The organism is Youngiibacter multivorans (assembly GCF_017873395.1).
Taxonomy (GTDB): Bacteria; Bacillota; Clostridia; order Clostridiales; family Clostridiaceae; genus Youngiibacter; species Youngiibacter multivorans.
This window is the reverse complement of sequence record NZ_JAGGKC010000022.1, coordinates 1-57,671: the sequence shown is the minus strand read 5'-3', so window position 1 is coordinate 57,671 and position 57,671 is coordinate 1. Positions and strand designations below refer to the sequence as shown.

Sequence of the window (57,671 nt, the reverse complement as noted above, 5' to 3'; positions counted from 1 at the left end):
GACACCCGGGACATTGGTCCTTCCTTCCAGGTCTGTAACGATTGCGCCCTTTGTCATAGTGAGATTTGTACCTTCAAGGAATCCTGTCGCAGGTCTAACGCCTAATGCCAGAATGACAAGCTCCGCCTCATATTCACTCTTGTCGGTAACAACCTTCGATACTCTCTCTCCGGTATTATCATAGGAGTCAGTTTCAAGATGGTCCAGCTTTTCACCTAGATGTATGCCGAAGCCCTCATCCCTCAGATATTTTTCGGTTATGGCGGAAACATCCGGATCGAAGGTGTTTAGTATGGATTCCTCCATTTCAATGATTTCAGCCTTTATCCCAAGGTCATGGAGTGCCTCAAGCATCTCAACGCCCTTGTACCCGCCTCCGACAATGACTGCCTTCTTCACCTTCTTTTCATTGATGAAGGACTTGATCCTTCTGGAATCTTCCAGAGTGTTCAGCGTAAAGACGCCTTCTATGCCTTCAGTCCCCGGTATCCTCACTGCATTGGCTCCTGTACCGATAAGAAGAAAGTCATATGGAACCACTGCATCTTCTCCCGTATCCAGTGACCTGGTGTATACCTCCCTCAATGAAAAATCTACTCCCACAGCCTCATGCCTGAGCCTCAGGTCGATGCCGTCAGCAAGGATTTCCTCAGCATCCTTTGCTATAAGCTTCGCTTCTTCGTCTATGGCTCCGCCTATCAGGTAAGGCATTCCGCAGGCCCCGTAGGAAACATCAGTTCCTTTCTCAAGGACTATTACCTCAAGGTTTTCAATATTCTTCATGGCACTGTATGCACCGGACAGTCCGGCAGCAACAGCTCCTATAACAACCAATCTCATATGAGCACCTCCGCAATAATTTAACGAGCTTTATCACTCAATTTTATCACACATGTACTTTTCATCTGTCCATTTTCACAAGTGTTCAAGAAACGTTTGCAATTTAAGCGTATTTTAATCCATATACTATTTACATTTGACAGTTTTTTGTTATAGTTAACTTGTCAGTATTCTGTGATGAAACTGAACTAAAAATTATATCCAACTGGACCGAATTATATCCACAAGGAATAAGAACGGAGGAAATCAATGCAAACTACAAAAAAGACCCCTACTTCATTCATCAACACGAGGCAACTCGCCATAGTGGGACTGCTATCGGGTATCTCGATACTGCTCTCCATGACACCTTTAGGGTTCATACCGATACCGCCGATCAATGCTACAATAATGCATATCCCGGTGGTAATCGGAGCAATACTTGAGGGACCTGTGGTAGGTGCACTCATCGGACTGATATTTGGAGTCACAAGCTTCGCCAAGGCGTTCGCAACTCCTACCCCGCTAAGCTTCATATTCTGGAATCCCATCATCTCGATCGGTGTAAGGATCCTTATCGGTGTAGTTTCAGCTTATGTGTACAGACTCCTTGGTAAGAGCAAGACCTCGGTTGTTATATCAGCCCTTGCCGGCTCACTTACAAACACAATCGGAGTCATGGGTCTGATATACCTGTTCTATGTAGCGAAATATGCTGAAACACTTGGAATCAGCCTTGAAGCTGCAAAGGCTGGAATAGTCGGTGTAGTTGTAACTAGCGGAATACCTGAGGCGATACTTTGCAGTATGGTGACTCTTGCAGTCGTAACCGCAGTTAGGAAATCAAGAAAAGGAAGATAAAAGCAGGCTCCCGGTAAATCCCGGGAGCCTTTAACATTACTGGATATCCTCATCCTCCGGTGCACCGAAGAGTTCTTCTTCAAACTCCTCCACATCGGATTTTTCATCTTCAAGCAGGAAAAGCACCGAATTGTTCATCATTATGTCTTCGAATACAACGAGCCCTTCCTTCTTGCCTATGGACTTCTCCACCGCAAGCTTTGCAGTATAGGTCTCTCCTGGCCTTATGACAATTGATTCAAGGGTAGTACCTTCCTTGTGAATCGGCCTTATCTCCACCTGCCTCTTTTTTACATCGTACTTCTGGATCAGCAGCGGATTGAAGTAGTAATCCTCTTCACCTCCGTTATGAATGGTGACTTCGTATTCCATAAGCTCCTTCTCATAGTAGGGTTCTTCAGGAATCAGCTTTCCCTTTACAGTTCCGGCAACCTCTGATATTGTTCCCGCAACCTTTTCGGTGACATTCTTGACCTTTGTCATAGTGTCTTCCGATTTGAAGGATACTTCATCATACTCTTCTCCGCCAAGAGGCTCATATGGCTCCTCGGCAGCTACATCACCGATATCAGGTATCTGAGGATCCTTGAGATCATCCTCGAACTCAGAAGACATCCTGTTCTCCTTGAACTCTTCAGCCTCTTCCCTTACCTCAGCAATCTTTTCACTTGTGTCTTCCTTGATGTCCTCTATCTTGTCATTTGCATTTTCAAGAAGAACTCCTGCGTCCTCCTGATAATCTTCAGCCTTTTCATCCGTGCCTTCTTTGATGTCTTCTATCTTATCCTTGGCCTTCTCAAGCATTTCACCGGCATCTTCCTTAAGATTCTCCGCCTTGTCTTTTGCTTTCTCAAAAAGCTCTCCAGCGTCCTCCTGGAGGTCCTCAGCCTTATCCTTTACCTTCTCGACGATCTCTCCGGCGTCTTCCTTGATATCCTCAAACTTGTCTATTGCCTTGTCCTTCAGGTTGTCCAGCTTCCTGCCGATATCCTTCAGGTCGAAATGGTTTTCCTTAAGGCCTTCTTCGATGTTTGGGGTAAAGCCTTCAGGCTTTGCTTCAGTGAACCTGTCAGTTAAATCATCCACTGTATTCGCGGCCTTATTTTTTAAATCTACAGCCTTATCCTTAAGCTCCTCGAATTTTTCCTTTGTGTCAAGCGTTCCCAGATGTGCCTGAAGCTTCGCCTCATCTACAGTCTCCTTGACGGTTTCAACGATATCTATGTCCTGTACCTTGTCTGTTATCTCTTCAAGCTTGTCGCCTGCTTCCATTTTCCCAAGCTTTATCTGGACCTTTGCCTCTTCGACTTTTTTCTTGATGCTTTCATAGCCTGAAGCCGCCTTATCCTTGATTGCACCTGCTATACCGACTCCTGTAAGGACCTCTCCCTCCTGAGTTGGATCGAAAGTTTCACCAACGGATTTGGATATCCTTACGACTATGTTGTCAGTAAGCCTGGCATTTGAGCCTTCGGCGTAGACTTTTTTAGGTACAACCTTCACTGGCTGCATGACATCTCCTGCTTCAGCCTCCAGAAGGTCCTTCTCAAGCTCCGACCATCTCTTCATCTTCACGGAATAATCTTCCTTGAGCCTTTCATTCTTAAGCTGCTGGGTCTTGTAGTAAGCATAAGCCGCTGCTGCCAGAGCACCGACTGCCACTCCTGCTGCAATCTTACCTGTATTCTTCTTCTTTTCAGGAACACCCCTTAGCGCCACCGATTTTGCCTCGTCCGCCTTGGCAGATACCAGCTCAACCACCTCATCGGCCTTCTTTGACGCAGCTGCCTGGCTTTCCTCCCTGAACTTCTCACCCTTCTCAATAAGCATCTGGGCACCCTCAAGTCCCTTCTCATATACCGATATCGCCGATTCCTTCAGGTCACTGAAGGTGTCCTTCGCTTTCGGCACCAGATCCCTTGCAAAGTCTTCACCTTTTTCTATGAACTTTTCCACCTTTTTGAACGTCTTTTTATCCATAATTAGCCTCCGATTTCAAAAGATTCGCATATTGCCTTTGTCTAAATTATACATATCATTTATATCTATTTCAGCAAATACACCAATTGTTAATGAACTATTTGCAAATGAGCTTTATTATCTTTATTTTTGTCCTCCTTGTCAAAATCAGGGTTAGTGAGGATATAATAAAGTATGGGAGGTGGTACGTTTGAAATTCGATGCATTCTGGGTGGCGGCAGGTCTTTTTGCCATAGCCCTGGCACTGGCCATCAGGTATCTTAACAGGTATGCTGGCCGTGTAATATATCCTTCTATAAAGTCCTATGAAAAGGCAAGGGAATTGCTGCTTGAAGACAATTGTCTTGACGAAGCCTATATTGAGGGTCTTGAATTTGAAGACCTCAACTTCACATCACCTTACGGGTACAACATTTACGGAAGACTCTACCCGGCAGATTCCAAGCGGTTCGTCATAATCGTGCACGGAATAACCATGAACATCGTAGGAAGCTTCAAGTACCTGCCCATGTTCCACAAGATGGGCTACAATGTAGTGGTCTATGACCAGAGGAATCATGGCAAATCTGGCGGAGAGAACACCACTTTCGGTCATTTTGAGAAATGGGACCTGAAGGTCATCACCGACTATCTCTTCAGAAGATTCGGCGATGACATATCGGTAGGCCTGCATGGAGAATCCATGGGCTCCTGTGTAGCCATACTCAACATGGCAGTGGACCAAAGGATAGCCTTCACAATAAGCGACTGCGGATTTTCAGATTTGGCTGACCTGCTTCTTATAAGGTTCAGGGAAGAGACGAATATCAAGTCAAAAAAGCTCCTTGCAGCCACCAACCTGTTCATAAGAAGCAAGGCAGGCTTCTCGATAGATGATGTATCGCCCATCAGGGAGCTGCCTGGAATAGCGAATCCGATCCTTTTCATCCACGGCGAGGATGACACTTACATCCCAATGAAGATGTCAAAGAGCATGTTCAGCTTTAAGCTCAACAAGAAGTTCCTCTATACCGTCAAGGGTGCAGGGCATTCAAAATCCTTCGCTGCAGACAGCAGGGAATATGAGAAGGTCGTATGCTGCTTCCTTGGTGAAGTATACGGAAACGGACCGGACTGCGAATAATGAATCTTAACCACCGGTATAACCGATTAGAAAGCCTCTGTGCAATTTAGCCCAGAGGCTTTCTCACGCTTCTTTACATCGAACACGTGTTCTGTTATACTGAAATTGACCGGAGGGATCTTTATGGAGAGAACTATTTTTCACGTTGACGTCAATTCGGCATACCTTTCCTGGAGCGCGGTATGGGACCTGCAGCACGGAGCGGAGGTTGACCTGAGGGAAATACCTGCCATAGTCGGAGGCAATCCTGAGACAAGGCATGGCATAGTCCTTGCAAAATCAATACCAAGCAAGAAGTATGGGATAAAGACAGGTGAGACGCTTTTTTCCGCATTCTTCAAATGTCCGAACCTTACTGTGGTTCCGCCGAAGTACTCCCAGTACCTGAAGGCAAGCAATGCCATGGTCGAGGTGCTGAAGGAATACTCCCCTCTTGTCGAAAGGTATTCAGTTGATGAATGCTTCATGGACATGGGGCTGATATCAAGGGAGGAAGCCGTCTCAACTGCAACAAGGCTAAAGGACCAGGTAAAGGATGAGCTTGGCTTCACTGTAAATGTGGGTGTTTCCGACAGGAAGCTTCTGGCGAAGATGGGCTCCGACCTGAAGAAGCCTGACAGGGTCCACACCCTGTTTCCTGACGAGATAGAAGAGAAGATGTGGCCGCTTCCCGTGGAAGACATGTTCATGGTAGGACCTGCAACGACAAAGAAGCTGAAGGATATGAACATAAGGACAATCGGGGAGCTTGCCGCAGCGGATCCCAAATTTCTTCACGAGAAGTTCAAGAAGTATGGACTCATGATATCGGCGTATTCAAGGGGACTGGATATCTCAACGGTCAAGGCCGGGACCATACCCATGAAGGGAATGGGAAATTCAACCACTCTGCCCTTTGACTTCACTGACAGGATATCCTGCCACAACGTCATGCTTTCACTCTGCGAGACTCTCATGCCAAGGCTCAGGGATGCTGAGAAGCTTGCTAAGTGCATCGCGATACACATAAGGGGAACGGACCTGGTAACTGCTTCAAGGCAGACCACGCTATACAGGGCAACGGATTCCACCACAATGGTAATGGAAACGGCCTGCAGTTTGTTTGACTCCCTCTGGGACGGCTCTCCCGTAAGGCATCTCGGCATAGCCCTGTCTCAGCTCAAGGACACTGATGTGGAGCAGCTGTGCCTCCTGAAAAGCAAAAGCGAGGAAAAGAGCGAAAAGATAGACCGGGTCATAGATACCCTTCGGAAAAACTTCGGGGACAATTCGGTGATAAGGGCCACGTTCCTAAATTCTCCCGTAGGCCCCTTCTCAGGCGGCGTGGAGGAAAAGGACTACGTGTTCATGAGCAGTCTCCTGTAGACCAATACAAAAAAGAGGAGGAAGGGAAATGTGCTGCGCATTAGGGGGAAGCGCATTTTCATGGGAGTTATGAAAGTGCTTGCAAAACCAATAGAGATGGTTGCCTGGTTCGACTTCAAGGGAACGATACACCCCATAAGGTTCAGGCTCCTTGGGGAAGACGGCAAATATGCCACAATAGCCGTAAGGAGCGTACAGGCAAGAAAAAAGGAGAAGCTTGCAGGGAATGTGATGCAGGTGTTTCTCTGCCAGGGAATCGTGAACGAGACAGAGGTTCTATTCGAGCTCAAATATGAGAAGGACACGGACCAATGGACTCTCTTCAAGATGTAGAAAATGCCGCGGAAAGTTTATCCGCGGCATTTTCCATAATTTCAGTCTCTCTAATATCAGTCTCTCTTCTTCTTCTGCGTCCTGTAGTTGGTGTTTCCGCCTGAGATGTTGTATACCATGGTGAATCCATTATTCAGCAGGATGTTCTGGACGGCATTTCCGGTAGTGCCCTTGTTGCAGTAGGCTATAACAGGCTTGTCCCTGTCTAATCCGGAAAGCTTCTCCCTTACAGTCTCGTGCGGCATGCTTACGGCTCCTTCCACATGGCCTTCCATATACTGTCCGGCAGCCCTCGCATCGATTATCTGTACCTCTTCGCCGTCGTAGGTTCCGTTTCCGATTAGCCTTGGGTCTGCAATGCTTCGGCCTCCTCGCATGGCGTTGTCCAGTATCATTCCTGTGTACATTACAGGGTCCTTGGTTGTCGAGAATGGAGGAGCATAGGCAAGGTCAAGGTGGAACAGGTCTTCAGCTCTTGCGCCAAAGGATATTGCAGTCACGAACACGTCAATCCTCTTGTCAACTCCGCCGTAGCCGACGATCTGGACGCCCAGGAGCCTTCCTGTTTTCCTGTCCGCAACCGATTTTATGACCATTTCCTTTCCGCCATAATACGTGGGCCTGTCAGGCTTGATGTTATGGGACACTTCGATATCATAGCCTTCGGCAATAGCCTCTCTCTCGGTAAGGCCTGTCTGCCCAACAGTCATGTCAAACACCCTGAATATTCCGGTTCCGAGCACTCCCCTGAATTCAAGGCTGTCATTGAAGATGGCGTTACCAGCTATCCTTCCGGTCTTGTTGGCTGTGGAGCCCAGAGGTCTGTATACAGGCTTCCCTGTGATCAGGCTGAAGCTCTCTGCGCAGTCGCCGCACGCATAAATGTCCGGTATGCTTGTCCTCATGGATTTGTCTGTGCGTATTGCCCCCGACTGTCCGGTTTCAATTCCGCAATTCTTTGCAAGTGTCGTCTCAGGCCTTACTCCGATTGCAAGAATCACCATATCTGCACTTATGGTTTCGCCGGATTCAAGAGTTACACCTGATACGGTTCCTTCACCCTCTATGGATGTTGCCGAGGTCCCCAGGTGAAGAATGACACCCTTTTTTTCAAGGTAGTCCCTAAGATAGTTTGACATGTCGCTGTCGAGTCCCGGAGTAACCTGAGGAAGCTTCTCCACCATATGGACTTCAAGTCCGTTCTTTACCAGCACCTCGCAGAGCTCCAGCCCTATGAAGCCGGTCCCGACGATTACAGCCCTTTTCGGAGATTTCGACCTGAGGAAATCCCTTATCCTGTCTGCACTTTGGACGTTCCTTAAGGTGAACACTCCGTCCAGGGAAACCCCATCCATTTGTGGGACAAACGGCCTTGCTCCGGTTGAGATGATCAGCTTGTCATAGGCTTCCTCATATTCCCTGCCGTCATTAAGGTCCCTGACCTTTAGAACCTTGCCATTTGGGTCGATATCCAGCACCTCATGGGAGGTCCTTACATCGACATTGTACTTCTCCCTGAAGAAGGCAGCATCCCTTGGAACAAGCTCGCTCCTCTTCTCCACTTCTCCGCCTATGTAGTAAGGCAGTCCGCAGCCTGAATAGGATATGTCCACATCCTTCTCGAATATTATGATTTCAGCATCCTCGCTGTTCCTTCTTGCCTTTGCAGCAGCAGATGTTCCGCCTGCTACAGCGCCTATTATCAGTATCCTCATGTATTTCCCTCCATATTTCCGAATTATCATATCTAATTATATCGATATGACCTTCATTATGGAAGGTTTCACTGAAGAATTAACACAAACGCAACAAAAGGCACCTCTGATAGATACCATTAGGTATCCATCGGTGTGCCTTAATGTCAATATTCCTCAACCTCGCGGCGAGTGCCCTTGAAGTTCTTCTTTTTCATGTGCCTTGCGTGAAGCACCTTTTCCACGTCGCTTATGCTGACTCCCCTCTCGAATAGGAGCACAGACAGGTGGTAAAGGACGTCTGCGGCTTCGTTTGCCAGTTCTTCACGGTCTGAATTCTTTGCGGCAATCACAGCCTCGAAGCTTTCTTCGCCGAACTTCTTTGCGATCTTGTCAATTCCTGATGTCAGAAGATAGTTGGTATAGGAGCCCTCTTCCGGACTCTCGGACCTTTCCCTTACAGTATCCTCAAGGTCCTTCAACGTGAAGGAAACATCAAGGTCGAAGCAGCTTTCAGTGTTCCTGTGGCAGGTGGGTCCCGCCGGATCAACCTGGAGCAGAAGAGCGTCGCTGTCACAGTCAAGATGCATATCCTTTACGACCTGCACATGCCCGCTTGATTCTCCCTTCATCCAGAGCCTTCCCTTGCTCCTGGAGAAGAACCATACGACACCTTCAGCACAAGTGCGCCTGAAGGCCTCCTCGTCCATGTATCCTACCATCAGCACGTTCTTGTTAGTATGGTGCTGCAGCACCGCTGTAAGAAGCCCTTTAGTAAAATCAGGCTTCATTTCGCTGTAATCAGACATTCCTTATTGCAACCCCTTCCTTCGCACAGGCTTCCTTGACCTCGGCTATGCTAACCTGTTCATCGTGGAATATTGATGCTGCAAGTCCTGCAGAAACATCGGTCTCCTTGAACAGATCTACGAAGTGCCTGGCGTTTCCTCCTCCTCCGGAGGCTATTATCGGTATGTTTACGATTGACATCAGCTTCTTGAGAAGCCTGTGGTCGAAACCCTGCTTCATGCCGTCGTAGTCCATGCTTGTAACAAGAAGCTCACCTGCTCCAAGGTCCTGGACGCGCTTTGCCCATTCAAGGGTCAAGACTTCTGTTGGCCTTTTTCCGCCATGGGTATAGCAGAACCAGTCACCCTTCTCCTCGTCCCATTTAGCGTCAATGGCAACACAGGTACACTGGGCTCCGAACATCTCCGATGAACGCCTGACGAGGTCAGGGTCCCTTAGCGCCGCAGAATTAAGGCTCACCTTATCCGCTCCGGCATTCAGCATCCTTGATATGTCTTCAACCGACTTGAGCCCTCCGCCTACTGTCATTGGTATGAACAGCTGCTCAGCTGTCCTCCTTATGACATCGACCATGAGCGCATGTCCCGTCTCAGTTGCAGATATGTCAAGGAAAACCAGCTCGTCAGCACCAAGGTCATTGTACCTCTTAGCCATTGCCACAGGGTCGCCGACCTCCCTTAGCCCTTTGAACTGTATGCCCTTGACCACGATGCCGTCCTTGACATCCAGGCAGGGTATTATCCTTTTCTTGATCACTTTACATCCCTCCAGAATTCAGGGGTGTTTGCCGCCTTTCCTACGATTGCGGCATGGACTCCGAGAGCATCGAGACGCATTATGTCATCCATGCTCCTGACGCCTCCTGAAGCGGTGACCGGATGGACTGAGAGCCTTGAAAGCTTTGCTGTTAGCTCGAAGTTCGGTCCTGACATTCTGCCATCCTTTGAGATGTCCGTGAATATTATCCCGCCAAGTGGAATCTTGTTTGAACGCTCCACGACCTCATATATGGTTTCACCAGTCTCTTCGGTCCATCCGTTCACCGAGACCATCTCTTCCCTCGCATCAAGACCCAGGTAGATTTTGCCAGGAAAGGCATTGGCCATCTCGGCAAGCCACTCCGGCTCCTTGAGGCCTTTGGTCCCAACTATGAGGTAGGAGGCTCCGGCTTCAAGATATGACTCTATGATCTCCCTGGAGCGTATGCCTCCTCCTATTTCAACAGGCAGCGGGCATTTCTTGATGAGACCCCTTATGAATTCAGATTCCTCAGGACCTTTCTTCAAGGCCCCCATGAGGTCTACTATATGTATCCTTTTTACCATGCTGAAGCCGGAATAGAAGGCTATAGCCTCCTCAGGCGTTCTTTCCATTTCAGTGCTGGTTCCATAGTCTCCTTCAGTAAGCCTTACGCTCTTGCTGTGTATGAGGTCTATAGCCGGCCAGATTTCAATCATAGGAACCCTCCTTTCAGTGCCTTGTCAAGTATGGCAAGTCCCGCATATCCGCTTTTTTCCGGATGGAACTGTATCCCTATGAGGGAGCCCTTCTGGACTATTGCTGTTATCTTTTGACCGTAGTCAGCCCATGCAACCACGTTCTCATCTGTGGCCACCTTGTAGGAATGTATGAAGTATACGTCCTCTTCAAGGCTTCCGTCCTTTGTCAAAAGCGTATTCCAGCCAAGATGAGGTACAGGAAGGTCGCTTTTGATCAGTTCGACTTTTCCCGGAAGATAACTGAGTCCGTCCACATCACCCTCCTCGCTGTGAGAAAAGAGAAGCTGCATTCCCAGGCAGATCCCTATGAAGGGCTTTGACCTTCTGAGCTGGTCAAGCACTGGTATGAGACCTTCCTCGTTAAGCCTGTCCATTGCAGCCTTGAAGTGGCCTACACCCGGCAATATGACGTGCGTTGCTTCTGCAAGGACCAGAGGGTCCTTTGTGAGCACTACTTCATATCCGAGGTATTTCAGTGCATTCTTCAGGTTCTGGATGTTGCCCAGTCCGTAGTCTACTAAAGCGACCATCTATAGCACGCCCTTTGATGAGGGCACCCTGCCCGACTGGGACGGAGAAAGAGCGATTCTTACGCTCTGTGCAAAGGACTTGAATATCGATTCTATCTCATGATGGGAGTTTCCTCCTCTGATAAGGTCGATATGTACTGTATACCTGGCGTTAATGACAAGTGCCCTGAAGAATTCCTCCACGAGCTCAGTGTCAAAGGTGCCAACCTTTTCTGTCGAGAATCTTGCTCCAAATGAAAGGTAAGGCCTTCCGCTGACATCAGTAACAGTCCTTGATAAAGTCTCATCCATCGGCACGTATGCATGTCCATATCTGGTTATTCCGGCCTTGTCAGCTGACATCTCAGAAAGCAGCAGTCCGAGGACTATACCTACATCCTCAACAGTATGGTGGTCGTCAACCATCACATCACCGTCGACTGTACAGTTCAGTATGAAATGGCCATGGAACGCGAAAAGGTCGAGCATGTGGTCCAGGAATCCGACACCTGTGTCGATGCTCGACGGTCCTGTCCCCTTCTCGATAGATATGCTTATCTTTGTTTCGCCGGTCTCCCTTGTCATCTTGTAAATCAAAGCTTTGCCCTCCATTCCTTAAGGACCTCATGAAGTCTTTCCAGATCCTTTTCTTCAGCTATAGAATATCTTACCACGTCCTTTAGACGTTCGTCCTTGTAGAGCCTTGGCAGAAATCCCTTCTCCATGATGTATTCTCCAAGTGAGGGAGCATTCTTGCCATACGTAAATACGAAGTTGGTCTCGCTTGGAAGCACTTCAATAACATCAGAGACCGTATCCCTGAAGATCTCCTTCAGCTTGTCCGAAAGTGCTCTCTGTCTGCTGAAGAATGTCCTCAGATCCTCCTCGTGGGTAAGGAGGTAGGTTCCGATATTAAGTGACAGGGAATTTACAGGATACGGATGAGCTATCGAATTAAGCATCTCGATAGTGTTTCTTGTCGATACAGCTACTCCTATCCTGAGACCTGCAAGCCCGTATATCTTGGACAGTGTCCTTATGGTGATGACATTGTCCCCCGCCGGCTTATCATAGGTCTTGCTTGAAAACTCCAGGTACGCCTCATCTACCACCAGATATCCTCCGGATTCTGTGACAGCATCTGCAATTGCCTGTACGAAGGAGTCGCTGTGCATGGCTCCCGTTGGGTTGTTAGGCTGCGAAAATATGAAGAAGGAAGGCTTGTGCTCCCTAATGGCCTGTACGGTCCTCTCCTCGTCAAATGTGAAATCGTCATTGCAGGGGACCTTGATCACAGGTCTCTTAAGCTGCCTGGCATAGCCCTCGTACATTGAAAAATCAGGGTCAAGGGTCATCATAGGCCCGTCTCCGAGAAGTATCATGAACTTCTGTATCCATTCATCAGATCCGTTTGCAATTGCTATGCACTGCGGATCCAGGTGATGGAACTTGGCGTACGCCTCAACGAACCTGTCGTGCTCCTCTGCAGGATACCTGAAGAAAGGCGTTTCCTGTATGATTTCCCTGATCTTCTCCTCTGAAAGCGACGGAACGGGGCTTTCATTCTTGTTTATCCTTATCATGCTCTTTCCCCCATTCTTATAGATACAGAATCCCTGTGAGCAGCGAGCGATTCTTCGTTTGCTATGGCAACTGCAGCAGCTGCGCATTCCATGAATGTTTCCCTGCTTAAGGAAATGACTGAATTTGTCCTCAGGAAATCATTCACGGAGAGTCCGCTTGCAAACCTTGCGTTGCCGGAGGTCGGAAGCACATGGCTTGGACCTGCTGAGTAATCTCCGATAGCCTCTGGAGAGTATTCTCCGATGAATATTGCTCCCGCAGTCCTGACTTTCTCAACATAGTCTTCTGCGTCAGCAGTCTGTATGGACACATGCTCTCCGGCTATGAGGTTAACGATCTCTATGCTTTCGTCCTTCCCTGAAGTAAGTATAGCGTAATGGTTGTTCTCGAGGCTCTCTTCTATGACCTTTAACCTGGGCTGAAGCAGCTTCTGCTTCTTGAGTTCTTCCTCAATAGACGACAGGACTTTCTCGTCTGAGCTTATGAGGAAGGTCCTTGCCATCTCATCGTGCTCAGCCTGTGCAAGTATGTCGAGTGCCACCCATTCTTTGTTCGCGGTATGGTCAGCTACTATCACTATCTCAGATGGGCCGGCGATTGAGTCTATTCCAACATCTCCATAGACAAGCTTCTTGGCCAGAGCAACGTACTGGTTGCCAGGCCCTACTATCTTGTCAACCCTTGGTATGGTTTCCGTTCCATATGCCAGCGCGGCGACAGCCTGGGCTCCGCCGGTCTGGTAAACCCTGTCGACACCAGAGATGTAGCATGCGGCCAGTGTTGCCCTGTTGATACCGTCCTTCTGAGGCGGAGTCACAACGATGATCTCCTCCACTCCAGCTACCCTTGCAAGGACTGCAGTCATGAGTACAGTCGAAGGATAGCTTGCCTTTCCTCCCGGAACATATATGCCAACTCTCCTGAGAGCATGCACCTTCTGGTAAAGCTCGGATTTTTCCATCTGCTTCCACATTATTGACTTCTGGTATTTCTCGATGTTTCTCTTTGAAAGCTCAAGTGCTTCCTTAAGCTTCTCATCAAGTTCGGACCAGGCCTTTTCCAATTCGGACCTGGGCACCAAAAGCTCATTTACCTCTACCTTGTCGAACTTCAGTGAGAACGCCTTAATCGCTTCGTCTCCCTTTTCCCTTACCTCTTTTATGATCTCCAGCACTGAGGCTGCCTTACTGAAGTCAAGGGTATCCATTTCCTTATATGCCTTCTTGAATGCTTCTGCACTTATCATCATTTCACCTTCAGTCGCTCTATGATTGCCTGTATCTCGTCATATTTTATGAAGTACGCATGCTTGTTTGAGATAAGCCTCGCGTTTATCTTATCCAGGGTGACCCTTTCCTTCAATCCGTTCTTCTTCAGAGTATCCCCGGACTGTACGATATCGACAATGGCATCAGCCATTCCGATTACTGCCGCAAGCTCAACAGACCCCTTCAGAGGTATGATCTTAACTGGCTGCATTATCGAGTCGAAGTACCTTCTCGTATAGTTGACATACTTTGTGGCTATTACGTCATACTTCTTCTTAGCCTCAGTGCTGGCTATGGTGAAATGACAGAAGCCGAACGGAAGGTCCATGAGACTGTTCACGCCCGTTTCGCTCTCCATGAGTATGTCACTGCCTGTGATTCCAAGCTCAGCTATTCCTTCAGCAACGTAGGTCGGAACATCGTCCCCCTTTACCAGCAGAAATCGAACATCCCCGGCTTCAACAACCAGTTCCCTGGTGACCTTGGAGAGGGCTTCAACCCATTCGGTGATTCCTCTCTCTTCTATATACTTGATAAAATCTGTATACTGCCTTCCCTTAGACAGCGCTATTGTAATCATTTGTTCCTCCTATCCGTTGATTCCCATTCCAAATGCCTTTGAAGAGCTTGTGTACTGCCCTCCTGAAGCTTGTGGCTCAGTCTCGTTCTTTTGATAGAGCTGTATGAATATGCCCCTGTAATATGATTGTCTTGGCATTACAAGAGTATCGATATATACGTTCTCGATGGAAAGCTTCCTTAGCTTGTCCTCCCATACCTTGAGGTCTTCGATTTCCTGGGCAAGCTCAGGGAATCTTCCTGCAATGTATTCAAGCTGGTCTTCAGGTCTTACCTGCATCAGTCCGATTACAGGATGGTCCTTTGAAAGAGCATGCGAAAGAGCATCCCTGTTCCTCTCGGAAACAAGTCTGTGGATCATCGGATCCTCCATCTGGTCCTTCGTCAGAAGCTTCTTCAGGAGCTTGTTGTGAGAAATCACCGCTATGGATATGTTCTTCTTCAGATGCTCAGTCATGAATGCGAGGACATCCGAAAGGACCTCCTGCTGTGCAGCTATGTCGGAGGTAAAGGTCTCGACTCCCATCTGGTGAATGGTTCCGGATTTCTTGTATACCATTCCGGCATAGGCGATCTTTTCAGCCTCAAGCTCATACTGCTTCCTGTACCTGACAATCGAGTTCGTCCAGTCGCTCCGAAGAGCGTGAAGAATCCCGCCGTCCGTCCAGGAATGCCTCTTGTCCATCATCTTCTGGTCATCAAGTGTGATGCTTCCCCAATTGAAGGTCTCGACCACATTGAGGTCCACAAGGTCATAGCCAAGCTTGCTCATGAACCTTAGAAAATCCATCTCCTGCTTTTTTGTCTTGATAATCGTGTCATTCATAGTTATCCTGTTCAAGAAATCACTCCCATCCAATCTGAGGATAAGGCCGGATGTACCGTCAGCCTGTAATTGTCCTTCCTCTGTATGATAATATATAGTAACATAGATGTGAATATTAATGCAAACAAAGGAGGCTTTATTCGTGATCGACATGCATATGCACACAGACTACTGCCCTCATGCCTCGAGGGACAAGGCAGAGGATTACATTCTGAAGTCAATCGAAAAAAATATTGTGGAAATCGCCTTCACTGAGCATGCGCCGCTTCCAATGGATGACACGGTGCCCGCTAAGGACAGCGCGATGATAAGTTCTGATGTTAACGCTTATCTTAAGGAGATAAGCATGCTCAAGGAAAAGTACACGGACAGGATCATAGTCAATGCCGGGTTCGAGATAGACTACATAGAGGGTAAGGAAAATGAAACCATTGAGTTTCTGAAACACAATCCCGAAACAATACCCTACTCCATTCTAAGCGTACACTTCGTTCTTATTGACGGCAAGTACTTCTGCATCGACTATTCACCTGAATCCTTCATGGAAAAGGCTGATAAGGTCGGCTATGAGGCGCTTGTGAAAGCCTATGAGGATACATTGATGAAGGCCCTTTCTAAACCTTATGGAAGTCTTACTCCAAAAAGGATAGGACACATTGACCTTATAAAGAAGTTCAAAAGGTTCCATGGCAGGAGCCATGACATGGACCTGGGCAGAATACTTGAAGCTGTAAAGAAAAACGGATACTCCCTGGACATCAACACTTCGGGCTACGACAAGGAATACTGCCGTGAACCCTACCCTTCCATTGATATCATAAGGAAAGCAGTTTCAATGGGAATACCTGTTGTCACAGGTTCTGACGCCCATAGTGCGAAAGAGGTTGGAAGGCACTTTGACAAGGTCAGTGAGTTTACTCTCTGAAAAAATAATCCAATGGATATAATAGATAATTTGAATGGAAAAGGGATCGCCAATCTGGCGATCCCTTTAAATTTTCTAGTAAACCTGAGCTGCAAGTCTCTTGTAGCCTTCCAGTCTTTCCTTCGCATCCTTCTCTGTCTTTGCGAACAGAGCTTCTGCAACGTCCGGATAAGCCTGCTTGAGTGAGGAATACCTTACTTCGCTGTCTATGAACTCTCTGAAGCTCTTTGTAGGCTCCTTTGAATCCAAAGTGAATGGGTTCTTTCCCTCTTCCTTGAGAAGCGGGTTGTACCTGTAAAGCGACCAGTATCCTGACTCTACCGCTCTCTTGGTCTGCTCCTGGCTGAAGCCCATTCCAAGCTTCAGTCCCTGGTTGATGCATGGAGCGTATCCAATGATAAGTGACGGTCCGTCGTATGCTTCAGCCTCTGTAAGGGCCTTTATGAGCTGGTTCTTATCAGCTCCCATGCCGACCTGTGCCACATATACATATCCATAGCTCATAGCCATCATTCCGAGGTCTTTCTTCTTTGTCCTCTTTCCTGATGCTGCGAACTTGGCGATTGCTGCTGTTGGAGTAGACTTGGATGACTGTCCGCCTGTGTTGGAGTAGACTTCAGTATCGAATACGAATACGTTGATGTCCTCGCCTGTTGCAAGAACGTGGTCAAGTCCGCCGTATCCGATGTCATATGCCCATCCGTCTCCACCGAAGATCCACTGGCTCTTCTTGGTCATGTAGTCCTTGTTCTCATAGAGCTCCTTGGCTGCCGGGAACTTGTCAACTGCTTCCTTAAGTACAGGAAGAAGTGCTGCCCTTGCTGCCTTTGACCCTTCACCGCTGGTGAAGTTGTCAACGAAGTTCTGAAGCGCTGCCTTAAGGTCTGCCGATGCTGATTCTTCTGCAAGAAGGGATTCAGCAAGAGGAAGAAGCTTGGCTCTCTGAGCGTTATTTCCGAGGTATATTCCAAGTCCGAACTCGGCATTGTCCTCGAAGAGTGAGTTCGCCCATGCCGGACCCTGTCCGAGATGGTTTGTTGTGTAGACTGTAGCAGGTGCCGAAGCTCCCCATATTGATGAGCATCCGGTAGCGTTCGCTATCATCATCCTGTCTCCGAAGAGCTGGGTGATAAGCTTAGCGTATGGTGTCTCACCGCAGCCTGCACATGCGCCTGAGAACTCGAGAAGCGGCTGTTCGAACTGGCTTCCCTTAAGTGTGTTCTTGCTCATCGGATTAGCCTTTGGAGAAACTTCAAGCGCATAATCCCAGTTTGGAAGCTCATGCATCTGAGTCTCGATTGGCTTCATTACGAGAGCCTTGTTAGGTGCAGGGCATATCTGTGCGCAGTTTCCGCAGCCTGTGCAGTCAAGCACTGATACCTGTATCTTGTATCCGTAGTCTGCGAATGCCTTGCCGCCGATTGCCTTCTTTGTTGCGAATCCTTCCGGAGCTTTCTCTATCTCAGCCTGATCCAGGAGGAACGGTCTGATTACAGCGTGAGGACATACATACGAGCACTGGTTGCACTGTATGCAGTTGTCTATCTGCCACTCAGGAACGTTGACTGCTATTCCTCTCTTCTCGAAGGCTGATGTTCCCATTGGGAATGTTCCGTCTTCTCTTCCAAGGAATGCTGAAACAGGCAGCTTGTCGCCTTCCTGTGCATTGATCGGTCTGAGAAGCTTCTCTATGAATTCAGGTACGGCCTTCTCGTCTGCCTTTGCATCTGCAGCCTCAGCCCACGATGCAGGAATCTCAACCTTGACAAGTGCGTTTACACCCCTGTCGATAGCTTCGTTGTTCATTGCGACGATCTTTTCGCCCTTCTTGCCGTATGATTTGTAAACGGCGTCCTTAAGCTGCTTTACAGCATCCTCTACAGGAATTATGTTAGCAAGCTTGAAGAATGCTGACTGCATGATCATGTTGATCCTTGAGCCAAGTCCAATCTCTGAAGCAATAGCCTGTGCATCGAGGATATAGAACTTTATCTCGTTCTTTGCGATGAAGTTCTTCATCTTTGCTGGAAGCCTTGTCTCAAGCTCTTCAACGGTCCACGAACAGTTCAGAAGGAATGTTCCTCCAACCTTAAGTCCTGTGAGCACGTCATACTTGTCTACATATGATGGGTTGTGGCATGCTACGAAGTCCGCGTTCTGTATGAGGTACGGGCTCCTTATCTTCTCTTTTCCGAATCTCAGGTGTGAAACTGTTATTCCGCCTGACTTCTTTGAGTCATATGAGAAGTAACCCTGCGCGTACATGTCAGTGCCGTCGCCTATGATCTTTATGGCTGACTTGTTGGCTCCGACAGTTCCGTCTGAACCAAGTCCCCAGAACTTGCACTGTACTGTGCCAGGTGCTGAAGTGTTTATCGGCTCATGCTTGGCAAGGCTTGTAAATGTTACGTCATCCTCTATTCCAAGAGTGAATCCGTTCTTTACTTCGTTGAACTTAAGATTCTCATATACTGCGAATATCTGGTCTGGAGTAACATCCTTGGAACCAAGTCCATATCTTCCGCCAACGATGACAGGTCTCTGCTCTGATTCATAGAATGCATTCCTTACATCCTGGTAAAGCGGCTCTCCGGCTGATCCGGGTTCCTTTGTCCTGTCAAGTACTGCGATCTTCTTTGCAGTCTTTGGAATTGCGTTAAGGAAGTTCTTTGTAGCGAATGGTCTGTAAAGATGTACGTTTACGAGACCTACCTTTTCGCCCTTCTTCATCAGGTAGTCGATTACTTCGGAAGCTGTATCGCAAACCGAACCCATCGCAACGATGACATACTCTGCATCTTCAGCTCCATAGTAGTTGAAAAGCTGGTAGTTTCTTCCGGTAAGCTTGTTGATCTCCTCCATGTAGCCTTCTACTATCTCTGGAATCGCATCGTAGAATCTGTTGGAAGCTTCTCTTCCCTGGAAGTAGATGTCAGGATTCTGAGCTGTTCCCCTTGTTACAGGTCTCTCTGAATTGAGGGAGTTTGCCCTGAATGCTGCAACAGCATCCTTGTCAAGCAGAGCTTCAAGTTCGTCATATTCAATGACTTCAACCTTCTGCACTTCTGCAGATGTCCTGAATCCGTCAAAGAAGTTGAGGAACGGAACTCTTCCCTTTATTGCAGAAAGATGTGCAACTCCGGCAAGGTCCATGACCTCCTGAACGTTTGACTCTGCAAGCATCGCGAAACCGGTCATCCTTGCTGCCATAACATCCTGATGGTCTCCGAATATTGAAAGCGCGTGTGCTGCAAGTGCTCTTGCACTTACATGGAACACTCCTGGCAGGAGTTCTCCGGCAATCTTGTACATGTTTGGAAGCATGAGCAGAAGCCCCTGTGATGCTGTGTAGGTTGTGGTCAGAGCACCGCCCTGCAGTGATCCGTGAACTGCTCCTGCGGCTCCCGCCTCAGACTGCATCTCAGTGACCTTTACTGGCTGACCGAAAATGTTCTTCAGTCCTTTTGATGCCCATTCGTCCACACTCTCAGCCATAGTGGATGATGGTGTGATTGGAAATATCGCTGCTACATCTGTGAAAGCGTACGAAATGTGCGCCGCAGCGGTGTTTCCATCCATGGTTTTCATTTTTCTCATGTTTGTAACCTCTCCCTTAAACATATTTGAAATCCGGCCTAAAGATTTCATTGGTGCAGTTTACCTGCATAGGTTGGATAAAAATTTGCGTGCAATTATGCACTGACATGACTTATATCATGCCGGTGCATAATGACTACGATAACAATTATAAACCCTAATCCATCCTTTAACAAGCTAAACGGTTACTTTTACTGTATTCTTATCAGCCTCCAGACTTCTGTCTGTGGCTCAAAACTTCCTCGACTCCCCTGATTATGTCGAGATCTGAAGCGTTTTCAAAATCCATGGTGCTGATCAGCTTCATCAGGGCCTCTTTCTTTCTTAGAGATTCGATTCCCTTCTCAACATCTACCTTTTCGATTTCAATTTCAGTGTATGCTGGAAGCTTGACGTAATGCTTCAGAGGAACTATATCTCCGTACTTTGCAATCTTCACATTGTAATCGTCCTTTACCAGGAGCTCCTTCAGTGCGATCGCAGCTTTGTCATCTCCATGGACAAGGAATGTCTGGAGGGGTCTCTTTTTGAACGCAGATACCCATTCATGAAGACCGTTCCTGTCCGCATGGCCTGAAAGTCCGGATAGCGAGTAGATGCCTGCGTTTACCGCCACCTCCTCACCGAATATCCTTACCATCTTCTCCCCGTCCTGGATAGTCCTGCCTAAAGTTCCCTCAGCCTGATATCCGACAAAGACCACGGAGCACTCCCTCCTCCAGAGGTTATGCTTAAGATGGTGCTTTACCCTTCCTGCATCAGCCATTCCGGAAGCACTGATTATGACGCAGCCCTTAGGTGTATTGTTAAGTATCCTCGATTCTTCGACTGATTCCGTAAAATGGAGGTTTGGGAAATTCAGGATATCATCCCCCATCTGGTATCTCTTCTGGGTATCCTCGTCGAAATACCTGGAATTCTTCCTGAATATCTCGGTGGACTTTGTAGCAAGCGGTGAATCAACGTAGACTGATACGCCGCGGTTCAGCTCCCCCCTTTCCATGAACTCGTTTAGGATATATAGGATCTCCTGCGTCCTTCCTACTGCGAATGACGGTATTATGACATTGCCGCCCTTCCTGTAGGTGGTGTTTATGATATCGATCAGCTGCCTGAACTCAGACCTGGACTCCACGTGAAGCCTGTTTCCGTAGGTGGATTCCAGTATCAGGTAGTCACAGCTGTCAATGAGATATGGATCCTTCATCATCGGAATGCCCTTGTTTCCAAGGTCACCGGAGAATACAAGCTTGACCTCCTTGTCCTCCTCCTTCATGAAGACCTCGACTATGGCAGCACCAAGTATATGTCCGGCTTCTCTGAACCGTACCCTGAAGCCTTCGAAAAGTGTCAGCTCCTGATCAAAATCCAACTGCTCGAAAAGCTCGAGGGAGTCTTCGGCATCCTTAATGGTATAAAGAGGCTCCACCAAGTCCTTTCCCTGACGTTCCCTCTTCTTGTTGTCCCATTCGGCATCCTGCTCCTGGATATGGCCTGAGTCAAGAAGCATAATTGAGCAAAGGTCGAATGTCGGCGGTGTCGCGATTATCCTGCCCCTGAATCCCCTCTTGTATAGGAGAGGGATCCTTCCACTGTGGTCTATATGGGCATGTGAAAGAATCAGGTAGTCTATGGATGCCGGAATGAATGAAAACACATCGTTTCCCCTGTCCTTGTCATCCTTGCCCTGATAAAGCCCGCAGTCAAGGAGTACTCTCTTGTCCTTTACCCTCAGCAGGTGGCTTGATCCTGTTACGCAGCCTGCTGCGCCTGAAAACTCAATTCTCATATGATCACCTCAACTTAATTGTACAGCCTTAAGAGCCATGATTATGTAAACAATTAATTAAGATGAAAAATCCGCACCCGGCAATTTTACCGGGTGCGGATGAGCTCAGCACAAATACTAATATCTAAAGTTCGCTGCCATTGCTTTCAATTACCTTCCTGTACCAGTGGAATGAATCCTTCCTGACTCGCCTGAGGTCCTTAAGGTCAGTCTCATCCCTGTTGATGTACACGAAGCCGTACCTCTTCTGGTAGCCGTTAAGCCATGAGAGCAGGTCAGTGAATGACCAGGTGCAGTAGCCGATGAGGTCAACACCATCAGTAATCGCTTCCCTGCAGGCAAGGATATGTGCCTTAAGATACCCGATCCTGTAGTCGTCATGAACCTTGTCGTCATCTGTAAGTTTGTCATACTCACCAAGCCCGTTTTCAGTTATGAGCACCGGCAGGCTGTACCTTCCTGTAATTCTTCTTAGTGCAACCCTCAAGCCTTCAGGATCTATTGTCCAGTCCCAGTTGGTCCTCTCAAGGTAATCATTTCCAGTTGTCCTGTACACTCCAGGGATTCCTGTGGATTTTGCAGTACCCTTCTCTCCTGTGGTATTCATCTCAAGCTTCTCTCCGACTCCGTCCAGTGGGTTAGCCTCATAGGTTGTGGTCTGGTAGTAGTTGAGGCCCATGAAGTCGGGTTTTCCCTCTTTGAATAGCTCAAGGTCTCCGGGAAGGACTTCAGGAGCAATACCCAGTCCTCTGTAAAGGTCCATAGCTGCCTTTGGATATTCGCCCAAAGCATAGACGTCCATCCACCAGTGGGAAAGGATTTCCTCAGCATCCTCGGCAGCAAGTATGTCTTCCGGCTTGCTGGTCTTGGGGTATGCTGGAGAATAAGCGAAGCTTGGACCGATATTTCCGCTTGGGACCATTTCCCTGAATGACTTTATAGCCCTCGCATTTGCAAGGAATGCGTTGTGGTTGGCCTGAAGCATCCTCTTCTTGTCCTTCACTCCCGGTGGATGCATTCCGGTCATATAACCGAAGCCTATGAATATGTTCTGCTCATTAAGTGATACCCAGTACCTGACCCTGTCGCCGAAGCTCCTGAAGCAGACCCTTGCATATTCATCGAAGTCATCAGCTATCCTTCTCGATTCGAAACCGCCGTATTCATCAAGAAGTGCCTGAGGAAGGTCCCAGTGGTAGAGGGTGATGACGGGCTCTATCCCGTTTTTCAGAAGCTCGTCAATGAGGTCGCTGTAGAACCTGATGCCAGCTTCATTGACTTTCCCCCTTCCCTCTGGAAGGATCCTTGCCCAGGCGATTGAAAACCTGTATGCCTTCAGTCCCATTTCAGCCATCAGAGCCACATCTTCTTTGTACCTGTTGTAGTGGTCAGCCGCTACATCTCCGTTGGAGTTTTTGAAGGTCGTTCCTGGCAGCTTCGCATAGATATCCCAGACTGATAGTCCCTTTCCGTCTGCATCCCATGCACCCTCAACCTGATATGCTGCAGATGCGCTTCCCCATAGGAAGCCTTCCGGAAATGGCTTTAGTTCCCTGTGAAACATGTTGCACCTTCCTTTCAAATTATGCCGCAGTGGTCTGCAGCCAAAAATCATTTATTCGGAGCACTTATGCCTTTGAATACTTCTCGATGAGCTCGACTGCGAGATCAGTGCCATTGACAGCCTTGTCGGTTTCCATTGCTGCCGTATAGGTGTCTCTCTTCCTGTAGAGCTCGTTAAGGCTCATGAAGAGGGTTTCGCTTGTCAGGTCCTCTTCCTTGAGAACCATGGAGTATCCCTTGGACCTGAAGCTCTCCGAATTCTGAAGCTGGTCTCCCCTGCTTGAAGCCAGAGGGAGCGGGATTAGAAGATTAGGCTTTCTCAGTGCAAGGAATTCAAATATTGAATTGGAGCCTGCCCTTGAAACTACCATGTCAGACAGTGCAAGCACATCCTTCATCTCTTCCCTAAGGTATTCGAACTGGCGATAACCTTCGGCTCCATTAAGCCTGCTGTCAAGGTTCCCCTTGCCGCAAAGGTGTATGACATCGAATTCTCCTGTTATCCTCTGGAGTATGCCCCTTACAGCCTGGTTTATCTTAACAGACCCTATGCTTCCTCCCATTACCAGGATCACAGGCTTCACACCGGAAAATCCAGTGAGCTCCATAGCTTTTATCCTGTCTCCCTGGAAAAGCTCCTCACGTATTATGCTGCCTGCAAGGATCCCTTTCCCGCCTGCATGCTCAAGGGTTTCAGGGAATGTCACGAGAAGCTTGTCGCAGAATCTCATTGAGATCCTGTTGGCAAGTCCTGGTGTCATGTCGGACTCGTGGGAAAGCACTGGTATCTTAAGGATGCTTGCAGCGATAACTACCGGTACGCTGACGAAGCCACCCTTCGAGAAAACGATCGATGGCTTTTCCTTCCTTAAGACTGAAAGTGCATCGAAGATACCCTTCACAACCTTGAAGGGGTCGGTGATATTCTTGAGGTCAAGGTATCTCCTGAGCTTTCCTGAGGAAATTGCATGATACCTTATACCCTCCTTCTCGATTATCGTACGTTCTATCCCATCCTTAGATCCTATATATGCTATGTCATATTGCAGCTTCCTGAGCTTAGGCATAAGCGCGAGATTAGGATTGACATGTCCCGCCGTGCCTCCGCCAGTCATAATTATCTTCTTCAAATCAAACACCTTTCCGGACCTTTGTCCGATAAAATATCTCAAATATATTATAGCGTGAATTGAAGAGCTCGGCTCAGAATCTTTTGTAAGCAATCGTCTGTTTCTGGTATAATCAGGTTGGGACAAGGGTTCCAATAATACTGAGGAGTGGTGTTTTATGATAGATTTGAGGATTGCTGAAGGAAGGCCCTCTGAGACTTAAGCCCCGGATTCGTCCAAAGGGTCTTCGATTAACCAACTGATATACGGGGTAATCTTTTATAAGGAGACCACAGGAAATTTGAATAAGGATACAATTCCATTTATAAGAAAAGAAGAGGCAAATTCACTTTTCCCCGGAGCTTTCGCAGGAAGGATAGCTGAAGAGGAAAAGGAACTCTATACCGTAATTACTTCAAAAGGGACGATGCTTGCTTCAGTCACAGGAAAGATGATGCAGTCAGCATCATCAAGGGAAGACTACCCTGCTGTCGGCGACTATGTCGCTCTGGACAGAGATGATGACAGCCAGGGCTTCGGAAGGATCCTGGGAGTTTTGAAAAGAAGCTCCTGCATAAGAAGGAAGGCTGCAGGCGATACTACCGGCATACAGGTTATCGCGGCGAACGTAGACATGCTGTTCCTTACCATGGCTCTAAATCAGGACTTCAACATAAGAAGACTTGAAAGGTATATTGCTGTGGCAAAGGAGAGCTGGAGCGTATCCATAATCCTTCTTACAAAGCTGGACCTTGCTGAAAACCTTGGTGAAAAGCTCGAAGAGGTTAGGAAAGCAGCCTCCGGAGGAAGAATAATCCTTTTAAGCAACATAACAGGTGAAGGTGTCGACGAAGTCAGGGAACTGATCTCTGAAGGTATCACTGCGGCATTCATCGGATCATCAGGAATAGGAAAATCAAGTGTCATCAACTCACTTCTTGGGGTAGAATCACTGGCCATAGGCGGTCTCAGGAAGGGTGATGGCAAAGGTAGGCACACTACTACACACAGGGAACTTATCCTTTTGCCATCAGGCGGATTGGTAATTGACACACCCGGCATGAGGGAGCTCCATCTGCTTGACGACATTTCAGGAGTAGATGAGGCATTCTCTGATATACTTACACTTTCTTCCGGCTGCAGGTTCAAGGACTGCTCGCACAGGGCTGAGCCTGGCTGCAAGGTTCAGGAAGCACTTTCAGACGGAACTCTGGACAGGAAAAGGCTTGAAAGCTACGAAAAGCTCCAGAAGGAAGCAAGGCACATGGCAGCTGCCATGGACGACAGGATCCGGAGGGAGAAAAAGGCAGAAAGCAAAAAGCTGGGCAAGCTCATAAAGGAAGTCAAGAAAGACAGAAGGAAGGTTTAACCTACGTTTCATGAGGAAGGCTTGGGCCTTCCTTTTCCAATTCAGACAATAATTCAACTGCAGGCACCGATAAAAATTAACACAATGTATGTGATGCTTGCCAAAAGCTTTGCTATAATGTTTCTACAGGCATAACGAGGTGATTTTATTGAAATTCGTAGAGGCTTCCACCATAAATGAAGCACGGTTCAAGGAATATCTGGCAGAATGGTATGCTGGAAATGAGAAAATAGTACCGATGTCGACTGACATCGCAGACAAGAGCTTCAGCAAATGGCGGGAGGAAACCATCGCCTTTCGAGATGCGAAGACCGTACCTGATTGGTTTGTCCGCTCTGAAACCTTCTTCCTTTGTGAAGACAACGGTTATATCCTGGGGGCAGCAAACGTGAGGTACGCACTCAATGACAATCTGATGAAGTCAGGCGGACATATCGGCTATGGAATAAGGCCATCAGAAAGAAGCAAGGGCTATGCGTTCATCATCCTTAAGCTGGCACTGGACAAGCTTGCATCGAATGGAGTCAAGAAGGCTCTTCTGACGGTATCAAGATACAACAGGGATTCTAAGAATGTGATCAAGAAAGCGCATGGTGTCCTTGAAAACAGCTATGAAAAGGATGGAGATGTCATAGAGAGGTATTGGATCACCCTTTAAAATAGATCCATATTTATCAGATTGGAATTTATAAGCTTAAAAGGCAGGCCATTCGGCCTGCCTTTCGCATTCAAATATTTCAGCTTTATTCCAGAGATTCGTGTAAGTCGGTTCTGTCCTAAAGCAGCTTGTTTATGACTACGCTTGAGGTGCTTTCCCTGTTCTTCGAGGATTCCTTGTAGTTTCTCCTGAAATATTCCACATAAAGGACATCAAGAAGGTAAAGCTGGGAAAGCTTTGCCGAAAGTGAACCTCCCTGGAGAGGACCTTCCTTCGCTCCGCAAAGAAGAGTGATGTCCGCATAAGTCGTGAGAGGTGATTTGGAAAACCTTGTTACCGCGATGACCTTGGCACCCTTACGTTTCGCAGTCTTTGCCAGGTCTATGGTATCCTTCGTGGAACCTGAATAAGAGATTATTATAGCCACATCCTTCTTGGTAAGGAGAGATGCTGATATTACCTGGAGATGTGAGTCAAGGGAACACTCCGTCTTTGGAGTTATCCTCATGAACTTGATCTTTCCCTCCATTGCAGTCATCAGTGAAGCCCCAACTCCGTAGAAATGTATGCTGTCTGCCTTGGTGAGATAGTCTATTGCGGTGGAGATATCCTCTTCCTTTATAAGCTTCCTAGTCTCATTAAGGGCGTTTATGTTGGAATTGAGGATCTTTGTAGCCACTTCATCTATTCCGTCTTCAATAGTTATTTCGTTTGACAGCTGAGGAGTTATGTCCTCCATGGCAGAGCTATGGGCAAGAGCAATCTTGAAATCCTGATAGCCCTTGAAATCAAGCGACCTGCAGAACCTGAACACACTTGATTCTCCAACTCCGCATGCATCGGCAAGGTCGATTATCGACATGTATATGGCGTCCTTTGTATTGCCCAGTATGTAGTCGGCAACCTTCTTTTCCGTATTGGTAAATGAATTGTATCTTGAATTTATAAGTGAAAATACGTCCACCTTGTTCATATGGCACCCCTTGTCCCTCATGTATATTATCGGCAATTCGATTTTATCTTCTGGAAAAAATATCCTTCAGTTACTATTTTAATCAAAAATTCACCTCATTACTACAAATATTTATCTGAAGTATAAATATTTACATGAACATTTGACAATATTTGTGAATATATATAAATACCGCAGAGATATTTTCTCTGCGGTTTGAAGTGTCTAAGCTATCTTATTTCAGTCGTTGTACTTTATTCCCTTGTAGAAATTGGTGATCGTCTCTACAGCATATCCGAATAAGGCTACATAAATGATGAAGTCTCTTATCTTCTCGAACATGGCTAAGAGAAAGCCTGTTGCATCTATCGACCTGAAATATTCGAAGAACGCAGGATTGTAGATTGAATGGTCCCGAAATACCATATAGAAGCAGACTATGGAAACGCTTGACATCAGGAAGGATATGATGGCTACCTTAAGGTTCCATCTGCCGTATATATACTTCACTATGTCTCTCAGAATGCCTACTGCAAACATGATGACAAACAGCCAGGCATAGCTTCTGATCTTTGTTATGTCAAAAACCGGAATTACTGTAAAGCCTCCTGATTCACCAACATATGCTGCAAATACTCCAGGGAAAAGAAGGATCAGTCCGGTGAAGAGCGTTGTAAAGAATATGCTTACCGCAGATTCAACCCTGCTAATCTTCGACTCGTCCTTTGGGACCTTTTCAAGGCTTCTGGCACTGAATGGCTTTCCGTCATCGAGGATGTCCCCTTCCCCGTATCTCTCAATAAGGTAGAAGATCAGGGTAACGTATGCAGCACCCTGCATGGATGCAGATACCAAGGATGAAATGTACCCGATTATGAACTCAAAGGGTCCCTTGCCCCCTGACAGGAGTGCTAATCCGGTTGCAATTGAAATTCCAATGAATATGCAGAATATGACTATCTTCAGTACGAACAGGTAGCTGCCGAAAAACCTGGGTCCTATCAGGTGCTTCTGGTCCATGTAGTTTACCGCTAAAGTATCAGGTCTGCCAAGCTCCTCGATTGCCTTGAGGATCTTTTCCTCTTCCGTCCCTGAATCGTAGCCTTCTGCCATATCAAGGATTATGCTTCTGATTTCCTTTCCGATTTCTTCCCTCTGCTTTGCAGGAAGCCTTCTGGTCACTGCGTAAACATACCTTTCAATATATTCCATCTCATTTTCCTCCTTCAATGAGCCTTTCCATAAGCTTTGCCATGGACCTCCACTCTTTCTGGAGGTCACTTAGAATTCCATTCCCATAGTCTGTAAGTCTGTAGTACTTCCTGGGCTTTCCCGTGTCAGTATCCCACATTGATTCCAGAAGTCCCTGCTTCTCAAGTCTCCTCAGCAGCGGGTACAGGGTTCCTGAATCAATCTTCAATCCTATGTCATCAAGCATGGTGTTCAGCGAATATCCGTATTGAGGCTTCTCAAGCTGGCTCAGGACACCCAGAACCAGAAATCCTCTTCGGAATTCTGAAACCAATCCTTCATATGTCTCATCTCTCTTTTCCATGTCCTCGCCTCCTGATTACATTATAGTGTGTATCGCACAGTATTGTAAATACGTTAGTATTAAAAATTGATTAATATTGTGTGAATCATTAATCAGGAAGCTTGAAACCTCCTGATACGCAGTGACATCAAGCTTTTTTTGCAATTGTGCCTTAGTGTGATATAATGTCAATGCAATACAATTTAGGGAGGTGCGATATGAAGAAACACATCAGGACCTTGACACAGAGTACCCTTAAGAAAAGTGCTGCAAAAGGCGGTTGCGGAGAGTGTCAGACTTCGTGCCAGTCGGCATGCAAGACATCCTGCACAGTAGCAAACCAGGAGTGCGAGAGGGAAAGATAAAGCCCTTAAGGCTCCGGAAAAGGGTCTGGAGGATGCTTCAGCCCTTTTTTTCTTTTTCAGGGAACGGGTATACTATTCATTTTTTTGGCATAGCCAATTCTGGGAGGAATAAACTTGGTACACAAATTCAAAATGAACGGACTCAACATCGCGCTGGACGTAAACGGCGGATCGGTGCATGTTGTCGATGATATAACATATGAGGTTCTTGACCACTATCCGCTTATGAACAACGGGAAGCTTGTCATTGACGAGCTCTACGACCTTCTCCCCCACTACACGCAGGACGCCATAGATGGGGCGGTTCAAGAGATTGAAGACCTTATCGATGAGGGTATGCTCTATACAGATGACGACTACATCAACCTCGATGCATTCAAGAACAGGAAGCAGGTTGTAAAGGCTCTCTGCCTTAACGTTGCCCATGACTGCAACCTGAAGTGCACTTACTGCTTTGCTTCACAGGGAGACTTCGGCGGAGCCAAGGAGCTCATGAGCTATGAGGTCGGCAAGAAATCACTTGATTTCCTTATAGCGAACTCAGGGGCAAGAAGGAATCTTGAGGTTGACTTCTTCGGCGGCGAACCACTCATGAACTTCAATGTGGTGAAGAGACTTGTTGAGTACGGACATGAAGAGGCTGCAAAGCACGACAAGAACTTCAGGTTCACCATAACGACCAACGGAGTCCTGCTTGATGATAAGAAGATAGAGTATATCAATGAGCACATGGACAATGTGGTGCTTTCAATAGACGGAAGGAAGACAGTCAATGACAAGATGAGGCTTACCCTTAACGACAAGGGAAGCTATGACATCATCGTCCCCAAGTACCAGAAGCTCGTAAGCTCAAGGAAAGATAAGAGCTACTACATAAGAGGCACATTTACCAGGAACAACCTTGATTTCTCAAAGGACCTGGAACATTTCAAGGAACTTGGATTCGTCCATACTTCAATGGAGCCTGTTGTTTCAGCTGACGGGAATCCCTTCGCAATAAGGGAAGAAGACCTTCCTGAGATACTCAGGGAGTATGAAAATTTTGCAGTCAAATATGCGGATATGAAGGTATCGGGAGATCCGTTCGATTTCTTCCACTTCATAGTGGACCTTACACAGGGACCATGCGTTATCAAGAGGATTACTGGCTGCGGAGCAGGAACCGAATACCTCAGCATAACTCCGGACGGAAGCATATACCCCTGCCATCAGTTCGTTGGCAATGAAGAGTACCTCATGGGAAATGTAATGGATGAAAATCTCGTCCTGCCACAGGAGATGAGAGACTACTTCAGGGAAAGCCACGTATATTCGAAGGAAGACTGCAAGGACTGCTGGGCAAAGTTCTATTGCTCCGGAGGCTGTCATGCGAATGCGATAAACTTCAACAATGATATTACCAAACCATACAAGGTGGGATGCGAGATGCAGAAAAAGAGACTCGAATGTGCACTTATGATCGAGGCTAAGAGGATGCTTGAAGCGGACACTGAAGAAGAGAAGATGATGTACCTATGATGGATATGGATAGAGCCCCTGCAGCAAAGGGGCTAACCCCTTTGCTCAAGGGGCTTCTCTCTTATCACGGAGAGAACAATGCCCTCTTCCACATGCCGGGTCATAAGCAGGACCCTGACGGAATATTATCCTCAATACTTGGAAATGTATTGAATCTGGATGTCACCGAGGTTCCCGGAACGGATAATCTCCATTACCCTGAAGACATCCTGAAGGCTTCACAGGAGCTCCTGACAAAAGCAATGCGTTCTTCTGAAAGTAGGTACCTTGTCAATGGAAGCACAGGTGGAATACTCTCCATGGTCATGGGATGCTTCAGACCAGGTGACAGAGTCCTTGTCCAAAGGGATTGCCATCAGTCAGTGTACAATGCCATATCATTGTCAGGGATTGAACCTGTATTCATAAGCCCTGGAAACAATGAGGAATTTGGCATATCAACTGCCATTCTGACTGAAAGCCTGACGAAGGCAATAGCTGACAATGAAGGGATAAAGGGATTGGTACTGACATCTCCAAGCTATTTTGGAGTCTCTCCTGACCTGCAGGCAATATCAGATATCTGCAAAAAGAATGGAATCAGGCTCCTTGTAGACGAAGCCCATGGATCCCATTTCTATTTTGGAGATGATCTTCCAAATACAGCCATGGATTGCGGAGCAACAGCATCTGTCTGCAGCTTCCATAAGACACTTCCCTCATTGACTCAGAGCTCTGTCATCAACCTGGGGAAAGGCGCCTCAGAGGAAGACAGGGAAAGAATAAGGCATTACCTAAGGGTTTTCCAGACTTCAAGCCCATCCTACGTGCTTATGGCAAGTCTTGAGGCTGCAAGGTTCATAATGGAAACAAGGGGTCGCGAGCTTCTTCATGGGGTAAAGGCCATGGCTGAGGAATTCTCTGAATCGATAAAAGATATACCTGAAATCAGGCTCCTTAAAAATGAAGACCTGAACGGTCTGCAAAAGGACTACACTCGTATGGTTTTGAACACTCCATTGAATGGCAATGTGCTTTCTGACATATTAAGACGCGAATACGGCATCCAGGCGGAAATGTCCATGGGCAATAATGTTGTATTCATCGGAAGCTGTTTCGACAATGAAGGCATGTACAAAAGGCTTTCAGAAGCACTGCATGACCTGGACAGTAAAGGTATGTTCAACGAGTCCACGCAGATTGGAAATTATGAAGGGGTTGCAAAGCTTCCTCACCCTGTAATGGCGATACCTGAAAGGGAAGCACTTTTTAAAGGCTGGGAAATCATCCCGTTTGAATTTGCAGAGGGAAGAATTTCCGCTGAAAGGATAACTCCCTATCCACCCGGAGTGCCTGTGCTTATGACAGGAGAACTGATTTGCGGGGAGGTTTTGGAGTATCTTAAGAATCTTGAAGGCAGCGGAGCAAATATCCTCAAGTCAAGGTCGGATGGAACCCGAAATATTGCAGTGATAAAGAAATAGAGATAAATTAGTGTATTGGAAAAGGGAACCGCATCGGTTCCCTTTTCTCATATCTGATATTCATTTGCTTGACTATGAACGATAATCCAGTTAAGTCTTAATCCTCTGGTTTCCCTTACTTCTTCTGTAATAGACTTTGTCCTGGAGCCATCTCCCTATCCACCTGACAGTCATGTATGACACAGAAAGTCCAAGCAGAACTCCCCCAAGTATGTCGGTCAGGTAATGGACGTTGAGGTATACCCTGGAAATGCTGACATAGACTGCAAATGCCAGGAATGTCTTCCTGTATCTGTGACCAGTGAAAAGGAAGACTCCTGCAACCGCAAATGACATTGCCGCATGACCTGACGGGAAGGAGTATGATTCAGGTCTCTTTATTATCACAGTCAGACCATATTCAATGAATGGACGTACCCTTCCAATAACGTTCTTTAGTATCTGTTCGCCCGAAATCCAGGTGATAAGGAAGGAGATCGCGACAAGCACGGCTGTCTTTCTGGTTCCCCTTAGTATGAGCAGGACAGCAGTTACAGCAATAAGTATGTAAAGTGCGTAGACTATCACAGGGTTTCCGAAGAAGACATCGAGAGCCTTGGAATTCATGAGCTTTGCAGCCTCCATGCCTAAAGTGTCCATGTCAGATCCTGACAGGCGATACTTTGCCTGTTTCGTCAGCCCTAATGGTTCCGGCAGTAATGCAGATATTTTCTGCAGCCTTTACCTTCTCAGTCAGAGCCTGCGAGGTCCTCTGGAATCCAAAGGCTCTGGCAACCTCCTTCGGAAGCTCCTCAGAGGGGATTGAGACGTTCTTCTCAACTGTTTCCCTGACTGCGGCTACGACTTCTACTAAAGGTATCTCTTTTGCCTCTCTTGACATATCCCCTTCATCGGTCCTGTAATAATCAACGGTTTCCGTATGGTTTTTGTCCTTCCAGATGAACAGTTCTCCGCCCTCGTCCTCTACATGGTATCCGAGGTCGGTTACAAGTGCATCCATTATCGCTACGTTTTTCGCCCCATTCCTCAGGCCATAGGCTGTGAGGATCCTTCTGAAGAGGTACCCTTCGGACACAGGGGCTTCAGTCTCAATGATATTTGCAATGTCATCCCTTATCTTTCTCCGGTTCTTCGGCATCTGGAATTCCTCTGACGAGAGAGATTTCTGAGCAAGCTTAGCAAACTCATAGCTTCGTTTAATACCGGTAATCTTTTCATCAGTGCCGTCTGATACAGCTCCATCAAACGACATTATCTTCTGCTCACTGACCATCGTAGGCTCTTCCTTTGGTGAATTTCCTGAAACAAGCTCGTTTACAAGGGAAAGTATCCTCTCCGTTTCCTTTTCGCTGTTCTCGTACCAGTCCATCGGATAAACTCTTGTGATATTCCAGCCAAGCCCCTTAAGCACCGAATCCTGCAAAAGCTCTCTGTCCCTTGCTGTCCTGGCTTCCCTGAACGAGTCTCCTCCGCATCTGATCCCGAGTATGAATTCATCAGGCCTTTCAGGATGAACGACTCCGAGGTCAATCCTGAACCTTGAAACCCCTACATCTGTGACTGCCTTCAGTCCCTTCTGCTCAAGCGAGACCTTAAGGACTGTCTGAAGACCGTCCCTTCCCTTGAGCCTTTCAGCCTCCGAGAAAGGCAGCGCCTGACTTCCCCTTATTGCATACTCGAGGAAGGCCTTCAGGTCACTGACTCCCTTTGCGGTAGTTTTCGAAGGGTCAATCATTTCAGGGCGTATTCCTGTAAAGACCTTCATCTCTGACCTTGCCCTTGAAACAGCAACGTTTAGCCTTCTCCAGCCGCCCTCCTGATTAAGTGGTCCGAAATTCATCGTGAGCTTGCCCTTTTCGTCAGGTCCGTAGCCCACTGAGAACAATATTACATCCCTTTCGTCACCCTGAACATTTTCAAGGTTCTTGACGAATACCGGCTCCTCGCTTTCCGCTGACAATACCTCCAATTCAGGGTGTTCTGCAAAGGCCTCATAAAGCAGGTCTTCTATAAGGGTCTGCTGCACTGAACTGAATGTGACTACTCCTATGCTGAGCTTCCTCAGTTCGGTGTCGGAAAGGCGTCTTATGATTTCAGCTACAACAGCCTCCGCTTCCTTCCTGTTTTGCTTGGTGCCTCCTCTCTCATAGGAGCCTTCGACGTATTCGCAGGTTACCTTTGAGACAAGGGCTCCGGGAGAAGGATAAGTGAACAGGCGGTTCTCGTAGTAGTTCCTGTTGCTGAATGCTATGAGACTTTCATGCCTGCTCCTGTAATGCCACTGAAGGTATGACTCAGGCATTGAAAGGGCCAGACAGTCCTCAAGTATATTGTCCAGGTCTTCAAGCTCATAGCTTTCCTCGTCAGTGTTCTGAGTCATGAAGAAGCTTGTAGGCGGCAGCTGCTTGGGGTCTCCCACCACCACCACATTCTTGCCCCTGGCAATTGCTCCTACTGCTTCGCTTGTCGGCATCTGGGATGCTTCATCGAAGACGATCAGGTCAAAGAGCTCCTTTGATGTAGAAAGGTACTGTGCCACTGAAATGGGGCTCATGAGCATGCAGGGAGCAAGCCTTGGAAGAAGATTTGGTATGCTGTCGAAAAGCTTCCTGATGGATACTCCCCTTCCGCCGCTTCTTATCGCCCTCTGGAGGATCCCTACCTCCGAGGACTGTGATACTTCCTTTGTCATGTCAGGGACATTCGCAGCAAGTTTCGAAAATATGGCCTTCTTTGAAAGTTCCTCGTACTTGTCCCATGTTTCCTTGAAATAGGTTATCTTATCTCCTATCTGCCTTCCTGTATAACCTGACAGGACGGGTTCAAGGCTCAGGGCAGCATCAAGTGCCTCTGTGTACAGCTGCCTCCTGAGGCTTCCAACAGCATCCCTGCCTAGAATCCTTGAAGACTCGAAGTCCCTTATCAATGCCCCTATCCCGGAGATTTCTGCCCTTTCCTTAACCTGGTTGTATATTGTCCATTCCCTCAGGCTGTCAAGATTGTTCGAATATGTGGTAAGTCTGTCAAAAAGTCTTTGGAACCAGTTTCCTTCTCCTGAAGGAATTTCATAGAGCTCCAGGGCAAGCATTCTTTGCAGGTATGCATAGTCATCATGGAAGTCCTTCAATCCTTCACTGAGTCCAAGTAAAGTACCTTCAGATGATTTTGACCCTTCGCATATCTTTTTACTTGTCTCTTCATCTGCATTTGCAATGCTTGATGCCTGCAGGAATTCAGCTGCATCTGAAGCGAACATGGACAGCTCTTCAGAGCTGGTATCTATTCCTTTTACAACATCGCCAAGTACCCTGAGCTTTTCAAGCTTCACTTCGAGCTCTGCCAATGCTGCCTTGTATCCAGTTACGGTCTGCAGTCTCAGGATGGCATTTTCAGCAGTCACAGAGGCAGGGTCCGTTGATTTTGCCTTGATTGCCTTCATGACCCGGCTTTCACCCAAAAGTCTTCCTACGAACCACTTGGATTCAGCCGTCGTTAGCTCAGCTATCAAACCATCAGCATCGAAAGTCCGCAGGTCACCTGTAAAGTAGCCTGAGGCCTCAGCACCTTTGGCTTTGGCTGTTTCAAGTGCTTCAAGGGCAGCTGTGATCAGTGCCGGCATCTCAGATAAGGCCGGAGATGACAAAAGGTCAGAATGGCTTTTGTTTCTCATTGCTATTTCAATCATCTTACCGATAGAAGTCACTTTTCCGTAAGTATTCAGATCTCCACCCAAAGCTGAAGCATCAAGGAGATCGCCGGCATTAGCTGCCTTATCCTTTACCCTCAGAGCAAGGTCAGCTGCCTCTCTCTTTATGGATGGGTTGTAGGTTGAAAGTCCAATCCCCTTTAGAGGAGCATCGCTGTAATCTCCGTTTTCCATTGCACAAGATTCAAGGTCCCTTGCAATCAGAATATACTTCTGGAGGTCTTCGCTTCCCAATGATTCATACGGCAGACCTATCTTCGACATTTCCTTTTCATCACAGAGTATTCCAATTGCTGATACCATTTCGTAGGCTGAAAGTGTGAAGCTATGCTTCCTGTACATAGCTTTTACAATTCCATTGAGCTCTTCCCTTTCGCGAGTAACCTCACGGGAAATCCTCAGGAATTCATCGTTGCTTTTTCCATTCCTTACTGAAATGGTCCTTGCCAGCTGGTCAAGAACATCCCTTTTCTTGGCCTTGTTCGAATGAAGCTCCAGTGAAAACGGGTCAAGACCCAGCTTCTGTAGTCTCTTCTGGACAACTGACAAGGCTGCCATCTTTTCTGCTACGAACAGTACCCTTTTCCCATCATAGAGAGCATTTGCTATTATATTGGTTATTGTCTGTGATTTTCCCGTACCCGGAGGCCCGTGAAGAACGAATGACTTGCCTTCAGATGCTGCCTTCACCGCCAGCATCTGTGATTCGTCTGCGCTTACAGGGAACATCAGCTCTGCCGGGTCGATGACATCATCAAGAAGCTCCCCGTCGATTTCAATGCCTTCCGGCACGAACTGCAGGCTGCCTTCCATGAGCGACTTCACTATCCTGTTCTTACCCAGTTCCTCTCCATGGTTCTTCAGGTCGTTCCACATTATGAACTTCCTGAAGGAGAATATTCCAATATGGGAGTCCTCTAAGACATCCCAACGCTTTTCATTCATGATTGCAGAACGCACTATGCTGAATATCCTGGTCAGGTCGCAGCCGCTGCCATCGTCAGGGATCGGGTCAAGTCCCTGCAGGGTTATTGAAAAGTCCTTGTTAAGAAGCTCTGCCAGAGTTATGTTGAATACTGCATCCTCTTCCCTGGCCTTTAGGACATACCCCTTCTTTCCGAGTTTCCTGTGAAGGTCCACTGGAACGAGCACAAGCGGAGCATACCTTTCCTTCTGGCTTGCCGGGCTTTCGTACCATTTGAGTCTGCCGAAAACGAGGAAAAGGCTGTTTGCTCCTGATTCCTCTATTGCCGTCCTTGCCGTCCTGAAGAGGCCTGACAGCCTGTCAGGAAGGTCCTCTTCTGTCAGGAGTGTCCTGAGCTTTCCCTGCCTGAATTCTGAGTCTATGAGCTCCTTCATTGATGGTGACAGCGTGATGCTTTCCATTGAGAGCGCATTCTCCATGTCATCTGGCTTTTTCAGGATCTGGAATTCCTTGCCGCTGAATATCTCGTTTTCCAATGAAGTGAGGTCTGTTGACAGGATTGCCATACCGGATTTCCCCTGCCTGTAGTTAAGAAGATTATTCCGAAGGGAAAGGTCCAGAAGCTTTCTTTCCCACTTCTCCCTACGGGTCTGTACTTTCTGCGTGGCTTTCTCATCCAGTCTTATGACATTTATGAGGTTAGGGTCAACCATTGCCCTTTCCTTAAGTGTCATCTCCCTCTCGATGACTGAGCCGTCAGGTGAAAACGCCTGAGGAAGTGGCTTTATGCCGCCTGCACGGGACCTTGCGATGTCCACTGACAGGATGAACTTCCCCTCTTCTGAAAGCTTCTTCTGGCCTGTCCTCACGGCTTCGCTGAAATACATGGTGCTTCCCTGGCGGATCCCTGTAGCTTCGATAACTGCAAGTTGGTTTACACCCTTCGCTGTCCTCTTGGTCAAAGCGGCTGAGTCTTCCTGAACAGGGTCCGGAAAGAACTCCTCTGCAAGCCAAAGTCCGGTCATAGCGTGACCTTCGGTGAAAACTACTAGCGGATTCAGGGAAACAGCCTCAAGGCATGATGAATAGAGCAGTGCAAGGTCCAGGCAGGTTCCGATCTTATCGGAAAGCACCGCATCTGAAAGCCTTACCCTCTGCCCTTCGGTTTCGAAGCTTGCCGGAGGACCGGCGTAAACTATAAGGAGTTCCTTGAGTGCTCCATAAATGGCAGAAGCCTGCTCAAGCACCCTTTCAGGATTTTTTGACTGATAGCCCTCGAACGACGGTTCCTTACCGCTTTCAAGAAGGATATCCGATGCCCTGACAATTACCTTGTCAATTGCAGGATGATTTGGGGTCGCAAAAGCAGCGGTCAGTTCAGGCATTACACCAAGTCCAGGCCACTGGTTGAACGGAAGCATCTGTATGGCAACTGAAGCTCCTGCGATTACCTCGTCCCCCTTCATGAGCCTTGCCTCGATTGTCCTTGTGACCTTCTCGGTTATCGAAAAGATGTTCCTTATGTCCATTTCGACTAACGGGGTTCCAAGGTCGATTTCCTTGCCATTTGGAAGGAAAGGGATTTCTTTTATGTATTCCTTTGCGAAATTATCCTGGAAAACAACATGCAGTACGGTTTCCTCGATGTCGGATCCGCTGCTGTTTCTTATCGTGATGCCTCTTAGCAGCGGGAACCCGTTTTCTGCCATTGCATAATTTACGGCAACATTAGCTTCAAGCTTCAGTAGTATTGATTCTTGCTCTTCCATAAAAAGCCTCCGGAAATTCATTTTGAAATATTAACAAGGATATATCTTTATAAACCTTGATTATCCATATCCCATATGTTATTAATTAATTATAGCATACAAACGTTTACTGTTGTTCTAACAGCGCGACAAGGCGGAAACAACCGCTCACCACGGGAGGTGTAAAATGGCAAATCTCAAGTACATCGAAGGAGTAGGAGAAGGTTATGCTGAAAAGCTTGCAGAAGCAGGGATCAAGAACGTTGATTCACTTCTTGCTGCAGGAGACACTAAGGCAAAGAGGAAGAAACTGGCTGAAACTACTGGAATCTCAGAGAAGCTGATCCTGAAATTCATAAACCGTTCTGACCTCATGAGGATCAAAGGTGTAGGATCAGAGTATTCAGACCTTCTCGAACTTGCCGGAGTGGATACTGTTCCCGAGCTTTCCAAGAGAAAGCCTGACAACCTCTTCGCGAAGATGGTGGAAGTAAACACCGAGAAGAAGCTTGTAAGAAAGCTTCCAACCGAAAAGCAGGTTACAGACTGGGTTGAGCAGGCAAAGGCTCTTCCAAGGCTCATCAACTATTAGAAATAAGGAATAGTCAGCATCAAGAAGGAGGAAGTTTTGCTTCCTCCTTCTAATTTTCTTCCTTAAGCCTTGCATAGTGCTGTAGAACCCTCATGGCACGAAGCGTATTCCAACTGCCAGCCTTTCCTTCTTCCATCCTGAAGTGAAGCTCACCTGAAATCGTCTTTCCCTTCAGAACCGTCCCATCCTTGGTCCTGAGATTCCCGACAATAGTCAGGGCATCATCCATTCTATCATCATACGGGATATCGGCATCTGCGAAGTACCAGAGGGCCTTCAGTATGTCATACTTCCATCTCGGTGGATAGGTTGCATGGAGGAAGTTTTCGTTTATCGCTTCATGTGTGTGCGACGACTTGTAGAGCTCATGCTGAAGAAGGAACTGCTCAGCTGCCTTCTTCATTTTCAGTACGTCGTCCCTTCTGTAGGAATAGCCGTATCTGATAAGGCTCAGGAATCCTTCAAGTACCGACAGAGTGGTGTGCACAGAGCTGTGGGTTGACTTATCCTGGCAGTTGAAGCCACCGTCAGGAAGCACCTGCTCTGCAAGAAGGTCTACGATTGTCCGGACAGGTTCCTCCTCCATGTGGAAGTAGGCTCCGTAGTTCAGGAACATTCCATTAACGCATACATCGCTTCTTTTGCTTCCCTTTGTTCCGGTTACACCACCATCCCCTGCCCTGCAGTTCTTTGTGATATCCCTTACTGATAGGACCAGAGATTCCATTTCCCTCGGAATCTCGAGATATCTGAGGTCAAGAAGCGAATAGTGGGTTGATGTCCATTTGTGTGCATAGAAGCCTTTGCCAAAGCTCAGGTCTTCATTCTGTGCATCAAGGTACCTCTTTCCCCAGCCTGTAGTCGCGATTGAATCCCTGAGCGTAAGGAGCTCCTCTTCTTTCTCACCAAGCAGATACTTTCTCGTCTGGTACTGTATGGATGGATCACCCTCTAACAGAAAGGAAATCACTTCAAAATCATTCATCTCGTCACCTCCCAGGCATTCCTTACCATCAATTATACAGCATATGGAGCCTATTTACTGTTCCCGATTATTTCCCGGTTTGGAACGAATTTGTAATTAATTGATGAACACCCTGACATATACTGAGTATAGATACAATCAACCGAATGACCAATATACCAAAATCGCTCAAAGGAGCTGATCGGAATGTTCAAGACAAGAAAAAGAATAATCACATCAACTGTAGCTGTCATTGCACTTATCTTTGTCACGGTGCTGGGCTACAACCTTACAAAGGGATATTTCAGCTCCGAAAAGAGAGATGGAGGAACCTCATCTCCCGGTGTCGTGAATCCAGGACTTCCTTCAACTCCAAGCTTTGATGCAGGAGGCAAGGGAAGCGAGTCGCCATCAGTCATAGTAGACCAGGACAAGACAATCGGAACCTATTACTTCAACATGGAGACAAAGGAATTCGAGAAGGTTTCCAACGACCTTAACATGCTGATTGCCAAATACAACGGCTATGTCGAGAACTCCAATGTATATTACGGCGGATACTATGACGGAAAGAAGTTAAGGACAGGCCAGTTCACCTTCAGGATCCCAAAGGCTCAGGTTCTGGCATACAATGCCGAGCTCAAGCTTCTTGGGAACATAGTTTCAGAGACATCGAGCAAGACCAATGTATCAAAGTCGTATACCGATACGGAATCAAGGCTTAATGCGCTTAAGATCAAGGAAGAGAGGATGCTCGCGCTATATGAGAAGGCAGAGAGGATCGAAGACATAATCGCCATAGAGAGCCAGCTGAGCTCCATATTCTATGAAAAGGAACAGCTAACCCTGTACCTCAAGGACCTTGATGACAGGATAGATTATAGCTTCGTTACAGTCCAGCTGCAGGAAGTCGAGAAGCTTACCACCGAGGAGACTGTGGAGACTACATTCGCCGAAAGACTTGCAGCCGCATTCAAGGATTCATTGTACTTCTTCACTTCAGCAGTACAGAACTTCGTGATTTGGCTCGTGCTTGCACTTCCTTACATACTGATCGCTGCAGTCGCGCTCTTCATAGGACTTAAGGTTTACAGGGGCAGGCGCAAAGAAACAACAGTTCCGCCTGAAAAGAAGGAATGACTGAATAGGGCCTGATGGGATCCGGAGAAATCCGGATCCTTATCTTTAGAGCAATTTCAAAATCTGCACCCGCTGATATGATTTCGTGATAAGAATATATTTTTACCAACTATTATCCTGACAACATTTACATCTCCCTCATATCCCTCCTTTTTCCGTATATTCTTTAAATCCTGCTGAAAAGCTGTTATATTGTATTGTATTGGAATTGCCGCACTCATACGGCATAGGGAGGAATATATGAAGATAATTAAGGAAATGTCACTGATCCTTGGAATATACTTCATGGGAGAAGTAATTAAGGTCCTGACAGGACTTCCCATACCAGGAAACATAATCGGATTTGTACTGCTGCTGACGCTTCTTCTGCTCAAAGTCCTAAAGGTATCACAGGTTGAGTCAGTCACTACATTTCTGCTGGAGAACCTGACCTTCTTCTTCATACCGAGCGGAGTAGGACTTCTTTCGTCATTCGGTCTGCTTCAGGGATCGATTTGGAAGCTTATCCTGGTTATAACCATCACCACCTTCATAACCATGGCGGTAGCTGGAATCACCACCCAGGCTGTACTTAGAGCCGGCGCCAGGAGGAAGAAATGATCGATAGACTGTTTGCATTGACAAAATCCCCTCTTTTCGGACTTGCCATATCCTTCCTGGCATACAGGATAGGCGTGTATGTATTCAAGAGGGTCAGGAATCCCCTTCTGAGTCCCCTTGTGGTCTCTACGGCGATTGTCATATTTGTGCTTGTAGCACTGAAGGTGCCCGTTGAGAACTATAGTGCAGGCGGAGCAATGTTAAGCTTCATGCTTGGGCCTTCAGTGATTGTCCTTTCAGTACCGCTCTACAGGAACTTTGAACTCCTTAAGAGTCACTATGTCGCGATACTTACCGGTATATTCGCTGGAACGCTTGCAAGCATAACAAGCATACTGCTGTTCTCCAAGCTGCTTGGCATTGACCGCGCAATAATTGTATCTATGATCCCTAAATCGGTGACTACAGCAATTGGCCTTGAAATATCAAAAGAGCTTGGGGGTATAGTGCCTATAACGGTTGTCTCCATATTTGTTACAGGAACATTGGGTGCCATAATGGTACCTCTTGTCATGAAGGCTGCAAGGCTGAAGGATCCGGTAGCCAAAGGGGTAGCAATCGGAACTGCTGCCCATGCGCTTGGAACAGCCAAGGCTGTCGAAATGGGTGAAACAGAAGGCGCCATGAGCGGCCTTTCGATTGGAATCGCAGGACTCATAACTGTAGTTCTTGCCCCGCTTCTACTTGCTCTTTCCGGAATTTAATTTGATTGGAAGTGTAATATGTTAATCGGTGAAATTGCAGCTCTTGGAACCGCGTTCTGCTGGGTGGTGTCGTCCACATCCTTTGAGTATTCGGGTAAACGTGTAGGCACGCTTGTCCTGAACCTAATGAGGCTTATCGTAGCTTTCCTTATAATAACGGTCATCAACTATTTCCTGACCGACGGCTTCAGGAATACGGGCCTGACATCAAGCGGCATAGGATATCTAATGATTTCAGGAATCATAGGCTTTGTGCTTGGGGACTTGTTCCTGTTCCAGGCATACATTGAGATCGGAGCCAGGATATCCCTGCTTATAATGTCAATGGCACCACCGCTTACTGCGGTCATGGGTTATCTTATACTGGGCGAGACTTTGACAGCCATGCAGATGACAGGTATGGCCGTAACACTTTCAGGCATCGCACTGGTTGTACTGGGGAAGGAAAAAGGAACCAATCGTGTTGTCATAAGGCATCCTCTTAAAGGCCTTACCTACGCATTCCTTGGCGCATTCGGCCAGGGCCTCGGGATGATATTCTCGAAGCTCGGAGTAAAGGACCTCAATCCTTTCGTGGCAACCGAGGTAAGGATTCTTACCGGGATAGTATGCTTTGCTGTGATAATAGCGTTTACCCGAAACTGGAACAACTTCAGGTCAGCTCTCAAGGACAGGAAGACAATGACCGGAATCACAATCGGTTCGCTTTTCGGTCCTGTGGTCGGTGTGTCACTATCCCTCCTGGCAGTGAAGCACACAAGCACAGGTGTAGCTTCAACCCTTATGGGTGTGGTACCAGTGCTCATACTTCCTGTTTCAATCCTCTTCTTCAAGGAGAAGGTGGCATTCAAGGAGGTATTGGGTGCGATAATCGGTGTTGCAGGCGTTGGCATAATGTTCCTCAGATAGATAAGTTTCAACCTTAAACCCGAAGCGATGCAATTTTTTTGCAGGAGCTTCGGGTTTGTCGTTCACAGCAAATACAAGTGTGTGCTAAACTGTACTAGACATATCAAATGAGGAGGACTCAAGAATGGGAAAAACTAAAATAGGAATAGTCGGTTATGGTAACCTTGGCAGAGGTCTTGAGCTTGCAGTAGAAAGGAATTCAGACCTGGAGGTAGTTGGAGTCTTCACCAGAAGAGATCCCTCGACTGTTCAGGCAAAGTCACCGGTATATAAGATGGATGACATGAAGGATTTCGTGGGTCTTATAGATGTCATGGTCCTTTGCGGAGGCAGTGCAACTGACCTGCCTAAGCAGACTGTTGAAATCAACAAGCTTTTCAACACAGTTGACAGCTATGACAACCATGGTGAGATACCTGGTTATTTTGCAGGAGTAGAAGCGAGCGCAAAGGCATCAGGAAAAACCAGCATCATCAGCGTAGGCTGGGATCCGGGCCTGTTCTCCCTGAACAGGGTACTTGCAAATGCAGTGCTTCCATCAGGTAAGGACTACACGTTCTGGGGAGAAGGCGTAAGCCAGGGACACTCAGATGCGATCAGAAGGATTGAGGGAGTCGTTGATGCAAGGCAGTATACTGTTCCGGTAGAGGAAGCTCTTGCCTCTGCAAGATCAGGTGAAGGCAAAGACTTCACAGCAAGGGAAAAGCACAAGAGAGTATGCTTCGTAGTTGCAAAGGATGGAGCTGACAAAGCAAGGATAGAAAAAGAGATAGTGACAATGCCAAACTATTTCGAGCCATACGACACCACCGTGACCTTCATCAGCCTTGATGAACTCAAGGAAAAGCATGGCGGGATACCACACGGCGGATTCGTCATAAGGACCGGAGAAACCAGCGAAGGCGTGGTACAGAGATTCGAGTTCAGCCTGAAGCTTGACTCCAATCCTGAATTCACATCTTCAGTCCTTGCCGCATATGCGAGAGCTTGCCACAGGCTTGCAAAGGAAGGAAAGTCAGGAGCATTCACAGTTCTTGATATCCCCTTCTCGCTCATTTCAGCAAAGACACCTGAAGAGCTCAGAAAAGAGATGCTGTAAGAATAGCGATACAAAAGTAATAGCAGTCCGGGAATCCCGGGCTGCTATTACTTTGGGTGCTATTTAAAATAGTCAAAATTAGCTAATCAGCTGGTTCATCAAAACTAACAATTAAACCAGGTCAACAAAATTTACTAATTAATATAGTCTGCTATCTACCAGAATAGCTTAACTACCACATGATTGAAGATTGACAGGAATACAAGGTACGGTATGAGTCGGTGTATCTTAAGCCAAACCCCGGCTTTTCCCTTCATCTTCCTGAAGCCATAGCCTCCCAGGACTCCCTGCAGCATTATAAGGGAAAGAGTCAGGAATCCGCTGGCAACAAAGCCATTTAGTGAAAACTTCATCAATCCATGAATGAGGGCGGAAGCACCAGCCAGGGCTCCGAAAAGCTTGTGGTTCTTCACAAGAAACCTCATCAAGGTCTGGAATGAAGCCTTGAAGGAAGTTTTCGCTATTTGCTTTCCGTATCTTCTGTTTATGACCTTTATTGGTCTGTTCAGGAAAGCTATGGTAAATAGAATTGCAGTAAGTGATCCCATCAAATTGCTGAATTCCCTCATGATACTCTCCTCATAGTATAAATTTCTTTCAATATACAATAAACATTCTCTTAATGTATTCAATATAGCACATATCCTACTCAAAGACTGTTAATATTCAGTTATGATTTGGAGCAGATGGTTTATTTGTTTAACTGAAAAAGGAGCCTTTCGGCTCCTTAAATCTTGCTCTTCGCGTTATTCTCCATGAGCTCTTTCGCCCTATGGCATGCAGCGTAGTGCCTTTCCTTGATTTCTTCGAATTCAGGGGTGATATCCCTGCACTTCTGGATGGCATAAGGACATCTTTCGACGAACCTGCAGCCTTCCTTAGGATTGATGGGGCTTGGCACGTCGCCTTCAAGTACTATCCTCTTCCTGTTTCTCTGAATTTCAGGGTCAGGTATCGGGATAGCTGAAAGCAGCGCCATAGTGTATGGATGAAGTGGCTCATTGTAAAGCTCTTCAGCATCAGCCAGCTCCATCATATGTCCAAGGTACATTACACCAACTCTGTCGGAAATGTATCTGACCATTGAAAGGTCATGGGCAATGAAGAGGTAAGTCAGTCCCAGCTTGTTCTGAAGGTCCTTCAGGAGGTTTACTACCTGTGCCTGAATGGAAACGTCAAGAGCTGAAATAGGCTCATCGCAGACGATGAATTTAGGGTTAAGGGCAAGAGCTCGCGCTATGCCTATCCTCTGCCTCTGTCCGCCTGAGAACTCGTGAGGGAATCTCATCGCGTGCTCATCATTTAATCCGACAAGCTCGAGAAGTTCCAAAACCCTCTTTTTCCTCTCATCGGAGTTCTTGTATATGCCATGAACATCAAGGGGCTCCGCAACAATATCAAGGACTGTCATTCTTGGATTCAGTGAAGCATAGGGGTCCTGGAATATCATCTGGAAATTCCTTCTTACCTCATGCATCTCCTTCCTTGAAAGAGTATATATGTCCTGTCCCTTGTAGAAAAGCTGACCTTCCGTCGGCTCGTATATCCTTACTATCGTCCTGCCTGCTGTAGATTTTCCGCAGCCTGATTCTCCGACAAGACCTACGGTCTCGCCTTCATAAATGTCCAGGCTGATTCCGTCAACGGCCTTCAGGACTCCACCGGTGACTTGAAAGTGCTTCTTGAGGTTCCTGATGCTTATTAGTGGTTCCATCATGCCTGACCTCCCTTGGTATCCTTCTTCATGATCACCATCGGGTGATTCAGCCAGCATCTCGACCTGTGCTCATCAGTATGCTCAATGAATTCTGGAAGGTTGTCCTTGCAGATCTTCATGGCATCAGAGCATCTGTCATAGAATGAACAGCCCTTAGGAGGAATGTACAAATCTGGAGGAGTTCCGTCGATGGAGTTCAGTGGCTTGTCCTTGCTCATGTCGAGCCTTGGAACGGAGCCCAGCAGCCTTCTTGTGTATGGGTGCATCGGATTTTCAAATATCTCCTCAGTTGTTCCCTGTTCCAGTATCTGACCGGCATACATGACAACAAGTCTGTCTGCTACGTCGGCAACTACTCCAAGGTCATGAGTGATTATGATTATGGACATTCCGAACTTCTGCTGTATGTCCTTCATGAGGTCAAGTATCTGGGCCTGGACAGTAACATCCAGAGCTGTAGTCGGCTCGTCCGCAATCAGTAGCTGTGGGTCACAGACCATGGCAAGCGCAATCATTACCCTCTGCCTCATGCCGCCTGAGAATTCATGAGGGTATTGCCTAACCCTCTTTTCAGGCTGCGGTACGGAGACCAGTTCGAGCATCTCTATTGCCTTCTGGTCAGCTTCCTTCCTGCTTATCCCGGTATGCTTGATAAGGGATTCAACAATCTGGTCACCAACTCTCATGGTCGGGTTAAGGCTGGTCATCGGGTCCTGGAAGATCATCGCGATCCTCTTTCCCCTGATTCCCTGCATCTCTTTTTCACTCTTGTCCAGGAGGTTCTCTCCGTCAAAGATTATCTCTCCGCCCTTATAGAATGCCGGAGGCATTGGCAGAAGCTGCATTACGCCGGCAGCGGTGACTGATTTTCCACAGCCGGATTCTCCGACTATCGCAACAGTCTCCTTCTTGCCTACATCGAAGGTTACGCCTCTGACAGCTTCAACTTCTCCGAAGAAGGTCTTGAAGGAAATTTTCAGGTCCTTTATCTCTAAAAGTTTTTCCATTTCTTCTGTCTCCCTACTTTCTAAGCCTTGGGTCCAAGGCATCTCTCAAGCCATCTCCAAGTACGTTGAAAGCAAACATGATTAATGAGATAAATATGGCTGGAATTATGATCTGGTATGCATTACCTACAGCAAGTCCTATGAGTCCGTCGTTTGAAAGATTACCAAGTGACGGGTCAGGCGGCTGCAGTCCTAGTCCGAGATATCCAAGCGTAGCTTCCGCGAAGATGGCTCTCGGTATGGTAAGAGTTACATTGACGATTATCGGTCCCAAAGTGTTTGGTATTATGTGCTTCTTCAGGATCCAGCCCTTTGTGGCACCCAGTGATTCCGCAGCAAGCGAATACTCGCTTTCCTTAAGCTGAAGCACCTGGCCTCTTACGAGTATAGCCATAGGGACCCAGCCTGTAAGGCTCATTGCAAGTATCAGGACAGCAAGGCTGTTTCCTCCGCCTTCGCCTGAAAGAACGACTGATAGAAGGATGACTATAAGCAGATAAGGTATGCTGTATATTACCTCAGCGAACCTCATCATTATCGAGTCGACCTTTCTTGTTGCCATTCCGGCTATTCCGCCGTAAACGACTCCTATCATGAAGTCCATAGCGGCTGCGAGGAAGCCGATGATGAGTGAAAATCTTGTTCCAAGCCAGACTCTCGAGAACATGTCCCTTCCGAGTTCATCGGTTCCGAACCAGTATTCAGCACCAGGATGTACGTTTATCTTGTCATAATTCTGGTCAGTATACGAGTAGCCTGAAATCTTGGTTCCAAGATATGACATTATGAGGAATATGACGATTATGGTAAGTCCGACCATGGCAAGCTTGTTCTGCTTGAGTCTTCTCCATACGTCCGGCCAATATTTGATTGTAGGCCTCTTGATGACATCCTTGTTCTTGTCCTCCCTGTGGGCAGGCTCGAACATATCCTTGGTAATTTCATTCTTGTTCTGGAGTTCCATCCTAATGTCCCTCCTTCAAGAGCTTGATCCTTGGGTCGATGAACATATATGCAATGTCCACAATGAAAAGCATTGAAATAAGGATCAGTGAATAGAATATGGTTGTACCCATAATCAGGGTGTAATCCCTGTTGCTGATTGAAGTCGTGAAAAATTTCCCTAGTCCGGGAATGCCGAATATCTTCTCTATTACGAAGCTTCCTACAAGCAGATTCGAAATTATTGTTCCGAGGACTGATACGACAGGAAGAATGGCATTTCTGACTGCGTGCTTGTAAACTACTGCGGCCTTTGTTATACCCTTTGACTTTGCAGTCTTGATATAATCCTGTCCGAGAACTTCAAGCATGCTGGACCTCATAAGTCTCGCCATTGTAGCGAGAGGCATCAGCGATAGTGCAAAAGACGGCAGCACCGTATGGTTCCAAGTTCCCCAGCCGCCTATAGGCAGCCATGATACGTTCCTGGCCACGAACTGAATCAGGACAGTTCCCATGATGAAACTCGGTACCGATATACCGATTATGGCTACAATCATCGAAAAATAATCCAGGGCTTTGTTCTGGTTAAGCGCTGCGAGAGCACCCAGTGCCGGTCCAAGTATTATTGCAATAAGAAGTGCTTGTACAGCAAGTCTTGCAGATACCGGGAATCCCCTGTTTATCATCTCATTTACGGTTTCGGTCCTGGACTTCATAGAATCTCCGAAATCGCCCTTGATAAGTTTGCCAAGATAAATGACATATTGCTCAGGAAGCGGCTTGTCAAGGCCATACTGCTTCTGTAGGTTTTCGTAAATGACCTTTGGCATCTTGCCTTCCTTGGCAAATGGATTACCTGGAACGCTGTGCATAAGGACAAAGGTTATTGTAACGACTGCCCATAATGTGACGATTGATAATAGCAGCCTTTTAAAAAGGTACTTTTTCATGTTACCTCTCCTAATCTCTAGAATAACAAAGAAAAATCGAGGGCTATTAAATATAGCCCTCCGATTCTTCTGGAAGGAACAAACAATACTGTTTCTGTATTATTTGTTGATGTCAGCGTAAGTGAAATACGGATATCTGTTTATTGGCTTGAAGATTCCTGTTACATAAGGCTTCTGAACATAAGGCTGTGTATAGAAGTATATAGGAGCTATTGGCATAGCTTCCATGAGTATCTTCTCTGCCTTTCTCATGTTCTCCATCCTTATCTTCTGGTCAACAGTAGCCTTTGATTCTGCAACGAGCTTGTCATATTCAGCATTGCTGAACTTTGCATCGTTGAAGCTTGACTTTGATTCCCACAGGTCTACGAATGTCATAGGATCACCATAGTCACCTATCCAGCCTGCTCTTGATATGTCGTAGTCGCCAGCCTTTTCTCTGTCGAGCTTGACCTGGAATTCAACGTTCTCAAGTCCAATCTCAACTCCAAGGTTGACCTTCCACATGTTCTGTACAGCTTCTGCTATCTTCTTGTGAGTCTCAGAAGTGTTGTACAGGAGCTTGAAGCCCTTTGCATTGAACTGCTCAAGAGTCATTCCAGCTTCCTTAAGTCCCTCTTCGAAGATCTTCTTTGCTTCAGTAAGATCATACTTTATGAGGTTTCCGACTCCAGTTCTGTATTCCTTGCCGTTCTCATCGAACATACCGAATGGTACGACGCCTTCTGCAGGTGTCTGTCCGCCCTGAGTTATCTTCTCAACGATTGTCTTCCTGTCTATCGCCATCGAAAGGCCTCTTCTGACCTTAGCGTTGTCGAAAGGAGCTCTCTTTGAGTTGAAGTTGTAGTAGTATGTAGCAAGGTCAGTTCCTATTATGAGCTCCTTGCTGGCTGATGCCTTGAGCTGTCCTACGACTGATCCTGGGATCGGTGTAAGGAAGTCGAACTCTCCGCCTTCATACTTCTGCCATGCTGTTGTTGCATCCTCGAGTATTGCGAACTCGATTCCGTCAAGCTTTACACTGGCTGCGTCATAGTAGTTGTCATTTTTCTCAAGTGTTATGGAAGCATTGTGTACCCAGTCTGTAAGCTTGAATGGTCCGTTTGATACATAGTTCTTAGGATCCTTTGCCCAGTCTGCGTTTGCTTCAACAACCTTCTTGTTAACCGGATAGTATGTGTAGAATGCTGCCATTTCAAGGAAGTAAGCTGTTGGGGATTCAAGAACGACCTGAAGGGTCTTCTCGTCAAGAGCCTTGACTCCTACGTCCTCAAGCTTAGCCTCTCCTGAATTGTACTTCGCACCGTTCTTAAGATAGAACATCTGGTATGCATATTCTGCCTTAAGGTTTGGATCGAGTACCCTCTTCCAGGCGAATTCGAAATCCTGTGCTGTAACCTTATCACCATTGGACCACTTAGCGTCCCTGAGTGTGAAGGTGTAGGTGACATTGTCATCGGCAAGCGTGTACTTTGAAGCTATGCCTTCTACTATGAGACCTTCCTTTGACCTTTTCATAAGGCCTTCGAAGGTGTGGTCGAGTACCCATGACTCATGGGTTCCCTGAGCAAGCGCCGGATCAAGCGAACCAGGCTCACTGCTGTTGTTCGTTCTCAGTATCTTTTCAACAGCTGGGGTAGTTGGAGCTGTGGTTGGCGTAGTCGGAGCAGATGTTCCGCATGCCGTTGCCACAAATGCAGCTGTCATAACGATACTTGCAAGAAGTAACACTTTCTTTTTCATGAAAAATCCTCCTTTGAACTTTTTTAACTAGTTACCTAGTATTTTCTAACTTTAGCACAGTTCATAATTATTTTCAATATTTACAGTTTATACATAAAAAATTTTAGTCAGGCGTTAACATTTACACAAAAACGCGGCAGAATTATTTTCAAATAGTCGAAATACACGTGAAATAAATGATTATTCGTAAACGGATGAGGGTAAATTGCTATCAATATGCAACTCCGAACCTAGAGCACCAACGTTTCCACAGTTTTTCAAATTTCTTTAAGATGCATTAAACTTCGTGAAACGTGCATTAATATTATCTTTTTAATATCATAATATACATATTTCTCATATTTATAAGAAAGTACGCATACTTTCAACTTTGCCTGCATCAAAAAAATTAATTAAATCTAATCCTTCAAATGTCAGACAATAAACGTTTGCATAACAGTCCGTCTAACCTAATAATATATCTCGCAGACAAGTAATTCAAGTTCCGTCCAAAAAAAACGCTCCGCTGAAAGCGGAGCATTCCCATGGAGTCATTTAAACCAGTCTTTTTATTGGTTCATGCCGGTAAATACTATAACTGCATCTCTCAGGAATTCTGCAGTCCCTGGCTTTTCCTTGTCATAATAGGCCTTGAATCTTTCATCGTCCACATACATCTGTGCGAGTCCGGCATGTGCTTCAGGTGAATACTTGTCCCAGTACATGGTAAGCCACTCCTTGTGAAGAGAAGCTGCCTTCTGTGCCAAATCTGAAGCAGGATCTCCGCCTTCCATAGCAAGGTGCAGCGTCGAAATTATGTCTGAAGCGAGCTTCTGGGCTCTTTCGTAGTCTGCCTCAGTCATCCCCATAACCTTGGCATTTGACTTTTCGTAGACCTCGTCACCATACTTCTGCCTTACTTCAGCGCCATATTTCCTGTCATTTTCTTCAACGAGATTCTTCTTGAATCCCTCGAATCTTTGCTTGTCCTTCATTTTTGTCCTCCCTTCATAATCCTCGATGCTTCTCTCGACATTGGTTAGAAGCTCTTCGATCTGCTTCTTCCGCTCCTTAAGGCTTCGCTTGTGCTCCTGCAGTGCTTTTCCTTCATCAAAGGTGTCGGAAGTAACTATCTCTCCAATCTTTTCCAGAGGCAGTCCAAGCTCCCTGTAGAAAAGGATCTGCTGTAGCCTCGCAATTTCCTTCTCACCATATATCCTGTAGCCTGAAGAACTCGTCCTTAGCGGCTTCAAAAGTCCAATTTCGTCGTAGTATCTGAGTGTTCTTGTGCTTATTTTTGCCAGACCGGCCAGTTTCTGTATCGTATATTCCATGACGGCCTCCCTTCATAGTGAATATACACCTTTACGCTACGTCAAGGTCAACCATGAAATAAAAATACATTTTCAATAACCGAAATGCTGGGTCCCCAAAAGAGTCATGTACCCCTTGAATCTTGACCCGGAGGAGGTTGACCTAACCAATCCGATGCCTGTATACCTGAAATCCGGATTAAGCATCTGGGCGTTGTGGTCAGGTGAGGATTTCCAGCCTTCAAACAGCTCGGCTACACCAATTACCTCACCAGTACCTGATTTTCCGACAGATGCCAGATTTTCACCGATTACAGTATATTTCAGTCCGAACACATCCCAAAGAAGGTAGTCGAATCCCCTGTCTTCAAAATTCGGATTGGTATGTTCAAAGTAGTTCAGCTGGAGCATCGCATTGGATTTGTACCGTGCAGAAGCATGGAGGTTATCTCTGACCTCAAGTGCCTGAAGACCATTCTCCCTCCTGTAGCTGTTGATCATTTCAAGGAGTTCCTGTTCCCCCTCCTCATCATAGGTGTATCCATATTTTTCCGGAAGCCTTTCAAGCTCCTCAGCTATCCTCACAGGGGCAAAAGGAACCTTGACATGAGTCACCGTTTCAGAAACCGATGGAGTTCTATCAAACAAAAAATCCAGGTCGGCATAGCTGCACCCTGCTATAGACAATGAAAGCAGAATAGCTGCAAACAGCTTCGGAAACATATGGTATCTATAAAATTTCATCTTGTTCATTTTGCCCTCCTGATACCTTGCTGTACAGAGCCATTACACAGCAATATTTTAATCTCTTTATATTTATCATCCCTACCATGATTATACCATCACCTGAAAGCATTCCAGTTTCTCCAGAAAAAGGTTAAACAAGTGTTGTCAGAATGTTCAGAAATCAAATTGTGTAAAATGTTATTCTTGTCTTACAATGATCAAGGAGGATTCATATGAAAACCAGGATATTAGGTGCCCTGCTGGCACTACCCATAATCTTATCAGCCTGCACCAATGCTTCTCCAAAGCCTTCATCAACGGAAGCCTCTTTGCCAACCCAAGGATCAGCTTCGCCTACCCTGCAGCCAGCACCTGAAAGCTACCAGATTGTAGAGGCTTACCCTGCCCTAACCTTCAATCAGCCGCTGGAATATGTCTGGTCCGAAGCAAATGATAAGGCATATGTAGTTGAGAGAGGCGGACTTATACTTGAATTTGAGGAAAATGAAGACGTGAAAGACTTCAGTATATTTGCTGACCTGACATCCAGGGTTTCCGTTTCTGCAACTGAACGAGGGCTGCTTGGCTTTACCTTTCATCCTGATTATGAAGATAACGGAATTTACTATGTCAACTATACAACCGAAAACGACACTGTAATCGAATCATCGAAAGGTGAAGTAATCATGTCATTCCCTCAGCCTTACAGCAACCATAACGGAGGTCACATTGCCTTTGGAAACGATGGGTATCTTTATATTGCAGTAGGTGACGGTGGCGGTGCCGGAGATCCGCAGGGCAATTCACAGAATTTGTCGAGGATATACGGGAAGCTGCTAAGGATAGATATCGACAAGAAATTCGGAACGAAGAACTATTCCATACCTTCAGACAACCCGTTCGCTGACGGTAAAGGAGGTGCACTGCCGGAGATCTTCGCTTATGGATTGAGAAACCCCTGGAAATTCAGTATCGATGAAGTGACTGGAAAAATAATGGCCGGTGATGTCGGACAAAACCGGATTGAAGAGATCGATGAGATATTCTCCGGAGGAAACTATGGCTGGAATATCATGGAGGGTACTTCCGTATACAAAGATGACAAGGTGACTGACAAGGGGAGCCTCATTCCTCCTGTAACTGAATATCAGCACCCTGAAGGAAAATCGGTGACAGGTGGATACATATACCGGGGCGAACTTCTCAGGGAGCTTCATGGAGATTATGTATACGGAGATTTCGTGACCGGAAGGGTATGGGCGTATGATTTTGAATTAAAACAATCCAGGAAGATACTTGATACAGGATTTAACGTATCATCCTTCGGACTGGACAAAAATGGTGAAACCATAATAGTCGACTACTCCGGGAAACTGTTCAGGATAACGGCCGGAAATTGATAGAATATTATCCAATTGCAAGGAGATAAGGCTATGATTAATGAAAATAATATGCTGGTAAGGGATGGAGTTTCGCTGAAGTATATTGATTCAGGTGAATCCAGGGGGATGCCACTTGTACTAATACACGGCATCGCTGATTCCTGGCATGCATTCGAGCTGTTATTGCCGTATTTGGATAAAAGCATCAGGATAATCGCACCTACTCTCAGAGGGCATGGTGATTCGGATAAGCCGGAAAGTGGCTATGACAGCAAAGAAATGGCTGATGACGTGTCAGAGCTTTTAAACAAGCTCACGTTTGAGAAGGCTGTAGTACTGGGTGCATCAAGCGGAGGACTTGTTGCCAGAAGTATTGCACTGAGATATCCGGAAAAGGTATCCGGGCTGATACTTGTGGGGAGCCCGCTGGAGCTTTGTAAAAATCCCAATCTCAGACAATTATATGATAATGAAATATCAAAGTTTGGCGATGAAGTTGACAAGGACTTTGTCAAAGGCTTTGTGTCAGGATTGTCCGGAACGAATGTACCTTCTGGATTTATAGAGATGATGACTGAGGAAACAATGAAGATGCCATCATGGGTATGGAAGGAATACACAGCTTCGCTCCTTGCTGAGAGAGTTCCTGAAAACATTTCTGATATTAATGTTCCCTGCCTCATAATCTGGGGAGGAAAGGATGAGATAACAGGAAGGTCCGATCAGGAGGAATATGCCAGGCTCATAAGGGACTCCCGTCTTAAAATCCATGAAGGGCTTGGGCACATGCTCTACTGGGAGTATCCCGAGGCTGTGGCAGACGATATAAATGAATTTATGCATGAAATGGTATAGGCCGGGGTCTCCCCGGCCTTAAATGTAGAGATATGCTTTTCTTCATAGAATGTGAATGTTTCTGTGTACATACTTCCTTTCAAGCTCCTTGAGCAGCAGATGAAGCTTTTCGTGTGTCCCTTCCCCCATTACCTCATCCTCGAATTTTCCGAAGGCTTCTAGGAGACTTGCCTGCTCCTCCTTTGGTATCAGAGCATCTCCCATTGGGAAAAGCTCTTCATTCTCCTTCCTGATATGCTTCCTGAGAAGTACTGAATACTCTTCAGCAATCTTGAAGAACTCAGGTGACCCTGAATGCTTCTTCATCCTTGCGAGAATGCTCTTTCCTTCCGCATGCTCTTTCAGAAGCTCGTCAGTGATTTCCGCACTACCGCCGCTATGACTTCTAATGGCAGGGAAATAAAAGCCTTCTTCCTTTCCATGATGGCATTTTTCAGTGAACATGCCGAAGAACCATACCAGGTCTTCAATATCCTTCTTGTCTGTTTTCAGTCCGGATTGAAGAGTAACTGAAATCTCGTCAAGTATCCTAAGGCCGTGCAATATACCGTCATGCTCATTCCTGAGGTCCATGCTTGCAACCATGTTGTCATCTCTCCTTTTTTGTTGCGGTCAAGTGCAATTCTATCAGTTTTTCTCGAAATACCACGCATCCGGTATCAGCTTCCGGAGCTCATCTGTAAGCTTTTCTGACTCAAGCGGTCTCCCATGATACGCGGCAGGTGTGTTCTGGAAATGCAGTATCCTCCATCCATGTTCCCTGTTTACTGCAACCATTGTCTGTACGGCATTCACGCTTGGATTGATGTCGCTCTTTCCACGCAGCACCATACCTACAACGCTGTTGATTATAGCAATGCCATCAGCGGGAAAACCGACATCTCTGACAGCCTTGACATATCTGCCTGTAGGATTATTGTTGAAGATGGCTTCAAGTGTGCTGTGCACCTCGGCCCTTCCCCTCATCATGCTGCCGTCGAAACCGATGATAGTGCAGTTTTCGTCGCAAATCTCTGCCATGGCGCCCGCATCCTTGCTGTTCCAGCTATCAATCCACGCATCGTAAAGCTTCCTGACATCATGTTCGGCCTCGTCCCAGTCCATCTTCACTCCTCCTTAAAGCCTGTTAAACTATCCTGAACCTGAGCACAGTCTTCAGGTCTTCTTTCTTTGTCTTTCTTGGGTCGCTCAGATATATCTCCCGGTGAGTCTTCTCCATCCTTTCATAGCCGCTCTTCCTGCAGAATTCCTCCATGATTTCGAATGACTTTGATTCATCGTCATAGCTTCCTCTGTGCAGCATCTGACATACAAGCCCTTCTGTGAACCTGCCGAAGCCAGCCCTTGCAGCATCTATCTTCTTTTTCCTTGAGGTCTCAGCTGCAATACGTTCAAAGAGGCTCTGGTCAAGAAAATCCGGCTGCCGTATCATGATCCTGTATTTCAGATTATCCTTGTCGATATGCGAGATTCCTTTGTCAATCAGGTCCCATACACCCTCCAGCGGGAATACCGTATATTCATACCAGTCAGTCGGCGGATCAGGCCATTTGTATGACATCCTTGCTCCATAGCTAAGTGCATATAGCAGCTCAGTATCCTTCTGGAAGCCTTCCTTGTTGGGATTACCCTCACCGTCGATATAAATGAACGAAAGTTCTGGAACGGTGATGATTACAGGTGTTTCTCCCGGCAGGTACAGTTCCTTGAAGTCCTTCTTGTAGTCAACCTTCTTCATGTTCTCCTCCTAATGCATAAATACCCTCTCTATCCATTATATCTTTTCCATATTTTATTTCTGTTACATATCTCTAAACATTGTTTGACTAAAGAAAGTAGGCCGACTTATTGCTAAGCCAGCCCCTTATCAAACCGTACGTGCGCTACTAACGCATACGGCTTACCAATTTGTATATCAATCAATGAACTCAGGTTAATGCAATTCTCTTTGCATTAGCCATTTTCCTTTTCCTGTCTTCTGTATAGTACTTAACCCCTTGACTTTCTAACTTCTGCTTCCGCTTATTATACTTTTCTTTGTTCTTCTTTGTCTGTCTTTCAACATATTGCTCGATTTTGTAGCCATATATCTTATTGTAGTAGTACCAACTGGATGGTACCAGACCTATCTTGCAAAAGAATTCGATATTCCATTTGGTGGTCATGGCATAAGCTTTTCTGACTGACGGATGTGTATGGATCATGCACATTCTGAGCCTCTGTCTCACATAGCTGTCAATACTGTGCAGATCCCTGCTGAAGCCCTCTATGTAGCAATGGCTTTTCTGTTTCCTCGCAAGATTGAGCTGCACCGCTTTGTGAATATTAAGGTAGTAGTTTACTTTACCTCGGATTATTGGATTAACTCTCGTAACCCATTCTTCTTTTCCGAGCGTCAGCTTCCTAACTGTTTTATCCTTGATTTTCTTCTTGAAGTCTTTCAAGGATTTCATAGTAGGGCTTACCATGAAGTACTTTTCTCCCTTTTTGTTCTCTCTCCAGTGCTTGAAATCAAATCCCACGAAGCTGAAGTCCTCTTTGTTGAAGTCAACTATCTTTGTCTTGTTCATAGCTA

At 46.7% G+C, this 57,671-nt stretch carries 52 protein-coding genes and 1 pseudogene (1 of these 53 running past the window's edge); 18 read left to right on the top strand and 35 right to left on the bottom strand.

All coding sequences use genetic code 11. The annotated features are described in order from the left end of the window. Window positions 1–840, bottom strand: partial view of an FAD-dependent oxidoreductase gene (locus J2Z34_RS12450; protein WP_209460196.1) — the 5' portion only. It extends 534 nt beyond the left edge of the window; 840 of the gene's 1,374 nt are visible here — the first part of the coding sequence; the start codon lies at window positions 838–840; its stop codon lies off the left edge, out of view. Between the two features lie 249 nt (window positions 841–1,089). On the opposite strand from J2Z34_RS12450, the gene J2Z34_RS12445 reads away from it, so the two are divergent. Beyond that, on the top strand, window positions 1,090–1,680 hold the full coding sequence (locus J2Z34_RS12445; protein WP_209460195.1) for an ECF transporter S component: 591 nt from the start codon (window positions 1,090–1,092) through the stop codon (window positions 1,678–1,680). A gap of 36 nt (window positions 1,681–1,716) precedes the next feature. On the opposite strand, the gene J2Z34_RS12440 is transcribed toward J2Z34_RS12445, so the two are convergent. Further along, the gene (locus J2Z34_RS12440; protein ID WP_209460194.1) at window positions 1,717–3,660 is read right to left on the bottom strand and encodes a hypothetical protein; all 1,944 of its coding nucleotides are present in this window, start codon (window positions 3,658–3,660) and stop codon (window positions 1,717–1,719) included. A 190-nt stretch (window positions 3,661–3,850) separates the two neighbouring features. Between J2Z34_RS12440 and J2Z34_RS12435 the strand changes: the two genes are divergently transcribed. The 3 genes from J2Z34_RS12435 to J2Z34_RS12425 all read left to right on the top strand — a co-directional run bounded on the left by J2Z34_RS12435 (window position 3,851) and on the right by J2Z34_RS12425 (window position 6,481). Beyond that, complete coding sequence (locus J2Z34_RS12435; protein WP_209460193.1) at window positions 3,851–4,783, top strand: alpha/beta hydrolase; 933 nt, start codon at window positions 3,851–3,853, stop codon at window positions 4,781–4,783. 123 nt (window positions 4,784–4,906) lie between these two features. After that, window positions 4,907–6,148, top strand: a complete 1,242-nt coding sequence (locus J2Z34_RS12430) for a DNA polymerase Y family protein (protein WP_209460192.1) — start codon at window positions 4,907–4,909, stop codon at window positions 6,146–6,148. Between the two features lie 60 nt (window positions 6,149–6,208). Next, complete coding sequence (locus J2Z34_RS12425; protein WP_209460191.1) at window positions 6,209–6,481, top strand: hypothetical protein; 273 nt, start codon at window positions 6,209–6,211, stop codon at window positions 6,479–6,481. Between the two features lie 56 nt (window positions 6,482–6,537). On the opposite strand, the gene J2Z34_RS12420 is transcribed toward J2Z34_RS12425, so the two are convergent. From J2Z34_RS12420 to J2Z34_RS12375, 10 genes are all read right to left on the bottom strand, one after another. After that, window positions 6,538–8,196 carry an FAD-dependent oxidoreductase gene (locus J2Z34_RS12420; protein ID WP_209460190.1) on the bottom strand — a complete coding sequence of 553 codons (1,659 nt, stop codon included), beginning with the start codon at window positions 8,194–8,196 and terminating at the stop codon, window positions 6,538–6,540. Window positions 8,197–8,342: 146 nt separating this feature from the next. Further along, window positions 8,343–8,984 (bottom strand): bifunctional phosphoribosyl-AMP cyclohydrolase/phosphoribosyl-ATP diphosphatase HisIE, encoded by a 642-nt coding sequence (gene hisIE, locus J2Z34_RS12415; protein WP_209460189.1) that lies wholly within the window; start codon window positions 8,982–8,984, stop codon window positions 8,343–8,345. Then, window positions 8,977–9,741, bottom strand: coding sequence for an imidazole glycerol phosphate synthase subunit HisF (hisF, locus tag J2Z34_RS12410; RefSeq protein WP_209460188.1), 765 nt, complete (start codon window positions 9,739–9,741; stop codon window positions 8,977–8,979). The genes hisIE and hisF overlap by 8 nt, the downstream gene beginning before the upstream one ends. Next, window positions 9,738–10,442 (bottom strand): 1-(5-phosphoribosyl)-5-((5-phosphoribosylamino)methylideneamino)imidazole-4-carboxamide isomerase, encoded by a 705-nt coding sequence (gene hisA, locus J2Z34_RS12405; RefSeq protein ID WP_209460187.1) that lies wholly within the window; start codon window positions 10,440–10,442, stop codon window positions 9,738–9,740. Before hisA ends, hisF begins: the two co-directional genes overlap by 4 nt. Beyond that, window positions 10,439–11,014: an imidazole glycerol phosphate synthase subunit HisH gene (hisH, locus tag J2Z34_RS12400; protein WP_209460186.1), complete on the bottom strand. Its 576-nt coding sequence runs from the start codon at window positions 11,012–11,014 to the stop codon at window positions 10,439–10,441. The genes hisA and hisH overlap by 4 nt, the downstream gene beginning before the upstream one ends. Then, a complete protein-coding gene (hisB, locus tag J2Z34_RS12395; RefSeq protein ID WP_342453174.1) occupies window positions 11,015–11,590 on the bottom strand; it encodes an imidazoleglycerol-phosphate dehydratase HisB in 576 nt (191 codons plus the stop codon). Next, complete coding sequence (locus tag J2Z34_RS12390) at window positions 11,587–12,576, bottom strand: pyridoxal phosphate-dependent aminotransferase (RefSeq protein ID WP_209460184.1); 990 nt, start codon at window positions 12,574–12,576, stop codon at window positions 11,587–11,589. The genes hisB and J2Z34_RS12390 overlap by 4 nt, the downstream gene beginning before the upstream one ends. Continuing rightward, the gene (gene hisD / locus J2Z34_RS12385) at window positions 12,573–13,823 is read right to left on the bottom strand and encodes a histidinol dehydrogenase (RefSeq protein WP_209460183.1); all 1,251 of its coding nucleotides are present in this window, start codon (window positions 13,821–13,823) and stop codon (window positions 12,573–12,575) included. The genes J2Z34_RS12390 and hisD overlap by 4 nt, the downstream gene beginning before the upstream one ends. Beyond that, window positions 13,823–14,425, bottom strand: a complete 603-nt coding sequence (gene hisG / locus J2Z34_RS12380; protein WP_209460182.1) for an ATP phosphoribosyltransferase — start codon at window positions 14,423–14,425, stop codon at window positions 13,823–13,825. The genes hisD and hisG overlap by 1 nt, the downstream gene beginning before the upstream one ends. Before the next feature lie 9 nt (window positions 14,426–14,434). Further along, the gene (locus tag J2Z34_RS12375; RefSeq protein ID WP_209460181.1) at window positions 14,435–15,250 is read right to left on the bottom strand and encodes an ATP phosphoribosyltransferase regulatory subunit; all 816 of its coding nucleotides are present in this window, start codon (window positions 15,248–15,250) and stop codon (window positions 14,435–14,437) included. A gap of 151 nt (window positions 15,251–15,401) precedes the next feature. Between J2Z34_RS12375 and hisJ the strand changes: the two genes are divergently transcribed. Continuing rightward, window positions 15,402–16,175: a histidinol-phosphatase HisJ gene (gene hisJ, locus J2Z34_RS12370; protein WP_245250719.1), complete on the top strand. Its 774-nt coding sequence runs from the start codon at window positions 15,402–15,404 to the stop codon at window positions 16,173–16,175. Between the two features lie 75 nt (window positions 16,176–16,250). Here the strand turns inward: hisJ and nifJ are convergent, their stop codons facing one another. The 4 genes from nifJ to J2Z34_RS12350 all read right to left on the bottom strand — a co-directional run bounded on the left by nifJ (window position 16,251) and on the right by J2Z34_RS12350 (window position 24,254). Then, window positions 16,251–19,772: a pyruvate:ferredoxin (flavodoxin) oxidoreductase gene (gene nifJ, locus J2Z34_RS12365; RefSeq protein ID WP_209460179.1), complete on the bottom strand. Its 3,522-nt coding sequence runs from the start codon at window positions 19,770–19,772 to the stop codon at window positions 16,251–16,253. Between the two features lie 205 nt (window positions 19,773–19,977). Next, window positions 19,978–21,561, bottom strand: coding sequence for an MBL fold metallo-hydrolase RNA specificity domain-containing protein (locus tag J2Z34_RS12360; protein ID WP_209460178.1), 1,584 nt, complete (start codon window positions 21,559–21,561; stop codon window positions 19,978–19,980). A gap of 124 nt (window positions 21,562–21,685) precedes the next feature. Continuing rightward, window positions 21,686–23,125, bottom strand: coding sequence for a glycoside hydrolase family 1 protein (locus J2Z34_RS12355; RefSeq protein ID WP_209460177.1), 1,440 nt, complete (start codon window positions 23,123–23,125; stop codon window positions 21,686–21,688). Between the two features lie 64 nt (window positions 23,126–23,189). Next, on the bottom strand, window positions 23,190–24,254 hold the full coding sequence (locus J2Z34_RS12350; protein WP_280922329.1) for an undecaprenyldiphospho-muramoylpentapeptide beta-N-acetylglucosaminyltransferase: 1,065 nt from the start codon (window positions 24,252–24,254) through the stop codon (window positions 23,190–23,192). Window positions 24,255–24,534: 280 nt separating this feature from the next. Between J2Z34_RS12350 and rsgA the strand changes: the two genes are divergently transcribed. Both rsgA and J2Z34_RS12340 read left to right on the top strand, forming a co-directional pair. Next, a complete protein-coding gene (gene rsgA, locus J2Z34_RS12345; RefSeq protein WP_209460176.1) occupies window positions 24,535–25,602 on the top strand; it encodes a ribosome small subunit-dependent GTPase A in 1,068 nt (355 codons plus the stop codon). Between the two features lie 148 nt (window positions 25,603–25,750). Then, entirely contained in the window at window positions 25,751–26,260 is a 510-nt protein-coding gene (locus J2Z34_RS12340; protein WP_209460175.1) for a GNAT family N-acetyltransferase, read from the top strand. Between the two features lie 118 nt (window positions 26,261–26,378). Here the strand turns inward: J2Z34_RS12340 and J2Z34_RS12335 are convergent, their stop codons facing one another. The 3 genes from J2Z34_RS12335 to J2Z34_RS12325 form a co-directional block, all read right to left on the bottom strand. After that, window positions 26,379–27,233: a MurR/RpiR family transcriptional regulator gene (locus tag J2Z34_RS12335; protein WP_209460174.1), complete on the bottom strand. Its 855-nt coding sequence runs from the start codon at window positions 27,231–27,233 to the stop codon at window positions 26,379–26,381. A 219-nt stretch (window positions 27,234–27,452) separates the two neighbouring features. Continuing rightward, window positions 27,453–28,424: an HAAS signaling domain-containing protein gene (locus J2Z34_RS12330; protein WP_209460173.1), complete on the bottom strand. Its 972-nt coding sequence runs from the start codon at window positions 28,422–28,424 to the stop codon at window positions 27,453–27,455. Window position 28,425: 1 nt separating this feature from the next. Further along, entirely contained in the window at window positions 28,426–28,767 is a 342-nt protein-coding gene (locus J2Z34_RS12325; RefSeq protein ID WP_209460172.1) for a PadR family transcriptional regulator, read from the bottom strand. A gap of 197 nt (window positions 28,768–28,964) precedes the next feature. On the opposite strand from J2Z34_RS12325, the gene scfA reads away from it, so the two are divergent. The 3 genes from scfA (at window position 28,965) to J2Z34_RS17785 (ending at window position 32,092) form a co-directional block, all read left to right on the top strand. Continuing rightward, on the top strand, window positions 28,965–29,111 hold the full coding sequence (gene scfA / locus J2Z34_RS12320; protein WP_023388588.1) for a six-cysteine ranthipeptide SCIFF: 147 nt from the start codon (window positions 28,965–28,967) through the stop codon (window positions 29,109–29,111). 114 nt (window positions 29,112–29,225) lie between these two features. After that, on the top strand, window positions 29,226–30,629 hold the full coding sequence (gene scfB / locus J2Z34_RS12315; RefSeq protein ID WP_280922328.1) for a thioether cross-link-forming SCIFF peptide maturase: 1,404 nt from the start codon (window positions 29,226–29,228) through the stop codon (window positions 30,627–30,629). After that, a complete protein-coding gene (locus J2Z34_RS17785; protein ID WP_209460171.1) occupies window positions 30,626–32,092 on the top strand; it encodes an aminotransferase class I/II-fold pyridoxal phosphate-dependent enzyme in 1,467 nt (488 codons plus the stop codon). The genes scfB and J2Z34_RS17785 overlap by 4 nt, the downstream gene beginning before the upstream one ends. Before the next feature lie 90 nt (window positions 32,093–32,182). On the opposite strand, the gene J2Z34_RS12305 is transcribed toward J2Z34_RS17785, so the two are convergent. Both J2Z34_RS12305 and J2Z34_RS12300 read right to left on the bottom strand, forming a co-directional pair. Then, window positions 32,183–32,731, bottom strand: a complete 549-nt coding sequence (locus J2Z34_RS12305) for a phosphatase PAP2 family protein (protein WP_209460170.1) — start codon at window positions 32,729–32,731, stop codon at window positions 32,183–32,185. A gap of 1 nt (window position 32,732) precedes the next feature. After that, window positions 32,733–38,492, bottom strand: a complete 5,760-nt coding sequence (locus J2Z34_RS12300) for a DUF4011 domain-containing protein (protein WP_209460169.1) — start codon at window positions 38,490–38,492, stop codon at window positions 32,733–32,735. Between the two features lie 166 nt (window positions 38,493–38,658). Between J2Z34_RS12300 and J2Z34_RS12295 the strand changes: the two genes are divergently transcribed. Beyond that, the gene (locus tag J2Z34_RS12295; RefSeq protein WP_209460168.1) at window positions 38,659–39,063 is read left to right on the top strand and encodes a DUF4332 domain-containing protein; all 405 of its coding nucleotides are present in this window, start codon (window positions 38,659–38,661) and stop codon (window positions 39,061–39,063) included. Between the two features lie 49 nt (window positions 39,064–39,112). On the opposite strand, the gene J2Z34_RS12290 is transcribed toward J2Z34_RS12295, so the two are convergent. Further along, window positions 39,113–40,048, bottom strand: coding sequence for a hypothetical protein (locus J2Z34_RS12290; RefSeq protein ID WP_209460167.1), 936 nt, complete (start codon window positions 40,046–40,048; stop codon window positions 39,113–39,115). Window positions 40,049–40,234: 186 nt separating this feature from the next. Here J2Z34_RS12290 and J2Z34_RS12285 point away from each other — a divergent pair, with 186 nt between their 5' ends. From J2Z34_RS12285 to J2Z34_RS12265, 5 genes are all read left to right on the top strand, one after another. Further along, entirely contained in the window at window positions 40,235–41,167 is a 933-nt protein-coding gene (locus J2Z34_RS12285; protein ID WP_209460166.1) for a DUF4349 domain-containing protein, read from the top strand. A gap of 240 nt (window positions 41,168–41,407) precedes the next feature. After that, window positions 41,408–41,767, top strand: coding sequence for a CidA/LrgA family protein (locus J2Z34_RS12280; RefSeq protein WP_209460165.1), 360 nt, complete (start codon window positions 41,408–41,410; stop codon window positions 41,765–41,767). Continuing rightward, window positions 41,764–42,471, top strand: coding sequence for an LrgB family protein (locus tag J2Z34_RS12275; protein WP_245250717.1), 708 nt, complete (start codon window positions 41,764–41,766; stop codon window positions 42,469–42,471). Before J2Z34_RS12280 ends, J2Z34_RS12275 begins: the two co-directional genes overlap by 4 nt. Before the next feature lie 18 nt (window positions 42,472–42,489). Continuing rightward, window positions 42,490–43,380, top strand: a complete 891-nt coding sequence (locus J2Z34_RS12270) for a DMT family transporter (protein ID WP_209460164.1) — start codon at window positions 42,490–42,492, stop codon at window positions 43,378–43,380. A 124-nt stretch (window positions 43,381–43,504) separates the two neighbouring features. Then, window positions 43,505–44,479 carry a diaminopimelate dehydrogenase gene (locus tag J2Z34_RS12265; RefSeq protein WP_209460163.1) on the top strand — a complete coding sequence of 325 codons (975 nt, stop codon included), beginning with the start codon at window positions 43,505–43,507 and terminating at the stop codon, window positions 44,477–44,479. 155 nt (window positions 44,480–44,634) lie between these two features. On the opposite strand, the gene J2Z34_RS12260 is transcribed toward J2Z34_RS12265, so the two are convergent. From J2Z34_RS12260 to J2Z34_RS17780, 9 genes are all read right to left on the bottom strand, one after another. Continuing rightward, on the bottom strand, window positions 44,635–45,048 hold the full coding sequence (locus tag J2Z34_RS12260) for a hypothetical protein (protein ID WP_209460162.1): 414 nt from the start codon (window positions 45,046–45,048) through the stop codon (window positions 44,635–44,637). Between the two features lie 158 nt (window positions 45,049–45,206). Continuing rightward, window positions 45,207–46,196, bottom strand: a complete 990-nt coding sequence (locus J2Z34_RS12255) for an ABC transporter ATP-binding protein (protein WP_209460161.1) — start codon at window positions 46,194–46,196, stop codon at window positions 45,207–45,209. Next, window positions 46,193–47,203, bottom strand: a complete 1,011-nt coding sequence (locus J2Z34_RS12250) for an ABC transporter ATP-binding protein (RefSeq protein WP_209460160.1) — start codon at window positions 47,201–47,203, stop codon at window positions 46,193–46,195. The genes J2Z34_RS12255 and J2Z34_RS12250 overlap by 4 nt, the downstream gene beginning before the upstream one ends. A gap of 13 nt (window positions 47,204–47,216) precedes the next feature. After that, a complete protein-coding gene (locus tag J2Z34_RS12245; protein ID WP_209460159.1) occupies window positions 47,217–48,167 on the bottom strand; it encodes an ABC transporter permease in 951 nt (316 codons plus the stop codon). Window position 48,168: 1 nt separating this feature from the next. Next, complete coding sequence (locus J2Z34_RS12240) at window positions 48,169–49,098, bottom strand: ABC transporter permease (protein ID WP_209460158.1); 930 nt, start codon at window positions 49,096–49,098, stop codon at window positions 48,169–48,171. A 99-nt stretch (window positions 49,099–49,197) separates the two neighbouring features. Continuing rightward, window positions 49,198–50,841, bottom strand: a complete 1,644-nt coding sequence (locus tag J2Z34_RS12235) for a peptide ABC transporter substrate-binding protein (RefSeq protein WP_209460157.1) — start codon at window positions 50,839–50,841, stop codon at window positions 49,198–49,200. A 548-nt stretch (window positions 50,842–51,389) separates the two neighbouring features. Next, window positions 51,390–52,154, bottom strand: a complete 765-nt coding sequence (locus tag J2Z34_RS12230) for a MerR family transcriptional regulator (RefSeq protein WP_209460156.1) — start codon at window positions 52,152–52,154, stop codon at window positions 51,390–51,392. Window positions 52,155–52,226: 72 nt separating this feature from the next. After that, entirely contained in the window at window positions 52,227–52,886 is a 660-nt protein-coding gene (locus J2Z34_RS12225; protein WP_209460155.1) for a CAP domain-containing protein, read from the bottom strand. Then, window positions 52,864–52,989, bottom strand: a complete 126-nt coding sequence (locus tag J2Z34_RS17780; RefSeq protein WP_280922327.1) for a hypothetical protein — start codon at window positions 52,987–52,989, stop codon at window positions 52,864–52,866. Before J2Z34_RS17780 ends, J2Z34_RS12225 begins: the two co-directional genes overlap by 23 nt. Window positions 52,990–53,092: 103 nt before the next feature. On the opposite strand from J2Z34_RS17780, the gene J2Z34_RS12220 reads away from it, so the two are divergent. Continuing rightward, a complete protein-coding gene (locus J2Z34_RS12220) occupies window positions 53,093–54,259 on the top strand; it encodes a PQQ-dependent sugar dehydrogenase (protein WP_209460154.1) in 1,167 nt (388 codons plus the stop codon). Between the two features lie 33 nt (window positions 54,260–54,292). Next, window positions 54,293–55,096 carry an alpha/beta fold hydrolase gene (locus J2Z34_RS12215; RefSeq protein ID WP_209460153.1) on the top strand — a complete coding sequence of 268 codons (804 nt, stop codon included), beginning with the start codon at window positions 54,293–54,295 and terminating at the stop codon, window positions 55,094–55,096. A gap of 42 nt (window positions 55,097–55,138) precedes the next feature. Here J2Z34_RS12215 and J2Z34_RS12210 read toward each other — a convergent pair whose 3' ends face one another. From J2Z34_RS12210 to J2Z34_RS12195, 4 genes and pseudogenes are all read right to left on the bottom strand, one after another. After that, entirely contained in the window at window positions 55,139–55,681 is a 543-nt protein-coding gene (locus tag J2Z34_RS12210; protein ID WP_209460152.1) for a hemerythrin domain-containing protein, read from the bottom strand. A 42-nt stretch (window positions 55,682–55,723) separates the two neighbouring features. Beyond that, window positions 55,724–56,200 carry an SgcJ/EcaC family oxidoreductase gene (locus J2Z34_RS12205; RefSeq protein WP_209460151.1) on the bottom strand — a complete coding sequence of 159 codons (477 nt, stop codon included), beginning with the start codon at window positions 56,198–56,200 and terminating at the stop codon, window positions 55,724–55,726. A 22-nt stretch (window positions 56,201–56,222) separates the two neighbouring features. Beyond that, complete coding sequence (locus tag J2Z34_RS12200) at window positions 56,223–56,834, bottom strand: GyrI-like domain-containing protein (RefSeq protein WP_209460150.1); 612 nt, start codon at window positions 56,832–56,834, stop codon at window positions 56,223–56,225. Window positions 56,835–57,024: 190 nt separating this feature from the next. Further along, window positions 57,025–57,671 (bottom strand): annotated as a pseudogene (locus J2Z34_RS12195) (group II intron reverse transcriptase/maturase); the annotation flags it as partial.

What these genes read in the sequence shown, in the direction of transcription:
- J2Z34_RS12205 (WP_209460151.1), bottom strand. Translation starts at nt 56,200, where the DNA reads ATGGACTGGGACGAGGCCGAACATGATGTCAGGAAGCTTTACGATGCG.
- hisD (WP_209460183.1), bottom strand. Translation starts at nt 13,823, where the DNA reads ATGATAAGTGCAGAAGCATTCAAGAAGGCATATAAGGAAATGGATACC.
- J2Z34_RS12300 (WP_209460169.1), bottom strand. Translation starts at nt 38,492, where the DNA reads ATGGAAGAGCAAGAATCAATACTACTGAAGCTTGAAGCTAATGTTGCC.
- J2Z34_RS12355 (WP_209460177.1), bottom strand. Translation starts at nt 23,125, where the DNA reads ATGTTTCACAGGGAACTAAAGCCATTTCCGGAAGGCTTCCTATGGGGA.
- hisG (WP_209460182.1), bottom strand. Translation starts at nt 14,425, where the DNA reads ATGATTACAATAGCGCTGTCTAAGGGAAGGCAGTATACAGATTTTATC.
- J2Z34_RS17780 (WP_280922327.1), bottom strand. Translation starts at nt 52,989, where the DNA reads ATGCTTTCAGGTGATGGTATAATCATGGTAGGGATGATAAATATAAAG.
- J2Z34_RS12280 (WP_209460165.1), top strand. Translation starts at nt 41,408, where the DNA reads ATGAAGATAATTAAGGAAATGTCACTGATCCTTGGAATATACTTCATG.
- J2Z34_RS12265 (WP_209460163.1), top strand. Translation starts at nt 43,505, where the DNA reads ATGGGAAAAACTAAAATAGGAATAGTCGGTTATGGTAACCTTGGCAGA.
- J2Z34_RS12270 (WP_209460164.1), top strand. Translation starts at nt 42,490, where the DNA reads ATGTTAATCGGTGAAATTGCAGCTCTTGGAACCGCGTTCTGCTGGGTG.
- J2Z34_RS12325 (WP_209460172.1), bottom strand. Translation starts at nt 28,767, where the DNA reads ATGGAAAAGAGAGATGAGACATATGAAGGATTGGTTTCAGAATTCCGA.
- J2Z34_RS12200 (WP_209460150.1), bottom strand. Translation starts at nt 56,834, where the DNA reads ATGAAGAAGGTTGACTACAAGAAGGACTTCAAGGAACTGTACCTGCCG.
- J2Z34_RS12440 (WP_209460194.1), bottom strand. Translation starts at nt 3,660, where the DNA reads ATGGATAAAAAGACGTTCAAAAAGGTGGAAAAGTTCATAGAAAAAGGT.
- J2Z34_RS12220 (WP_209460154.1), top strand. Translation starts at nt 53,093, where the DNA reads ATGAAAACCAGGATATTAGGTGCCCTGCTGGCACTACCCATAATCTTA.
- J2Z34_RS12255 (WP_209460161.1), bottom strand. Translation starts at nt 46,196, where the DNA reads ATGATGGAACCACTAATAAGCATCAGGAACCTCAAGAAGCACTTTCAA.
- J2Z34_RS12295 (WP_209460168.1), top strand. Translation starts at nt 38,659, where the DNA reads ATGGCAAATCTCAAGTACATCGAAGGAGTAGGAGAAGGTTATGCTGAA.
- J2Z34_RS12215 (WP_209460153.1), top strand. Translation starts at nt 54,293, where the DNA reads ATGATTAATGAAAATAATATGCTGGTAAGGGATGGAGTTTCGCTGAAG.
- hisH (WP_209460186.1), bottom strand. Translation starts at nt 11,014, where the DNA reads ATGGTCGCTTTAGTAGACTACGGACTGGGCAACATCCAGAACCTGAAG.
- J2Z34_RS12285 (WP_209460166.1), top strand. Translation starts at nt 40,235, where the DNA reads ATGTTCAAGACAAGAAAAAGAATAATCACATCAACTGTAGCTGTCATT.
- hisJ (WP_245250719.1), top strand. Translation starts at nt 15,402, where the DNA reads ATGCATATGCACACAGACTACTGCCCTCATGCCTCGAGGGACAAGGCA.
- scfA (WP_023388588.1), top strand. Translation starts at nt 28,965, where the DNA reads ATGAAGAAACACATCAGGACCTTGACACAGAGTACCCTTAAGAAAAGT.
- J2Z34_RS12245 (WP_209460159.1), bottom strand. Translation starts at nt 48,167, where the DNA reads ATGGAACTCCAGAACAAGAATGAAATTACCAAGGATATGTTCGAGCCT.
- nifJ (WP_209460179.1), bottom strand. Translation starts at nt 19,772, where the DNA reads ATGAGAAAAATGAAAACCATGGATGGAAACACCGCTGCGGCGCACATT.
- J2Z34_RS12235 (WP_209460157.1), bottom strand. Translation starts at nt 50,841, where the DNA reads ATGAAAAAGAAAGTGTTACTTCTTGCAAGTATCGTTATGACAGCTGCA.
- J2Z34_RS17785 (WP_209460171.1), top strand. Translation starts at nt 30,626, where the DNA reads ATGATGGATATGGATAGAGCCCCTGCAGCAAAGGGGCTAACCCCTTTG.
- J2Z34_RS12335 (WP_209460174.1), bottom strand. Translation starts at nt 27,233, where the DNA reads ATGAACAAGGTGGACGTATTTTCACTTATAAATTCAAGATACAATTCA.
- J2Z34_RS12305 (WP_209460170.1), bottom strand. Translation starts at nt 32,731, where the DNA reads ATGGACACTTTAGGCATGGAGGCTGCAAAGCTCATGAATTCCAAGGCT.
- J2Z34_RS12360 (WP_209460178.1), bottom strand. Translation starts at nt 21,561, where the DNA reads ATGAGAATTGAGTTTTCAGGCGCAGCAGGCTGCGTAACAGGATCAAGC.
- J2Z34_RS12290 (WP_209460167.1), bottom strand. Translation starts at nt 40,048, where the DNA reads ATGAATGATTTTGAAGTGATTTCCTTTCTGTTAGAGGGTGATCCATCC.
- J2Z34_RS12425 (WP_209460191.1), top strand. Translation starts at nt 6,209, where the DNA reads ATGGGAGTTATGAAAGTGCTTGCAAAACCAATAGAGATGGTTGCCTGG.
- hisA (WP_209460187.1), bottom strand. Translation starts at nt 10,442, where the DNA reads ATGATTGAAATCTGGCCGGCTATAGACCTCATACACAGCAAGAGCGTA.
- J2Z34_RS12390 (WP_209460184.1), bottom strand. Translation starts at nt 12,576, where the DNA reads ATGATAAGGATAAACAAGAATGAAAGCCCCGTTCCGTCGCTTTCAGAG.
- J2Z34_RS12230 (WP_209460156.1), bottom strand. Translation starts at nt 52,154, where the DNA reads ATGGAATATACGATACAGAAACTGGCCGGTCTGGCAAAAATAAGCACA.
- J2Z34_RS12375 (WP_209460181.1), bottom strand. Translation starts at nt 15,250, where the DNA reads ATGAATGACACGATTATCAAGACAAAAAAGCAGGAGATGGATTTTCTA.
- hisIE (WP_209460189.1), bottom strand. Translation starts at nt 8,984, where the DNA reads ATGTCTGATTACAGCGAAATGAAGCCTGATTTTACTAAAGGGCTTCTT.
- J2Z34_RS12275 (WP_245250717.1), top strand. Translation starts at nt 41,764, where the DNA reads ATGATCGATAGACTGTTTGCATTGACAAAATCCCCTCTTTTCGGACTT.
- J2Z34_RS12420 (WP_209460190.1), bottom strand. Translation starts at nt 8,196, where the DNA reads ATGAGGATACTGATAATAGGCGCTGTAGCAGGCGGAACATCTGCTGCT.
- J2Z34_RS12240 (WP_209460158.1), bottom strand. Translation starts at nt 49,098, where the DNA reads ATGAAAAAGTACCTTTTTAAAAGGCTGCTATTATCAATCGTCACATTA.
- J2Z34_RS12260 (WP_209460162.1), bottom strand. Translation starts at nt 45,048, where the DNA reads ATGAGGGAATTCAGCAATTTGATGGGATCACTTACTGCAATTCTATTT.
- J2Z34_RS12445 (WP_209460195.1), top strand. Translation starts at nt 1,090, where the DNA reads ATGCAAACTACAAAAAAGACCCCTACTTCATTCATCAACACGAGGCAA.
- J2Z34_RS12210 (WP_209460152.1), bottom strand. Translation starts at nt 55,681, where the DNA reads ATGGTTGCAAGCATGGACCTCAGGAATGAGCATGACGGTATATTGCAC.
- J2Z34_RS12430 (WP_209460192.1), top strand. Translation starts at nt 4,907, where the DNA reads ATGGAGAGAACTATTTTTCACGTTGACGTCAATTCGGCATACCTTTCC.
- J2Z34_RS12225 (WP_209460155.1), bottom strand. Translation starts at nt 52,886, where the DNA reads ATGAACAAGATGAAATTTTATAGATACCATATGTTTCCGAAGCTGTTT.
- J2Z34_RS12330 (WP_209460173.1), bottom strand. Translation starts at nt 28,424, where the DNA reads ATGGAATATATTGAAAGGTATGTTTACGCAGTGACCAGAAGGCTTCCT.
- J2Z34_RS12250 (WP_209460160.1), bottom strand. Translation starts at nt 47,203, where the DNA reads ATGGAAAAACTTTTAGAGATAAAGGACCTGAAAATTTCCTTCAAGACC.